The organism is Janthinobacterium fluminis (genome assembly GCF_028595325.1).
Taxonomy (GTDB): domain Bacteria; phylum Pseudomonadota; class Gammaproteobacteria; order Burkholderiales; family Burkholderiaceae_D; genus Janthinobacterium; species Janthinobacterium fluminis.
This window is the reverse complement of record NZ_JAQQXR010000017.1, coordinates 1-55,697: the sequence shown is the minus strand read 5'-3', so window position 1 is coordinate 55,697 and position 55,697 is coordinate 1. Positions and strand designations below refer to the sequence as shown.

The window sequence follows — 55,697 nt, the reverse complement described above, 5'->3', positions numbered from 1 at the left end:
CGCGGGGACGACGACGCCGGCTCAGGCGCGCCGGGCGCGCCGCGCCGCCGCGGCGGGCGCCGCCGCGAGGCTGCGCAGCGGCCCCTGGCTGGGGCGCGGCGGCGCGGCGAAAACCGGGCGGGCCGGCGCCAGGTCCGACAACTTGAACACGCTGACCAGTTGCACCAGCTTTTTCGCCTGCTGCTCCAGCGCGTCGGACGCGCTGGCGGCATCCTCGACCATCTTGGCGTTTTGCTGGGTGGCGCCGTCCATGTCGTGGATGGCCTTGCTGATGTGGTCGATGCCCTCGCTCTGCTCCCTGCTGGCGACCGTGATCTCGCCCATGATGGCGGTGACCCGGTTGACGCTGGTGACGATGTCGCCCATCGTCTTGCCGGCCTGGTCGACCAGGCGCGCGCCGAAGGTGACCTGCTCGACCGAATCGTCGATCAGCGTCTTGATTTCCTTGGCCGCGCTGGCGCTGCGCTGGGCCAGATTGCGCACCTCGCTGGCGACGACGGCGAAGCCGCGGCCCTGCTCGCCGGCCCTGGCCGCCTCGACGGCCGCGTTCAGCGCCAGGATGTTGGTCTGGAAGGCGATGCCGTCGATGACGCCGATGATGTCGACGATCTTCTTGGCCGACTCGTTGATCGAGCCCATCGTCGCCACCACCTGCGACACCACGGCGCCGCCCTGGCCGGCCACCTCGGCCGCCGACAGCGCCAGCGCGTTGGCCTGGCGCGCGTTGTCGCCGTTGCGCCGCACCGTCTCGGTCAGTTGCACCATAGACGAGGCCGTCTCTTCGAGCGAGCCGGCCTGCTGCTCGGTGCGGTTCGACAGTTCCTGGTTGCCGGCCACGATACGCCCGGAGGCGCCATCTATCGTGTCGGTGGCGCCGCGCACGTCGCGCACGATGGCGAACAGGCTGGCGTCCATCTCGCTGAGGGCGCGGATCAGCTGGCCGATCTCGTTGTCCGAGTCGACGCCGATGCGCCCGCTCAGGCGGCCGGCGGCGACGCCGCGGGCGATGCCGACGGCCTGCCCCAGCGGCCCGGTGATGCCGCGCACCAGCACCACGCCGATCAGCACGCTAAGCACGGACGCTACCACGATCGCCGCGCCCATCAACCAGGCCGTCGCCGCGATCGTCGCGTGGACGGCGTCGGCGTCGCGCGTCGAGCGCTGCGCCAGCAGCTCCGTGAGCTCCTGCAGCAGCGGATCGGAGTTGCGGTAAGAGGGGTTGATGGTCTTGATCAGCACTTTTTCCGCGTCGTCCCACTTCTGCTGCTGGATCTCGGCGCTGGCGGCGGCGACGGCGTTCATGCCCAGGTTGGCGCTGACCGACAACCACTGCTCGACCAGGTTGCGCTCCGCCGTCGTGGCGATAGCGTCGCGGTAGGCCGACAGCAGCTTGTTGATCTCGGCGTTGGTGTCCTCTATCGTCTTGAAATGTACGGTCAGCGGATGGTCGTGCAATTTGGCCCACTCCATGACGGGGTTGTGCTGCAGCGCCTGCAAAATCTGGCTGCGGTTGATTTCCATCTTGAAGCGGATGCGCTCGACCAGCCTGGCGCTGACCTTGGCGTCCTTCTTCGCCGTGTTTTCCAGCAAGATGCTGGTATTGTGGATGCTATGGCCGCCTAGGCCGCCGATAAACAAGAGCATCGCCACAAAAAAAACCAGCGTCGAAACGATCAGCGTCCTGATCTTGATATTCTTCAACATGGAATCCTACCTTTCATATGGGGGCGGATCGTTGCCGACGATGCCGGCTTTTCCCTTCAGGAAAATAAAAGATATCTCAATTGAAACTCCGTGTTTCTGCGCTGGGTCAGTAAATGGCGCTCTGCCTGCGGCATCCGCGCAACGCCGCGCGGTGCTAAGATGCAGGCCTGGCGCGCCGGCACGGGCCGCGCCCAACCGGGGAGCACAGGGGCATGGACAAGGACGGGGCGCAGGACAGCCTGATCGAATTGCGCGAGCTGGCGCGGGCGTTTTCCGCCGAGCGCGACTGGGACCAGTTCCACACGCCGAAAAACCTGGCGATGGCCTTGTCGGTCGAGGTGGCGGAGCTGGTCGAGCATTTCCAGTGGCTGCCCAGCGGCGCCGACGCCGAACTCGACGACAAGAAGCGCCTCGGCATACGCCATGAAATGGCCGACGTCCTCGTCTACCTGATACGCCTGGCGGACAAATGCCATGTCGACCTGCGCGAGGCCGTGCTGGAGAAAATGCGCCTCAACGGGGAGAAATATCCGGCCGGGCTGGTGCGCGGCGACGCCCGCAAGTACACGGAATATTGAAGGGGAATGGCGGCGCCGCGGTCGCTTAGCGCTGCGTCTTGCGCGCCAGGCGCGCCGGCGCCGCCTTGCGCGCCGGCACCGTCCTCAGCTTGAACACGCCGATCGACTGCGCCACGCTGTCCGTGCGCAGCGCCAGATTGGCGGCCGCCGCCGCGGCCTGCTCGACCAGCGCCGCGTTCTGCTGGGTGATGCCGTCCATCTGGATCACGGCCTGGTTGACCTGGCCGATGCCCTGGCTCTGCTCGCGCGTCGTCGAGGAAATGGCATCCATCACTTGCGTGACCCGGCCGACCGAGGCGATCACCTCGGCCATCGTCGCGCCGGCGCCGCTGGTGAGCTGCGTGCCGGCGTTCACCGTGGCGATCGAATGGTCGATCAACTGCTTGACCTCCTTGGCGGCCGTGGCCGAACGCTGCGCCAGGCTGCGCACCTCGCCGGCGACGACGGCGAAGCCGCGGCCGTGCTCGCCGGCCCGCGCCGCCTCGACGGCCGCGTTCAGCGCCAGGATGTTGGTCTGGAAAGCGATGCCGTCGATCAAGCCGATGATGTCGAGGATCTTGCGCGAGGACGCGCTGATCTCGTCCATCGTCGTCACGACCTCGGCGACGATGCTGCCGCCCTGGGCGGCGATGGCCGCCGCCTGGCCGGCCAGCGCATTCGCGCTGGCGACGTGGCTGGCGCTGTTTTGCACCGTCGACGTCAATTCCTCCATGCTGGCCGCCGTCTGCTCCAGGCTGGACGCCTGCGACTCGGTGCGGCCGGACAAGTCCATATTGCCGGTGGCGATTTCCGCCGTGGCCACGCGGATATCCTCGAAATTGCCGCGCACATCGCCGATGATGCTGTGCAGATTGATATTCATCTGGCGCAGCGCCGCCATCAACTGGCCCATGTCGCCTTCGCCGCCGGCCGGCATGCCGCCGGTCAGGTCGCCACCGGCCATCCTGCGCGCGCCGGCAACGGCCTCCCGCAGGGGGGAGACCAGGCCCCGATGCAGGCTGAACCAAAAATACAGCGCCAGCGCGACGCCGCCGGCCGCCAGCGCGCCCAGGGCGGCGCGCGCGGCCGCGCTGGTGTCGCCGTCCACGCCCAGGACGGCGCCGCCCAGCAACAACATCAGCAGCGCCAACAGCGCCCCGTTCAGCCCGATGTGCCGGGCCAGCGGCATCTGCCGCAGCGCGGCGAGGCGGCCCGGCCAGCCGCGCCGCACCACTTTGCCGCCGCGCAAGGCGAAGCCGGCCGCCTTGCCGCTCTTGATACGCTGGTACAACTCGCCGGCCTCGCGCACTTGTTCGCGGCTGGGCTTGGTGCGCACCGACATATAGCCGACCGGCTTGCCGTCTTCGATGACGGGGGTGACGTTCGCCAGCACCCAATAGAAATCGCCGCTCTTGCAGCGGTTCTTGACCAGGCCCGTCCAGGGCTTGCCCAGCTTGATCGTCGCCCACATGTCGGCGAAAGCCTCGGCCGGCATGTCGGGATGGCGCAGGATGTTTTGCGGCGCGCCGAGCAATTCATGCCGGGAATAACCGCTGACCTCGACAAAATAGGGATTCGCGTAATTGATATTGCCCTGCAAATCCGTGGTGGAAACAATGGTCATGCCGTCATGTAAGACATATTCGTTTTGCGTGATTGGCGTATTGACGCGCATTGCCTCTTCCTCGAATTTTCAATTAACACAATAAAATCGGAAAAACAATATAACACATCAAGCCAGGCAACAATTACTTAAATGCAATTATTAACAATGAGTCAAGCGCGGTGGCGCGGCCATCCGCTCAAATTGTATTTTCGATAAATTGACAGCCGCTTATCTTGGATCAATACTTCGCGGTCGTATCGACAACCTTTCCAACAACTCGTCCATGCCCATGACCCTGCTTCGCTACTCCCTCGCCGCGCTGGCCATCGCCGCCGCGCCCCTGGCCCACGCCGCCGGCGCGCCGCCCCGGCCGATTTCCCACGAAGACGTCTGGCTGATGAAACGGCTCGGCGCCCCCGTGCCCAGCCCGGACGGCAAATGGGCGGTGTTTTCCGTCGTCGACAGCGCCTACGACAGCAAGGAGCAATGGTCGGACTTGTGGATCAAAGCCCTGGGCGAGAATAGCCCGGCGCGGCGCCTGACGCACTCGAAGGGCGGCGAAAGCGGCCTGAACTGGTCGCCCGACGGCAAGCAGTTATTGTTCGTCGCCAAGCGCGAAGGCGACGACAGCGGGCAGATCTACCTGATCGACATCGACGGCGGCGGCGAGGCGCAGCGCCTGAGCACGCTGACGCTGGGCGCGCGCCTGCCGAAATGGAGCCCGGACGGCCAGCGCATCCTGTTCGTCAGCGACGTCTTCCCCGGCGCCGAGGACGAGGAGGCCATCAAGCAGCAGGCCAAGGAGCGCAAGGAGCGCAAGCACAGCGCCCGCGCCTACGAGCAATTCCCGCCCCGCCATTTCGACAAATGGCTGGACGACAGGCAGCCGCGCCTATTCGTGATGGACGCGGCGCCCGGCGCCAAGCCGCGCAACCTGCTGGCCGGCAGCAAGCTGGCGGCCCTGCCGGGTTTCGCCGGCGCCCAGTCGGACGACGGCCAGACGCTGGAAGCCGTGTGGGCGCCGGACGGCCTCTCCATCGTCTTCGTCGCCTCGACCAACCGCGACGAGGCGGCGCGCGCGGCGCGCCTGACGCAGATCTTCACGGTCGCGCTGGCCGGCGGCGAGCCGCAAGCCCTCAGCCGCGACAAGCACAGCTATGAAAAGCTGCAATTCAGGCCGGACGGCAAAGCCCTGCTGTGCCTGACCCAGGCCGAGGAGGCCGGCAAGATCTACGACCTGAGCCGCCTGGCCAGCTTCGCCTGGCCCTCCGCCGGCGGCGCCGCGCCGGCCATCCTGACGGCGGCACTGGACCGCTCCGTGTCGCGCTTCGCCATGCCGCAGGGTGGCCAGCGGATTTTCTTCACCTACGAGCACGCCGGCCTGGAGCAACTGCACTCGATCGATTACCGCGGCGCCGACCTGCGCGCCGAAGCCTCGCCCGCCAGCGGCGCCATCAACTCCTTGCAGGCCGGCGGCAAAGCCCTCGTCGGCGTCTGGGAATCGGCCGTCAATCCGCCCGAGGTGTATGCCTTCCACGGCGGCCCGAAGCGGCTGACCGCGTACAACGTCGAGCGCGCCGCCGCCATCGACTGGCAACCGCCCGAGCACTTCTGGTTCACGACGGCGGACGGCCGGCGCATCCACAATATGATCGTCAAGCCGGCCGGTTTCGACCCGGCCAAGAAATACCCGCTGTTTTCCGTGATGCACGGCGGCGCCGCCAGCATGTGGCGCGACCAGTTCGTGCTGCGCTGGAATTACCACTTGCTGGCGCGGCCCGGCTATATCGTGCTGCTGACCGACTACAAGGGTTCGACCGGCTATGGCGAGGCGTTCACCCGCTCGCTGCAGTTCGACCCGCTGAAGGGGCCGGGCGAGGACATCAACGAAGCCGTCGACGCGGCGATCCGCAAGTACCCCTTCATCGACGGCCAGCGCCTGGCGGCCGGCGGCGCCAGCTACGGCGGCCACCTGGCCAACTGGCTGCAGGCGACGACGACGCGCTACAAGGCCATCGTCTCGCACGCCGGCGAGATGGATCTGGTGATGCAGTGGGGCACCAGCGACAGCGGCTTCGGCCGCGAGGTCAACAGCGGCGGCCCCGTCTGGGGCGGCTTGCCCGTGTGGCGCGAGCAAAGCCCGATCATGCAGGCCGGTAACCACGAGAAGGGCACGGGCTTCCGCACGCCGATTTTGATCACCGTCGGGGAACTCGATTACCGCGTCCCCGTCAACAACGCGCTGATGAATTTCGCGACGCAGCAAAGGCTGAACGTGCCGAGCAAGCTGATCGTTTTCCCGGACGAGAACCACTGGGTGCTGAAGGGCGAGAACAGCCGCTATTTCTACAAGGAATTGCATGGCTGGCTGGCCAAGTACTTGTAAGACGGCGGGCGCCCCCCGCAAGAGCGTTGCGGGCAGATAAAAAAACAGGGGCCGCGTTGGCGGCCCCTGCTTTATGACGCCGGGATCAGCTTAGCCCGGCTTGAAGCTCTTGCGCGGCTTCGTCGCGTAATCGCTTTTACCCTTGAACGCGGGCTTTTTCGGCGACGCCGGCGCGCTACTGCCATCGTCTAGGCTGATGTGCAATTGCTTGCCCGCGACCCACACCGACTTCAGGTGGTCGAGGATGTCCGGCGGCATGCCTTCCGGCAGGTCCAGCACGCTGTGTTCGTCGAAGATGTCGATGCGGCCGATGTGCTTCGCTTCCAGCTTCGCCTCGTTGGCGATGGCGCCGACGATGTTGCTCGGCGTGACGGCGTGGTTGCGGCCCACTTCGATGCGGTAGGAAATCATCGCCAGCTTGCCCTTCGGCTCCTTCTTGGCGCGGGCCGGCGCGGCGTCGGCGGCCGGCGCCGCCTTGCGCGCGGGCGCGGGCGCCGCGTCGACGACCGGCTTGGCCGCCGGCGCGCGTGGCGGCGCGGCCGGCGCGGCATGCGGCGCGGCGCCGTCTCGGCTAATGCGCAACTGCTGGCCGGCAACCCAGACACCCTTCAATTGCTCCAGCAACTCGTTCGGCAGCGTGTCCGGCAAGTCGAGCACGCTGTAATCGTCGTAGATTTCAATGCGGCCGATGTGCTTCGAGTCCAGCCCCGCCTCGTTGGCGATGGCGCCGACGATATTGCCCGGCTTGACGCCGTGGGCGTGGCCCACTTCGATGCGGAAGGTTTGCATGCCGGCGTCGGCCTGGCGCACGATGCGCTCCTTCTTCGGGAAGGCCGGCCGCTCGGCGCGCTCGAAACGCTCGCCCCGCTCCGGGCGGTCGAAGCGCTCCTGGCGCTCCGGGCGCGCCGGCCGCTCGTCGGCCCACGACGAGCTCGCCGCCTGGGATTTTTTGTCGAGCAGCAAAGGCGTGTTGCCGCGGGCCATTTTGGCCAGCGCGGCGGCGATTTCGACGGCCGGGATGTTCTGTTCGCGCTCGAAGTCCTCGATCAGCGACTGGAACTGTTCCAGCTCGCCCAGCGCCAGCGTGGCGCTGATCTGCTCCTTGAACTTGGCGATGCGCACGTCATTGACGGCCTGGATGGTCGGCAGTTCCAGCATGCCGATCGGCTGGCGCGTCGAGCGCTCGATCGCCTTCAACAGGTTTTTCTCGCGCGGCGTGATGAACAGGATCGCCTCGCCGCTGCGGCCGGCGCGGCCGGTGCGGCCGATGCGGTGGGTATAGCTTTCCGGATCATGCGGCACGTCGTAGTTGACGACGTGGCTGATGCGCTCGACGTCCAGGCCGCGGGCGGCGACGTCGGTGGCCACCAGGATGTCGATCTTGCCATCCTTGAGCTGCTGGATGGTGCGCTCGCGCTGGGCCTGCTGGATGTCGCCGTTGATGGCGGCGGCGGAGAAGCCGCGCGCCTGCAGCTTGCCGGCCAGCTCCTCGGTGCCCAGCTTGGTGCGGGCGAAGATGATCATGCCGTCGAAGCTTTCCGCTTCGAGGATGCGGGTCAGCGCGTCGAGCTTGTGCATGCCCGACACCAGCCAGTAGCGCTGGCGGATATTGTCGGCCGTGCCGGTCTTGGCGGCGACGGTCACCTCGGCCGGCTGGTTCAGGTAGGTGGTGGCGATGCGCTTGATCACCGACGGCATGGTCGCCGAGAACAGCGCCGTCTGGCGCGTTTCCGGGGTTTCCTGCAGGATGCGCTCGACGTCGTCGATGAAGCCCATGCGCAGCATTTCATCGGCCTCGTCCAGCACCAGCGTCTTCAGTTTCGACAGGTCGAGCGAGCCTTTGTCGAGGTGGTCGATGACGCGGCCGGGCGTGCCGACGACGACGTGGACGCCGCGGCGCAGCGCCGACAGTTGCGGGCCGTAGCTCTGGCCGCCGTAGATCGGCAGCACGTGGAAGCCGGGGATGTGCTGGGCGTAGACCTGGAAGGCTTCGGCCACCTGGATCGCCAGCTCGCGCGTGGGCGCCAGCACCAGCGCCTGCGGCGACACTTGCTTGAGGTCGATGCGCGACAGGATGGGCAGCGCGAACGCGGCCGTCTTGCCGGTGCCGGTCTGGGCTTGGCCCAGCACGTCGCGGTTGGCCAGCAACAGGGGAATGGTGGCCGCCTGGATAGGCGACGGGGTTTCGTAGCCGACGTCCTTCAGCGCGCGCACCAGCGCGTCGCTCAGTTGAAGGTCGGAAAACAGGGAAATAGGTGTGTCGGACATGAATTCACTCACAAGTACGCTCGAATCGCCCAATGCGAAAGAATGCTGTATACAGTTTACTCTCTACTGGCGCAAGCCGGGCGGAAGCATGGCAGAGATGAGCCATTTTTCCGCGCAAAAAGCGGAAAAATCGCCATATCGCCCGCCAAACCGGCAATTTCTGAACTATTCGGCATTGTTTCAAGGGGGCGGCGCCGGCCCTCGGGACGGCGCCGTTGGGACCGGCTTAAATGCCCATGATGCGCTTCAGGTCAAGGAAGGCGCTTTCATACAGATGCTGGAAGACGCCGACCATCGCGTCCTCGACGCCTTCGACGGCATCGAACTGGCCCGACCATTCGGCTGTACAGTCGGCCGCGTCGGCGCCGCCGAGCACGCGCAGCGTCGAATAGTAGTTGCTCACAGGGATAGGCCCGGAAATGATGGTGTAGCTATAGCTGCGCTCGGCCTCGCTGAAGTGCAGCAGGCGTTCGGCGATGACGGCGCCGTCCGTCGTTTTCAGGCGGCGCACGCGGCCGCCCTGCTCCGGCAGGCTGCTCTTGATCGAGCTGGACCATTCAGCCAGCGTATGGAAGCCGCCGATGAAGTCCCACACGCGCGCGGCCGGTGCCGCCAATGTCACAGAAACGCTTACTTTGGCCATACTGAAATCCTACCTATTATTGTTGAACCGGGCGCCAGGGCCCATCCGGGCAGGACATTACCATAAACACACGGCGCCTGCCGAGCCCGCGTTGCGGCGCGGGCCGGGCCGGCGCCGCAACGCGCCTACAGATGCTCGGCCAGGAAAACCAGCGTGTTGCCGTGGGCCTGGGCGGCCATGCGCTGCACATAGTTGTGGCGGTGGGGGCAATTGAAGCCATGCCCGGCGCCCGGATAGACATGGATTTCGACGTCGCGCTGGTCGGCGAAACACTCGGCCACGCTGGCCACGGCGGCCGGCGGGATGTGCTCGTCGCGCCCGCCAAAATGCAGTTGCAGGGGGACGGCGAGCTGCGCGGCGACGTCGAGCCGGTCCTGGATGCCGCCGCCGTAATAGGCGACGGCCGCGTCGCTGAGCCCGCGGGCGGCCGCCAGGTAGGCCAGCCGGCCGCCGAAGCAATAACCCAGGGCGGCGATCCGGCTGCCCTCGCCCGTCCACACGCGCAGGGTGGCGGCCGTGCGCCCGATGTCCGCCAGCGCCTTCTCGACGTCGGTGAGCTGCATCAATTTATAGGCGGTTTTCCAGCTTTCGTCGTCGTAGCCGAGCTCGGTGCGCGTGGCGCTGCGCCAGAACAGGTCGGGCGCCAGCACGATGTAGCCATCGGCCGCGTACTGGTCGGCGAGATTGCGGATATGTTCGTTGACGCCAAAAATTTCCTGCAACAAAACGATACCGGGGCCTTTGCCGCCATGCGGCAAGGCCAGATAGGCATCGAAGACGCCGTCGGGGGTGTCGATCTCCAACCATTGTGACGTTGTGCTCATTGCGGCTCCTATTTAAGGTTAAAAAAGATCAATACAACTCGCGCAGGTAAATCACTGGTCCGGCCTTGTAAATGCCGAACGTGGCCCGCCCCTTGGCGCTGGGAAGATACAGGCTGCTGGGGTTGGACGGCGCCTGGAATTGCAGGTCGACGCTGCCATTGTTGCCTGCGCCGGGTCCGCGCAGTTGAAACTTGCTCAAGCCGGCATCGAACACCACGTCGGCGCCGCCGAGCACCTGCAGCGCCGCCTTGCAGGCGCCGCCGGGGTCGCGCAGGTTTTTCAGACAGTTGCTCAGATTCACCGTCGCCGGCTTGACGACGCTGCTGCTGTCGGCGCTGTTGCTCAACCACGCGCCCTGGGAAGTCCAGAATTGCGCGCGCAGGCGTATCGTCAGCGGCAGCAACGCCGAGCCGTAGCTGTTCGGTATCAGCAGGCGTCCGCTGACGATGCTGATGCCCTCCTCCTTGCTGGCGGCGCCGCGCAGCGAGCTGACGCCGTCGCTGTCGCCGGCGCGCAGGAACACATCGCTGGGCAGCGAAGGGATGGCGGGGTAAATATAGCTCGGGGTCGTCGTCGACTCGCCCTTGAGGAAACTGGACGAGGCCAGGGCCACGCCGGCGCCGGCCGCGTAGCGGGGGTCGCCGGCGGGGTTTTGCGCGCCACCCGCCGCCGCCAGCCAGCCGGTGAGCCTGGCGTTACGGGTGAAGTCATTGTTGCCGGGCACGCTGCCGTCGTAATTGCTGGTGACGGCCTCGGCCGCGTTCAAGGCCGTCACGCGCACGCCGAAGGGCTGGTTCGCATAGGCAAAGCCTTTGGTGCCGGCGCAGCCCATCTGGCCGGCGATGCAGACCATGGGCACGCCCGGCGTCAACGCTCCGGCGTCCAGCACCGTCGTGTTGAAATGGTCGGGGATGAAGCGGCCGACATTGCCGCTTTTGCCCTTGGCGATCAGCGCGGCGCCGCCCTGCCGGGTCGGCGCGCCCGGGCTGCCAAGATAGCCGTCCGGGTTGGCCAGCGTCGCCTGGATCTGCAGGATGCCCACCTCGCTCCAGGACAGGTCGTTGCCGCTGGCCACGCCGGCCGCAAACGTCAGGCTGCCGGTCAGCGCGCCGGCGCTGCCGCCCGCCGGCAAGACCAGCAGCGGCGCCAGCGTGGCCGTCTGGCGCGGCGACTCGGCGCCGAAGTTGGCCGTCTTGTTGTTGCTCAGGTTGCGCGCGCTGAGCGTGGCGGAAAACGCCCTGCCCGCCCGCATGAAGACCGGGTCGGAGGGGCCGGCGGCGCCGGGGTTGTTGAGGCCCGGCGTGGCGCCGTCCCAGATGCGCTCGAAGCTGAACGAGGCGGGCGCGACGATGAGCGCGCCCGCGCCGCTGACCACCAGGCCGGCGTCGCTGCCGCTGCTGGGCGCGTAGCGGGCGCTGACGCTGATCAGGCCGACGTCGGCGTATTTCATCCATGCCCCCGTGGCGACGCCGTCGGCGTCGAAGCTGAGCATGGCCGACCCGGCGGAGGCGCCGCAGGCGCCGGGCGTGTCGGCCGGCACGCCGGCGGCGCTGTTGGCGAAGCGCGCATGGGCGCTGCCGGAGGAGGGGTTGCTGTAAGCGCAGCCGAAATCGATCAGTTTGCTGGTGCCGGCGAACAAGGGCACGCAGGATTGCTTGTCGCCGGCCGCCTGCAGGGCGCGGACGGAGAAATTGGCGGCCGCGTCGGCGACGTGGTTGGGCAGGCTGAGCACCAGGCCGCTGTCCTCGAACGCCATCTCGCAAGGCTTGGCGCTGCCCGGCGCGGCCGTGTTGACGCATTCGACGCCGTTCAGCGCCGCCGGATTCGCCAGCGCCGCCAGGTTTGCCGGCCCTTTAGTTAGCTGACGCACCGTGGCGCCGCTGTTGCTGCCGCTGGCGCCGATGGCGAACGCCTGCCCGCCCGGCGTCAGCGTCACGCTGGCGCCGCCGCCGTAGTGCGGCGCCGTGCAGGCGGCGTTGGCGCAAGCCGTCAGCGTCACCGTCTGCGGCTGGCAGGTCAGCGCCGAGCCGGGGTGGGTGATGCGGATGTGGTGCGGTCCCGCCACGGGCGGCGCAACGCAGGCCGGCCCTCTCGGCGTCGTCGTGGCGTCGTAGCCGCTGTTGTTGGTGACGCAGCTGCAGGGATTGCCCGGCGTATAGACATTGCATGTGATGTATTTTTCCACGCGGCCATGGTGGCCCAGGGTGATCCAGTCCACCCTGGCGTTGCCGCCGATATAGGCATTGGCCGGGTCCAGCGTGACGGTGCCGGCCACGACGTCGCCGGAGATGGCGTCGCCCGAGCCCATCGTCAGCGTCCGCGAGGCCGTCACGTTGCCGTTCACCTCGGTCTGGGCCGGGGCCAGGTCGACGACGGGCGCCGTCAGATTGCCATTGACGGTGCTGTGGGAGCCGAGGCTCAGCGAGGTCGTGGCCGTCAGGTTGCCGTCGACCGTGCTCTGGGCCGGCTGGATCTCGATCGTCGCCGCCATGACGCTGCCCTGCAGCGTGCTGCCCGAGGCCAGCGCGAAGCTGCCGCTGGCAAAAATGTCGCCGCTGAGCGTCACGTGGGCGCTGGTGGCGATATTCGCGCCGGAGATGCTGCCGATGACGGTCACATGCGAGGCGATGTCGATGTTGCCGCTGGCGTTCAGATTGCCCGTCACCTTGTTGCCCTGGCCGCTGTCGATGCGGATCGCGGCGGCATTGACGTTGGCGACGATGGCCTGCATTTGCTTGCCCATGCTGAAGGTGCCGCCCTTCGCCGTCAAGGTGCCGCCGCTGATGCTCAGATTGCCCGGTTTGATGTCGCCGATGTCGAGGCTGCCGTTCACCGTCAGCGCGGCGCTGCCGCTCATCGCCAGGCTCTGCTGGTAATCGAAGGTGAAGGAGCCGGCCGCCACCGTCACGGCGTAGCCGCTGGCGATGCTCATGCTGTCGGTGCTGCCGGACATGGCCAGCGTGCTGCAGCTATAGTTGCTGCCGGACAGGGTGCAGGCGGCCACGGCGCCGCCGTTGAAATTCAGGTTGCCCCCCTGTGCGATGCCGGCCATCCCGAGCAGCGCCGCCCCCAGTAAAAACCGTTTAATGCGCGCAATATTCATGGAAGCCGATTATAGAGCGGTTTCCAACAGGCATGCGCTACGCCGCCCGGAAAATCGCCGCGCGGGGCGGCCGGGGCTAAGCCTGGAACACCTCGTCGAGCGCCTTGGCACGCACGAAAGCCTTGGACCATGCCTTCAGCTCAGCCGCCGTCGCATGGGCAAGCCGCTGCCGCACAGGCGCGGGCAAGGCGCCAAAGCGCTCGGCCAACAACTGGCTCAACATCAGCACTTGTCCTTCCACTTGCCCTTCCAATCGCCCTTCCTTGCGGCCGCGCTCCAGTCCGATGCGTTCAATGGATGAAATATAAGGCATTTTCCGACTCCTTTCCTGCTCGCCGATGCGCTGCCACAGCGCGCGCTCAAGCGGCTTGGGCAGCCACATCATCCAGTCGATCACCATCAATAAATCCATGATAGCCTGCCTGTCCCAGTTTCGCTCAAGGAGCAGTGTCAGCAAACGCCATTTTTCCTCCGCGCGCCGCTCGGCCTTGCCCTTGGTGTCGCGTGCCGCCAGATAGGCGGCGGTCAGCAGCGCAAAGGGATTGGCGTCGGCCAGCAATGCTTCGGGGCGGCCGGCGAAATCGCGTAATTTGACGATAGGAAAATCAATGCCCATCCTGCAGCCGAAGCAGCTGTAGCCGAAGGCGTGCGGCTTCCAGTGCGCGCTGTCGTCGCTCAGCAGCGCCAGGCTGGCGACGGGCCGGCGGTACAGGTCGAAGATGCGGTAGTTGTAAGTGAACATGCGCTCGGCGAAGCGGCGCTCGCGCCGGCCCTGCACCTCCAGATGCAGCAGCAACCATTGCTCGCCGCCGCCGCGCAAGCTGAGTTGCACCAGTTTGTCGGCCAGGCGCTTGCCCAGCGCGGCGTCGCGCGCCACCTGCGCCAATTCCTTGTCGAGAAAAACATGTCCCCGCGACCAGTCGATTTGCTCGTAGGCCAGGGGAAAGTAGAACGCCATGAAGGCGGGGAAATAGCGCGTGACGGCGTCCTTCCACGGCGTGTCGTAGTCGTCTTTGGGCGTGCTCATCAGCGCAGTGTAGCGAACTGCCGGCAGGCCGCCTGGGTCTGGCGCAACGCCGGGCCAACAATACCATTTGCCCGGCGCGGACGGCGCAACCGGCGCAGCCCGGTCAAACGCGCCGCGCCGCAAGCAGACCAGTGGGGCAGCCCTCGCCGCCCGGATGCCGGCACGCTGTTTTACGTGCGGCGACGCGCCGCGCACGCCTGCCAAACGAACGCGATAGGCGGCGCCTGTGACGTTAAAATCATGCCCCCAAATAGCTGGAGTCGAGATGAACTGGTCGGAAATTGGCGATACGCTGTGTCCCATCGCGCGCTGCCTGGCGGTGGTCGGCGATCGCTGGACCATGCTGGTCATGCGCGAGCTTTTTTTCGGCAACCAGCGCTTCGACGGCCTGCAAGCCCAGACCGGCATGTCGCCGCACCTGCTGTCGACCCGCCTGAAGCGGCTGGAGGGCGACGGCATCCTGGCGCGCGCCATCTACCACGACAAGCCGCGGCGCTACCAGTACTGCCTGACGGACAAGGGCCGCGACCTGTATCCCACCCTGATGACGCTGGCCGACTGGGGGCGGAAATGGGGCGAGCTCGACCCGGCGCAGCCGGCCGTCGACGCCGTGCACCGGCACTGCGGCCAGCCGCTGCAACTGGGCCTCGCCTGCGCCTGCTGCGGCGAGCTGTTCGCCGCCCCCGACCTCGACCTGGCGTTCGGCGCCGCCTACAGCGCCGAACGGGCCGGGCGGGCGCAAGCGTTCCAGGCGGGCAAGGCGCGCGGCTGAGCCGGCGCGTGCACCGGTTTGCGCTACAATCGCAACGAACCTCGCGGCGACCGGTCTTTCATTCAATCACTGGGTTTGACTCGATGCACAAAGCCCTACTTCTCTGCCTCGTCCTGGCGGCGCCGTCCACCGCCGCGCCCCTGCGGGTCGGCGGCTTCGTCGTCGCCCCCATCGTCACCGGCGAGGCGACGGCGCCGCTGCGGGGCGCCCTGCGCGACTACCTGGAGCAGGAAGTGGTGCGGCGCGGCGGCGTCGAACTGACGTGGACGGCGCCGACGACGTTCGCGCGGGCGATGGTCAGCCTGCGCGACGGCAGCCTCGACATCGTCCTGCTGGTCAGCGGCCCGCGCCGCAGCAAACCCGGCGTGGGCAGTTTCAACTGGTCATATCTGCAAGCCCACCCCCACCTTGCCGTGCGCCGCGACGCGCCGCTGCAAGCCGTGCAATCGCTGCGGCAACTGGCGGGCATGGAGATCGGCTGGCTGGGCGGCTCGAAGCTGCCCGACGGCATAGACCAGGTGCCGATCAAATGGCAATTGCTGTCCTCGCCGGACTGGCAACTGATGAACCTGCGCAAGCTGCAGGCGGGCCGGGTCCAGGCCGTGTTCTTCGAGAACGAATACTCGCCGCGGCATTTCGCCCGGCAGGGCAAGATCGACATCCAGCTGCTCAAGCTGCCCATGCCCGAGCGCACCTTCCGCATGGAATATTCGCTCAAGGCCGACCCGGCCGCGATCGCCCGCTTCGACAAGGCCGCCGCGGCCGCCTTCGCCAACGAACAGTTCAAGCAATACCTGGAGCAATACATGAAGCGCTGACGCGGCTTGCCCCGGCCGCAACGGACTGGCGCGGCGCCGGCGGACTGCTAAAATGGAATTTTAGCCCGGCCCGCCGCCGCCGCGCCACGAGGACAATATGGCCCGTTTGACACTTGAATTCCCCGAAGACCAGTACTGCTACTCATCCCAGCTGACCGTGCGCGTCACCGACATCAACGGCGCCAACCACCTCGGCAACGATTCGATGATTTCCATGATCTCCGAAGCGCGCGCGCGTTTCCTCTACGAATACGGCGTGCGCGAAACGGAGGGCGACGGCACCGGCATCATCGTCACCGACCTGGCCACGACCTACAAGGCGGAGGCGCACGCGCGCGACCAACTGCTGTTCGAGGTGGGCGTAATGGACTTCAACAAATACGGCGGCGACATCACCTTCCGCATCAGCCGCCCGCGCGACCAGGCGCTGATCGCGATGGCCAAATCGGGCTTCGTCTTCTTCAACTACAAAAGCAGCCAGGTGGTGCCGATGCCCGACGAATTCCGCGCCAAGTTCCCCCAGGTGAACTGGATCGACTAGTGTCCCGGCTTGCCAGTCAGGCAATCCGCAAGCGGGGACGCTAGGGCGCCTTCGCGCCGAACTGCTTGGCGAACCACTCGTCTATCATCTTTTTCTCATAGCGCAGCCGGTCGCCCGAGGCATAGCCGTTGATGCGGTTCAGATAGCTCATATCGCTGAGCTCGTCCTTGCCGCTGCGCAGCACCTTGCCGCCCGACTCCAGCGTGTAGCGCAAGCTGATGTGCGGCCAGTCGGCGCCGCCGCGCATCACGCGGATCTCGTTGACGGTACGGCTGTTCGGCTCCTCGCGGCCGGCCAGGTCGACGTCGCTGACCTCGATGCTCAGATGCTGGTCCGCGGGCAATTTTTTCCCCAGCGACTGGAAGTGCTCGCTGAGCCCCTTCAACACCTGCTCCCGGACCGACTGCGCCGTGGGCAGGTCGGAAAATTGTTGCGGCGCGCTATAGCTGACGCTGACGTCGGCCCATGCGGCGCCGCTGGCCGCCAGGGACAACGCCGTCAAGGCGCCTCGAGAAAACCATCGCATGATCCATCCTTTCCAGTGAAGGGAACTTGAATGCCACGGCAACAAGCCGCGCCGGCGCCCATATGACCACTATAAACGTTGCCGCGCCGCGTGGCAGCAAAACCAATATTTTGTTACGTCTGTCACGCCTTGCGACATCCCGGCCGGCAAAATATTTTTCCTAAAAGTGATAAATATTGATAAAAACAAAGTATTGTCTAGCATACATATTTATTTATCATTCAACACAGTATTTTGCCCGGCAGCGCGTGCGCGCCACGCTGTTGCCGTCTAGCATCACCCGGATAATATTGCTTGTTGTTAATAGCCAGATGTCAGTCTACAATCGATTCAATGCGTCTCAAACACGCGCGCCGGACCGGACAGTGTCGTCGGCGTCGCGTCTTTGCGTCCTTTAGCGGAACTCGCCCCATGTCCTTTCTGTCCCCTGCCTCGCCCAAGCTGCCACCGTGGAAAATCCTGCTCGTCGACGATGAGCCCGACATCCACGACATCACCAAACTGACGCTGAGCCGTTTCCGCCTCGACGGCCGCAGCCTGAGCTTCGTGCACGCCTACAGCGGCGCCGAAGCGAAACAGGTGCTGGCGCGCGAGGCCGACATCGCCCTGGTGTTTCTCGACGTCGTCATGGAAAAAGAGGACAGCGGCCTGGAGGTGGCGCGCTGGATGCGCGAAGACTTGAACAACCAGTTCAGCCGCATCGTATTGCGCACCGGCCAGCCGGGCCAGGCGCCGGAAGAGCGCGTGATCGTCAACTACGACATCAACGACTACAAGGAAAAGACCGAGCTCGACCGCACCAAGCTGTTCACCACGACCTTCGCCGCGCTGCGCGCCTACCGCGACATCATGCAGGTCGAAGAGGCCCGCCTGGCGCAGCTGAACTACCGCGAGGGCCTGGAGCGCGTCATCGCCGCGTCGGCGCATATCTTCCAGCAGCGCAACCTGCGCGACTTCGCCAGCGGCCTGCTGCAGCAAGTGGTCGCCCTGCTGCGGCTGGAGACGAGCATGCTGCTGCGCCTGCGCGGCGCCAGCGCCATCAGCGGCGAGCAAGACTACGAAGTGCTGGCCCGCATAGGCGACGAGGACGGCGTGATCCTCGGTCCGGAACTGCTGGCCCAGCTCGACGACGCCAAGAGCAACAAGATCTCGCGCCTGCACGGCGACACCTATGTCGGCTACTTCCCCAACAGCAGCGGCAAAGCCTCGCTGCTCGTGTTAAAGGGCGTCGAGGAAATCTCCGCCATCGACGCGCAACTGCTGGAAGTGTTTTGCTCCGGCGTGGCGATCGCCTTCGACAATATTTTGCTGACCCAGGAAATCACCGACACCCAGGCCGAGCTGATCCTGCGCCTCGGCGACGTCGTCGAATCGCGCTCCAACGAGGCCGGCAACCACGTGCGCCGCATGTCCGAGGTGTGCCACCTGCTGGCGCGGGCGGCCGGCCTGCCGGACGAGGAAACGGCGGTGCTGCGGCACGCCGCGCCTATGCACGACATCGGCAAGATCGCCACGCCCGACGCCGTGCTGCTGAAACCGGGCAAGCTCGACGCGGCCGAATGGGAAATCATGAAACAGCACCCGGCCGTCGGCCTGTCCATCCTGGACGGCTCGCAGCGGCCCATCCTCAAGGCGGCCGCCGTCATCGCCCACCAGCACCACGAAAAATACGACGGCAGCGGCTACCCGCAGGGACTGGCCGGCCACGCCATCCACCTGTACGCGCGCATCGTCGCCGTCGCCGACGTCTTCGACGCCCTGATGCACAAGCGCTGCTACAAGGACGCCTGGCCGGTGTCGCAAGTGGTGGCCCACCTGCGCGAGGTGAGCGGCCGGCACCTCGACCCCGTCTACGTCGAACTGCTGATCGCCAATATCGACCAGGCGCTGGCGATCAACGCCCGCTTCCCCGACTGAAGCGGCGCCGGCTTCAGGTGCGGCGCACCTTCGGGAAGCGCAGCTGGTAGTGCAGGCCCCGGCCGGGCGCGCTGTCGGCCTTGACGGTGCCGCCCAGCGCCCCCGTGACGAGGTTGTACAGGATGTGCGCGCCCAGGCCGCTGCCGCCGGCGCCCCGCTTGGTCGTGAAGAAGGGGTCGAACAGCTGGCTCAGCGTGGCCGCGTCCATGCCGGCGCCGTCGTCGCCGTAGTCGAGCAGCACCTGCTCGTGGTCGAGACGGGCGACGATGCGGATCTTGCCCGGCGTCCCCTCGCCGAAGCCGTGCACCAGCGAGTTGACGACCATATTCGTGACGATCTGCGAGACGGCGCCGGGGAAGCTGTCGAGCTCGATATCCTTCGGGCAATCGACCTCGACTTCGACGGGCTTGCCCTTCAACTTAGGCTGCAGCGACAGCAGCACCTCGGCCAGGTAGTTGCCCAGGTTGAAGTGGCGCAGATTCTCCGACGACTGGTCGACGGCCACCTGCTTGAAGCTGCGCACCAGCGCCGCCGCGCGCTGGGTGTTGGTGGTCATGATGCGCAGCGTCTGGTCGATGATGGAGAAGAACTGCTGCAAACCGTCCTCGTCCAACTGGCCCGCCGCCAGTTCCTCCCTGGTCAGCTTCAGCTCCTGCACCAGGTGGCTGGTGGCCGTCACGCAAATGCCCAGCGGCGTGTTGATTTCGTGGGCCACGCCGGCCACCAGCCGCCCCAGCGAGGCCAGCTTTTCCTGCCGCACCAGCTCCGACTGCGCCTCGCGCAGCGCCGTCAGCGCCGTGCTCAGCGCCGCGTTCTGCTCCTCCAGCGTGTCCTTGGCGCAGCGCACCGCCCGCTCGGCCTGCATGCGCGCGATCGCCACCGCCACATGGCTGGCCATGAAGGCGAGGATGTCCAGGTCCGGCTGGGTGTACAGCACGGCCTCGTCGTAGCTTTGCACGATGAGGACGCCGTAAGCCTGGTCGCCCAGCAGCATGGGCGCGCCCATCCAGCTGGCGATGCGGACGTCGCCCAGCGGCTCGTCGATCTGGCCGCCGGCGACCAGGGCCGCGTAGCTGGCCGCGTCGAGCAGGCTGGCGTGCTTGCGTTCCAGCACATAGGAGCTCATGCCCATGCCGTAGCGGAAGCGTTTGACGGGCGCCTGCGCATCTTTTTCGTCGACGAAATAGGGAATGCTGATTTCCCGGCTGTCCGGGTGGTATAGGGCGATCAGGAAGTTTTTCGCGCTGACCAGGGCGCTGATAATCCGGTGCAACTGCGCATACATCTTGTCGGCGTCCCAGGCCGACGCCGACAGGCTGGCGATCTCGTAGAGCGCGCGCTGCAGCGCCTCGGCGCGGCGCCGCTCGGCCACCTCGTGGGCCAGCGAGGCCGTGCGCTCCTGCACGGCCCGCTCCAGCCGGTCGACGCTCTGCATGCCTTGCAGCGCGCTCGACACATGGTTGGCGATCAGCTCGAACAGGGCCTGGTCCTCGGCGGAAAAGGTGTGGCGCGTGTCGTAGCTCTGGATCACGATGGCGCCCAGCACCTGGTGCTGCTGGTCGAACAGCGGGCAGCCCATCCAGTGCTCGGCCGGCGTGCCGCCGCCCCAGCTGGCGCCGTCGATTTCCCGGGCCGCCTCCTGGGCCGCCGTCATCACCAGGCGGCGCCGGTTCAGCACCACCCAGGCCGTCGGCGACTGCCCCGGCGTGGCCAGCCTGGCGCCGGTCTGCGGATCGGGCGGCGCGTCGAACTCGTCGACGAAATACGGAAAGCGCACGAGGCCGTCGTCCTGGTCCAGCAGCGCCACGTAAAAATTGGCCGCGTACATGATGCGGCCCAGCGCCGCGTGCACGGCCCGCAAAAATTCCCGGATATCGCTGCAAGTGCTCGAACGCTGGCCGATTTCCAGCAACACGGTTTGCACGGCTTCCAGGCGGCTCAGACGACTTTCCATCGATTTTTCCCCATTAACAAATGCGCATGGGAAATACTATAGCCGCCAAGCGGGGACGGCCCCCGATTTTCAAGAAATATTTCTTGAAAATCGGGGTCCGTCCCCGCTCGGCATATAATGGCCGCCTGATGAAAAGAATTTTCCTGATCCTGCTGCTGTTAGCCTTGCCGCTCCAGATGTCCTGGGCCGCGGCCAGTGCCTATTGCCTGCACGAAGAGGGAAAGTCGGCCCAGCATCTGGGCCACCACAGCCACGAGCACAAGGCCAAGGCGGAAAAAACCCCGGCCAAGAAGGACAACGGCCAGCCGCACAGCGACTGCAACTTCTGCCACGGCATCGGCCAGGCCACCTTCCCGATAACGGCGCATCTGGCCGTGTTCAGCCCCGGCTCCAGTCCGGTCGAAGCCTCACCCATCTTCTACGCCTCCCACATCCCGGACGGCCCCAAGCGGCCCGACTGGCGTTCCGTCGCCTAGCCGACGGGACCGCAGGCACCACGCCACCACCTTTTCTGCGCGCGCAGCGCTGAGGTCTCGTCGAATCCTTCCCTTTATCAGGAGTATTCGATGTACCGATTTTTATTGCCATTGAGCGTGGCGGTATGCGCCATGCCGGCCGCCGCCCGCGACAGCAGCACGCAGGAGCCGGCCGCCACCCTGACCTTGCCGGCCGCCCTGGCGCTGGCCATGCGGGCCAACCCCGAGCTGTCGGCCGCCCGCCACGAGGCGGCCGCCCTGGACGGCGCCGCGCTGCAGGCCGCCGCGACGCCGAACCCGGAACTGCAAACCCTGTTCGAGGACAGCCGCCGCGCCACCCGCACCAGCACCGTCCAGCTGAACCAGACGCTGGAACTGGGCGGCAAGCGCGCCGCCCGCATGGCCGTGGCGCGCCACGGCCAGGACGGCGCCGCCATCGACCTGGCGGCGCAGCAGGCGGCCACCCGCGCCGCCGTCGCCGGCGCCTTCTTCGACGTGCTGGCGGCGCAGCAGCGCAGCGATCTGGCCGACAGCGCCGCCGCGCTGGCGCGCAAGGCCAGCGAGGTGGCGGCGCGCCGCGTCGTCGCCGGCAAGGCTTCGCCGGTCGAGGAAACCCGCGCCCGCGTCGCCGAAGCGGCGGCCCGGCTCGACGTCGGCCTGGCCGGCGGCGCGCTGGCCGGCGCGCGCCAGCGCCTGGCAGCCCTGTGGGGCAACCCGGCGCCGCGCTTCACGCTGGCCGACGGCCGCCTCGACCTGCTGCCGCAGGTGCCCGCCGCGGCCGAGCTGGCGCGCCGCCTGGCCGGCGCGCCCGCCGTGCTGAAGGCGCACAGCGCGCTGGCGCAGCGCCGCGCCATGGCCGACCTGGAGAGCCGCCGGCGCATGCCCGACCTGACCGTCAGCGTCGGCGTCAAGCGCGCCGAGGAGCAGGGCCGCAACCAGGCCATCCTCGGCCTGTCGATGCCGCTGCCCCTGTTCGACAACAACCGCGGCAATCTGCTGGAGGCGCTGCGCCGCAGCGACAAGGCGCGCGATGAATTGGCCGCCGCCGAGCTGCGCACCGGCACCGAGCTGGCCGGCGCCAGCCAGCGCCTGCAGGACGCCCGCCAGGAGGCCGCCGCGCTGCGGGACGAGATCGTGCCGGGCGCGCTAAGCGCCTACGCGGCCGCCGCCAAGGGCTTCGAGTTCGGCAAGTTCGCCTTCCTCGACGTGCTCGACGCCCAGCGCACGCTGCTGCAGGCGAACACCCAATATCTGCGCGCGCTGTCCGACGCGCACAAAGCCGCCGCCGAGATCGACCGCATCCTCGGCGCAGCGGCCCCCGCCACCGAATAAGGAAAAACACGATGCACATCCCACTGAGCAAGAAACAAGGCATCGCCATCGCCGCCATCTGCGGCGCCGGCGCCCTGCTGGCCGCGCTGATCCTGGGCGCGGCGCCCGCCGCGCCGCCGGCCAAGGCGCAGCCGGCCGCGGCCGCCGCCGAGGCCCACCACGACGAGGAGGGCAAGGTCGAATTGAGCGCGGCGCAGATCAGCGCCGCCGGCGTCGGCGTCGCCGCCGCCGGCCCCGGCCGCATCGCCAGCAGCGTCGCCCTGCCCGGCGAAATCCGCTTCAACGAAGACCGCACCGCCCACGTCGTGCCGCGCCTGGCCGGCGTCGTCGACAGCGTCCACGCCGACCTCGGCCAACTGGTCAAGAAGGGCCAGGTGCTGGCCGTCATCGCCAGCACCGCCCTGTCCGAGCAGCGCAGCGAATTGCTGTCGGCGCAAAGGCGCTTGGCGCTGGCGCGCTCGACCTACGAGCGCGAGCACAAGCTGTGGCAGGAGAAAATCTCCGCCGAACAGGACTACCTGCAGGCGCGCCAGGCGATGCAGGAGGCGGAAATCGCCGTGCGCAACGCCGGCCAGAAGCTCAGCGCGCTGGGCGCCGACGCCGGCGGCAACGGCCCGCTGAACCGCTACCCGATCCGCGCGCCCTTCGACGGCATGGTGCTGGAAAAGCACATCGCGCTGGGCGAGGCCGTCAAGGAAGACGCCAACATCTTCGTCATCTCCGACCTGTCGACGGTGTGGGCGGAAATCGCCGTGCCGGCCAAGGACCTGGGCACGGTGCGCGTCGGCGGCCGCGTCACCGTCAAGGCCAGCGCCTTCGACGCCAGCGCCGCCGGCACCATCACCTACGTCGGCGCGCTGATCGGCGAACAGACCCGCACCGCCAAGGCGCGCGTGACGATGGCCAATCCGGCGATGGCCTGGCGGCCCGGCCTGTTCGTCAGCGTCGACGTGGTCGCCGGCGCCAGCGACGCCGCCGTCACGGTCGCCGCCGACGCCGTCCAGACCGTCGAGGGGCAGCCGGCCGTTTTCCTCAAGGTGGCCGACGGCTTCCAGGCCACGCCCGTCACGCTGGGCCGCAGCGACGGCAAGCTGGTCGAAATCCTCAAGGGCTTGCCGGCCGGCGCCAACTACGCCGCCGCCGGCAGCTTCGTCCTCAAGTCGGAGCTGGGCAAAGCCAGCGCCGGCCACGAACACTGATGCGAAGGGCAAACCACCATGTTTGAACGACTGATACGCTTTGCCATCGAGCAGCGCTGGCTGGTCATGCTGGCCGTCGCCGCGATGGCCGCGCTGGGCATCTACAACTACCAGAAACTGCCGATCGACGCCGTTCCCGACATCACCAATGTGCAGGTGCAGGTCAACACGGCCGCCCCCGGCTACTCGCCGCTGGAAACCGAGCAGCGCGTCACCTTCCCGATCGAGACGGCGATGGCCGGCCTGCCGAACCTGGAACAAACCCGTTCGCTGTCGCGCTACGGCCTGTCGCAGGTGACGGTGATCTTCAAGGACGGCACCGACATCTACTTCGCGCGCCAGATGATCAACGAGCGCCTGCAGCAGGCCAGGGACAGGCTGCCGGCCGGCAGCGCGCCGGCGATGGGGCCGGTTTCCACCGGCCTCGGCGAAATCTACCTGTGGACAGTGGAGGCCAAGGACGGCGCGAAGAAGGCCGACGGCACGCCGTACACGCCGACCGACCTGCGCGAAATCCAGGACTGGATCATCAAGCCGCAGCTGCGCAACGTCGCCGGCGTCACCGAGATCAATTCGATAGGCGGCTACGCCAAGGAATACCAGGTCGCGCCGCTGCCGGAAAAGCTCGCCTCCTACGGCCTGAGCCTGCAGGACATCGTCACGGCGCTGGAGCGCAACAACGGCAACGTCGGCGCCGGCTACATCGAAAAGCGCGGCGAGCAGCTGCTGATACGCGCGCCCGGCCAGGTGCGCTCGATGGACGACATCCGCAACATCATCCTGTCGCACGTCGAGGGCGTGGCGATCCGCGTCGGCGACGTCGCCGACGTCGGCATCGGCCGCGAGCTGCGCACCGGCGCCGCCACCGAGAACGGCCGCGAGGTGGTGCTCGGCACGGTCTTCATGCTGATCGGCGAAAACAGCCGCAGCGTCTCGCAAGCCGTCGACAAGAAGATGCTCGACATCAACCGCACGCTGCCCGAGGGCGTCCACGCCGTCACCGTCTACGACCGCACCGTGCTGGTCGACAAGGCCATCGGCACCGTCAAGAAGAACCTGCTGGAAGGCGCCGTGCTCGTCATCGCCATCCTCTTCCTCTTCCTCGGCAATATCCGCGCCGCCGTCATCGCCGCCATGGTGATTCCGCTGGCCATGCTGTTCACCTTCACCGGCATGGTCGGCTACCACGTCAGCGCCAACCTGATGAGCCTGGGCGCGCTGGACTTCGGCATCATCATCGACGGCGCCGTCGTCATCGTCGAAAACTGCGTGCGCCGCCTGGCCCACGCCCAGCAGACGCGCGGCCGCCCGCTCAGCCTCGCCGAGCGCTACCACGAAGTGTTCGCCGCCTCGCGGGAAGCCCGCCGCCCGCTGCTGTACGGCCAGCTCATCATCATGGTCGTCTACCTGCCGATCTTCGCGCTGACCGGCGTCGAGGGGCGCATGTTCACGCCGATGGCGCTGACGGTGGTGATCGCCCTGCTGGGCGCGATGCTGCTGTCGATCACCTTCATCCCGGCCGCCGTCGCCCTGTTCATCGGCGCCCGCGTGGCCGAGAAGGACAATGTGCTGATGCTCGCCGCCAAGCGCTGGTATGGCCCGGCGCTCGACCGGGCGATGCGCAACACGCCGGTGGTGCTGGCCTTCGCGGCCGTCGCCGTGCTCCTGTCCGGGCTGCTGGCGACGCGCATGGGCAGCGAGTTCGTGCCCAGCCTGAACGAGGGCGACATCGCCATCCAGGCGCTGCGCATCCCCGGCACCAGCCTGACGCAATCGCTGGCGATGCAGCAGCAACTGGAGCGCGCGCTGATGAAAAACCACGCCGAGATCGCCCGCGTGTTCGCCCGCACCGGCACGGCCGAAATCGCCTCCGACCCGATGCCGCCGAATATCTCGGACGGCTACATCATGCTGAAGCCGCGCGCCGCCTGGCCGCGGCCGGAGAAGAGCCGCGAGACGCTGCTGGCCGAGATCGAGGCGACGGCGAACGGCTTGCCGGGCAATAACTACGAGTTCTCGCAGCCGATCCAGCTGCGCTTCAACGAGCTGATCTCGGGCGTGCGCAGCGACGTCGCCGTCAAGCTGTTCGGCGACGACACGGCCGTGCTCGAGGCGACGGCGGCGCAGATCGCGGCCGCGCTGGGCAAGGTCGGCGGCGCCGCCGAGGTCAAGGTGGAACAGACCGGCGGCCTGCCGATGCTGACGGTGAACATCGACCGCGAGCAGAGCGCCCGCTACGGCCTGAACATCGCCGACGTGCAGAACACGGTGGCGACGGCGATCGGCGGCCAGCAGGCCGGCACGCTGTTCCAGGGCGACCGGCGCTTCGACATCGTCGTGCGCCTGCCGGAAAACCTGCGCAACGACCTCGAACAACTGAAGCGCCTGCCGGTGGCCCTGCCCAAGGGCGAGGGCCGCGCCAGCTTCATCCCGCTGGCCGAGGTGGCCAGCCTGGCGCTGGCGCCGGGGCCGAACCAGATCAGCCGCGAGGATGGCAAGCGCCGCATCGTCATCAGCGCCAACGTGCGCGGGCGCGACATCGGCTCCTTCGTCGCCGACGCCGAGCGGCAGATCGGCCAGCAGGTGAAGGTGCCGGCCGGCTACTGGACCAGCTGGGGCGGCCAGTTCGAGCAGTTGCAGTCGGCCACGCGGCGCCTGCAGATCGTCGTGCCGCTGGCGCTGCTGCTGGTGTTCATGCTGCTGTTCGCCATGTTCGGCAAATTGAAGGATGGCTTGCTGGTGTTTAGCGGCATACCGTTCGCGCTCACGGGCGGCATCGTCGCGCTGTGCCTGCGCGGCATCCCGATGTCGATCTCGGCGGCCGTCGGCTTCATCGCCCTGTCCGGCGTGGCCGTGCTGAACGGCCTGGTGATGATCGCCTTCATCCGCCAGTTGCGCGACGAGGGCCGCACGCTGCACGAGGCCATCGTCGAGGGCGCGCTGACGCGGCTGCGGCCGGTGCTGATGACGGCGCTGGTGGCCTCGCTGGGCTTCGTGCCGATGGCGATCGCCACCGGCACCGGTGCCGAGGTGCAGCGGCCGCTGGCCACCGTCGTCATCGGCGGCATCCTGTCGTCGACGGCGCTGACGCTGCTGGTGCTGCCGCTGCTGTACCGGCTCGCCTACCGCCGGGAGGAGGACGCGGGCGCGCTTGCGGCCAGGCCGGCCGGCGCCGCGACCAGCCAAGCGACGGTGGCGGCGCCAACCTAGCCCGGATATTTCACCAGTCGTCAAACCGAAGGGCAGAAGTGCGATGGGGGCGGCTGTGTTGCGCACGACGGCCGCGCCCATCTTGAGCAGCTTGACGCGGACGAAGTCGCTTTATCCGTTTTCCAGCTATTCTCGATATATCCGTTATTCGGCTATATTGACTTTATCTGGAAACCGGCTAAAATTTATTTATCTGAATAGCGGATATTCGATATGTCGTTTGCGCCTTCCAACCATCTTCTGCTCACCGCCTCACAGCTCGGCCAGCTGCTCGTATCGACGCGCAAGCGGCACAAACTCACCCAGGCTGCGGTGGCGACCCAGCTCGGCTTGAGCCAGAATCGAATTTCGTACCTTGAAAGCCATGCCGACGAAATCAGCGTCAAGCAACTGCTCAGCTGGTGCTCGGCGCTCGAGTTGGAGTTGCACTTGGGAGAGCGCGACACATCCACCGCCAGCAGCTCGGCGGAGTGGTAGCGATGGGTCGCCGCTCGCATAGCCAAACACTTCACCTCTGGGCCAATGGCGACTATGTCGGCCGATGGACGGTCAACGCCAACGGGGACTCCGAACTGGCGTACGACGCCGGCTGGCGCGGCGCCAAGGTTGGCCGCCCCATCTCGCTGTCGTTGCCGTTCAACCTGCGCAATGAGCCGCTTAAGGGCGCCAATGTTTCGAGCTACTTCGAGGGCTTGCTGCCGGACAGCGACATCATTCGGAGGCGGGTTGCGACTCGGTTCAAGACTGGCTCGCTCGCCCCTTTCGACCTTCTCGCCGCAGTTGGCCGGGACTGTGTCGGTGCCTTGCAGCTGCTGCCTGAAGGCGGAAAACCCGAAGGACTTGGCCAGGTCGATGGTGTCGCGGTCGACGAGGATGCCATCGAGCGGCACCTGCTCGAAGTCGTGAACATGGCGCACCATGGCGCCCCGGAAGACCCCGACGACGACTTCCGGATTTCGCTGGCCGGCGCGCAAGAAAAGGACGCATTCCTCTGGTGGGATGGAAAATGGCTGAAGCCGCGTGGCGCCACGCCGACGACGCACATCTTCAAGCTCCCCATCGGAATGGTCGGCGGGAAACGGGCGGACTTCTCAAGCTCGGTCGATAATGAATGGCTGTGCCTGCGCCTGTTCAAGGAATATGGGCTGCCTACGGCAAATGCCGAGATTGCGACGTTCGGCACGCAACGGGTGCTTGTCGTCGAGCGATTCGACCGCAGGCGTTCGGCCAACGGGGAGCAGCTGTTCCGGCTCGTCCAGGAAGACTTTTGCCAGGCGACGGGAACATCCCCGCTGCTGAAATACGAAAATGACGGCGGACCGGGGTTAAAACAGATGTTCACTCTGCTGCAGCAATCGCGGGAGCGTGACGCAGACATGCGCACGCTCATGGCATCGCAACTGCTGTTTTGGATGCTGCGCGCGCCAGACGGCCACGCCAAGAACTTCAGTATCCAGCTACTCGCGGGTGCGGGCCGGTTCCAATTGACGCCTATTTATGATGTGATGTCGGGGTATCCCGTTATCGGCCCCGGTCCCAACCAGTGGACAGAACGTAAGCTCAAGATGGCGATGGCGCTCCCGGGGAACAATCGCCATTATCTGGCGCACAGCATCCAGCGGCGCCACTTCAACAGCACTGCAAAAGAGGTCGGCTATGGCGCTAACGCAGAGCCGCTGCTGCAAGATTTCATTGCCCGCACGCCCGCAATTGTAGACAAGGTCCGCGGCGAGCTTCCTGTGGGTTTTTCCGAAAAGGTTGCCGATAAAATTTTGGGCGGCCTGCTTGCCGCCGCGGACGCACTTGAAAAGATGCCGCCAGCCTAACCTGTAGCGCGCAGGGCAACAACGCGAACACGTCCTCCTCAAAGCCTTTGACTGCGCGCCGACGCGGCAGAAGTGTCCTTATAGACAAAATAGCCTGAACAGCTGCGTTTTTTTCATGAATCAGCTGTAAAGTTGGCCGTGCCTCGTACTCTGGAACCAGCCACTTATAACATGCGAGCTTGGTTAGTTCGGCCAGGCCACTAACGTGTACCTGATTCCTTTGGCCTTGAACTCTTGTTGCATCCACTGGACACGCTTCAGGACAAGTCGAGCTGGGCTTCCTTGATGTGCCGCGTCGGTGCCGAAGCCAGATCGTCGGCCCCGCCCACCGCCGTTTGCATGGCCAGATCGCGCCGCAGCACATTGTGGCCGCATACATCCTGCCAGCCGCAGCACAGTCCATAGATTTGCCGCCTCGATTACGCGCCGTCCCACCCTACCCATTTTGATTGATTCAACGGTGCAATTTGGCATCGGCGGTTTTCGCTTGTTTATTGGCTTGGTCACCTGTAACAACGCCTTCGGCACGAGGCCGCCGACCGCTACTGACGAAATATCCGGGCTAGGGCGCCGCCGCTTTACGGCTTACGGTAATCGTTCTCGATCCACGCGGCGGCGCTGCTCGCACTGAGCTTGAAGGCGGCCGAGGTACGCACCTTGGCCAATTCCTCGCCGTCCTGGTCGTAGGCGCTCAGCATCGCGTATGGATGGTCCTCGTCCGGCACGATGTCGAGCATGACCTTGATCTGGCCGTCCGCCATGCTGACATACAGGCTCTTGTGCAACTGCGCGTGCAATTGCTGCTCGTGGCGGCGCAGCACTTCCGACGCCGTCTTGACCAGCGTATTAAAGGCGTTGACGTCGAGCGGCTTCGGATTCTTCTTGTCGCGCCCCATCGTCCACGGACCGACCAGCGCCGGTTCCGGCTCGCCATCCTTGATCATCGCCACCGCCCAGCCCTCGTCCTCGTCGTTCTTGATCACGCGCGCGGTCCAGCCGTTGCCTACCCACAGGCGCGGTTCCTGGATCTTGGCGTCGTCGTCCGGCTCGGGGAAATCGGGATTGTCGGTGCTCATGTGGCGTGCTCATGTCTGAAAGATGGGGGCTGACATGATAGACCAAATTGCCGGCCCGCGCCCGCCTCGGGCGCGCCCGACCGCGCCGCGCCGGGGCGGCCCCCGGCGAGGGACGGCCGGGCGCGGCGATCAGGCGTATTCGAGCGACATCGACGGCCGTGCCGGCGGCGCCACCGGCGGACTGGGCGGCGGACGGCGCGGGTCAATGGCCGGCGCCGGCGACTGGTAGCTGAACGGGGTGATGATAATCGGTGGAATGGCCGGCGGCGCACCTTTTGGCCCCGCGCGGTAGTGCCCGGCGCCGCAACGGCGCAGCAAACGACCAGTTTCTGAGGATATCGGTTGACCCTCTATTTGCACACTCAAAAGCATCTTACCCTCCCTTCGGAAGTGGAGTTTCAGTATAGGCAGCAATTCATTTAATGCAAGGTGAAATTTGCATCGGCGCGCCGCCGGTCGGCCGCCGGCCCGCCCCATGCCGCGAAACGGCCCGCCTGTCGCACGCCGCTGGCCGCGCCAGGGCGGCGCCGCTACAGTGCCAGCATGTCCACGCCATCCACTTGTCCAAGCCAAAGGCCCGCCATGAAAAAGACCCTGCCCATCGTCGCCATCATCCTGCTCGCCATCGGCGTCCTGCAATTGCTCGATGTCGGCGACGTCAACGTCAACTGGGACGGCGAGACCATCGACGGCCCCCTCGGCGCCCTTGCCGGCTTGCTGTTCGCCGGCGGCGGCCTGCTGGCGGCGCTGCTGGGCCTGGGCATCGCCGCCGTCTGCGTCGGCGCCGTCTGCGCCGGCCTCGGCGCGCTGATGGTCGGCCTGATCGCCCTGTTCGGCGCGCTGCTGGCGGCCATCGTCACGCCCTTCCTGCTGCCGCTGCTGATTCCGCTGGCAATCCTGCTGCTGCTCGCCGCCCGCGGCCGCAAACAGAACCGGCGCTAACTGGCGCTACGAGGAGGCGGCCAGCCCCAGTTCGGCGCCGCCCTCCGTTTCGACGCGGTTGCGCCCGCCCTTTTTAGCGCAGTACAGCGCCTTGTCGGCGCGCACCAGCACGCCATCGTAGCCGGCCTCGACGCGGCGCATCGCCGCGATGCCGATGCTGACGGTGACGGCGATGCTGCCGCCCGCCACCTCCAGCGGCGTGGCGGCGATGCGCTGGCGCAGGCGCTCGGCCAGCACGCCGGCCGCCGCCAGGTCCGTGCCCGGCAGCAGAATGACGAACTCCTCGCCGCCCAGGCGTCCCAGCGTGTCGACCTTGCGGTGGCCGTCGAGCATCAGCGCCGCCACGTGGCGCAGCACGGCGTCGCCGACCGCATGGCCGTGGCCGTCGTTGATGGTCTTGAAATGGTCCAGGTCCAGCATCAGCACCGACGCGCAACTGTCGATGTCGCGCTGCAGGCGCGCGTGCTCGTCGTCCAGCCGGGCCATGAACTGGCGCCGGTTCGGCAGGCCGGTCAGGAAGTCCGTCGTCGCCAGCAGCACCAGTTCGTCGTTCATGCGCTTGCGCTCGGTGATGTCGAGCGTCGTGACAATGACGAAATCCAGGCTGTGCTCGTGGCCCGGCATCACCAGCAAGGTCAGTTCGTTTTGCCGCGCCACGCCGTCCAGGCGCACGAAGCTGCCCTCGCAGGCGAACAGCTGGGCGCCCTGGGCCAGCGCGACGACGGCGCGGGCGAACGCCGGCAGCGCGGCCGCGTCGAAATTCTGCGCCAGGCTCAGCGCCGCGGCGGCGTCGCCGGCGCCCGCCTGCGCCCGCGCGGCCCCGTTGGCGCCGACGATGCGCACCTGCGCCGCCAGCCGCGCCACCAGCTCGGGACGCAGGCGCAGGTGGTCGGCCAGGTCGGCCACGCCGGCCAGCTCCGGCGCGGCCAGCGCGGCATGCACGGCCGACCAGTCCTGCTGCCACAACGCCACCGGGGCGTTGTCGTACAGACTGCGGAAGCGCGCCTCGCCGGCGCGCCGTTGCGCCGTCAGCAGGTCGGCCTGCCGCAGCGCCGCCCTGGCGTCGGCGCGGCTGCGCGCCAGCAGCCAGGTCAGCACCGCCAGGCCGAAGCTGAGCAGCACGCCGGCCCAGGCCAGGATCCGCGGCTTGTCGCCCGCCGAGCGGTCGAAGCCGGGGCCGGCGCCGATCAGCACCGTCCAGCGCCGCCCGGCGATGTCGATCTGCCGGTGCATGCTGCGCGCCAGCCCGGCGGCCGCGCCGGGCTGGCCATCGTACATGCGGCGCGCCGCCGCGACTGCGTCGCCGTCGTAGATTTCCAGGTCGAGCACGCGCTCCGCCACGCCGCCCAGCCCGGCCATCAAATCCTCCATGTGGAATGGCGCATAAACCCAGCCGCGTATCGTCTCGCGGCGCTGCGCCAGCGTCGCGTGCGCCCGCTGGTTGTCGTACACCGGCAGCGCGACGAGGAAGCCGGCGCGCTCGCGCCCGTCGCCATCCTGCACCAGGCGCAGGCGCGCCGACAGCGTCGCCTGCCCCGTGTCGCGGGCCCGCTCCAGCGTGGCGCGGCGCACCGGCTCGTACCAGCCGTCGTAGCCGAAGGCGCGCAGATTGCTGCCGTCGAAAGGCTCCAGGTAGACGACCGGCGCGTACAGCTCGCGCTCGCCGCCGGGCTTGACGGCATAGTCGGGGAAACCTTCGCGCCGCACCATCGCGACGTGGGCGTCGCGCTGCGCGCGCGGCACCAGGCGCATGTAGCCTATGCCCTGGATGCCGGGGAAGTGCTGCGCCATCTGCTGCAGCGACAGATAGTGGCGGAACTCGGCGCGGTCGACGAAGTCGGAGCTGGCGTACAGCCCCTGCACGCCGTACAGCACCTGGATATAGGTCTGCATGCGCGCGGCGATGGCGCCGAGCAGCTCGCGCGCGCGGAAATCGAAGTCACCTTGCATCTGCCGCTCGGCGTCGTCGGCGGCGCCGCGCCAGGCGCCGTAGGTGAAGCCGAGGCAGGCGCACAGGATCAGGCAGGACAGGAAACGCGGCCCCAGCCAGTCCTGGATCGCGCCGACGGCGGGCGGCATGGAACGGATCTTGTTCATGGCACAGTCACGGACATGTACGGAGAAGCATCAGGGCGTCGCAGGGCGGCCGCCGCAGCGCCGCTCCCGGCCGGCAGCGGCCGTGGATGGGAACAATAGTACGTGACTGCGCCGGCGCTGGCAACGCGGCAATTGTCGCGATACGGCGACAGGCGCCGGCGCGCGCGCCGCCGGCAAGGGCGCACATGTATTTTTTATCAATTTCGCCGTATGATGCTCGCCTGCGCGGCGATGGCGCCGCGCACCACATGGAGTAAGCAAGCGATGAAATCGATAACAGTGCTGGCCCTGGCCGGATTGATGGCAGTATCGCCCTGGAGCCACGCGGCCACGCCGGCGCCGGCGGCGGCCCCCGCCGCCGCGCCCGACGCGGTCCAGATCAAGGCCGTGCAGGATTTGCTGGCGGCGATGCAAGCGGAAAAAATGCTGCGCATGAAGGCAGGCATGAGCAGTTATGCCAGCCCCAAACAACGCCAGGAAGTCATGGACAAGCTGGAGAAAGTGGCGCCCGAGGAAGTTTACCGGCGCCTGGCCGCCCCCGTGGCGCGCTTCGTCACGACGGCGACGGCGACGGAAATGACGCGCTTCTACGGCAGCAGCTACGGCAAGCGCGTGCTGCACCAGACCTATAACAGCGGCCCCAGCTTTTACGCCGACGCGGCGCCGAAACCGAGCGCGGCCGAAAAAACCGAACTCAAGCGGCCCGCCTATGTCGCGGCGGACAAGGCGCTGAAGGCCGCCGATGCGGCCATCCAGCACGAAGCCTTCGTTTTGCTGCAGGAAATTTCACGCAAGAAATAAACCGCCGGCGGCGGCCGGCGGCCCGGTTCAGCCCCCGGCGCGCGCCGCCGCGTATTGCTGGTAGCCGCGGGCGCGCAGCGCGCAGGCCGGGCAGCTGCCGCAGCCATAGCCCCAGTCGTGCAACTGGCCGCGCTCGCCCAGGTAGCAGGTGTGGGTGCCGCTGCGGATCAGGTCGACCAGCGCCGCCCCGCCCAGCCGCTCGGCCAGCTCCCAGGTCTGGCACTTGTCCAGCCACATCAGCGGCGTTTCCACCTTCAGGCGGGTCGCCATGCCCAGGTTCAGCGCCACCTGCAGGGCCTTCATCGTGTCGTCGCGGCAATCCGGGTAGCCGGAAAAATCCGTCTCGCACATGCCGCCGACGAGCACCGTCAAGCCGCGCCGGTAGGCCAGCGTGGCCGCCACCGTCATGAACAGCAGGTTGCGCCCCGGCACAAACGTGTTCGGCAAACCGTTTTCCTGCATCGCGATCTCGACGTTCTGCGTCAGCGCCGTGTCGGAAATGGCGGCGATCAGCGACAGGTCGATCATGTGGTCCTGGCCCAGCCGGCCGTCCCACTGCGGCGACTGGGCGCGCATTTTCTCCAGCACGGCCGGGCGCACGCTCAGTTCGATGGCGTGGCGCTGGCCATAGTCGAAACCTATCGTCTCAACCCGCGCATAGTGTTCGAGCGCCCAGGCCAGGCAGGTGGTGGAGTCTTGGCCACCGCTAAAGAGCACCAGGGCGGTATCAGTTGCGAGCATAATTTTTCCTTCTCTAATTCTTGTGTGAAGCGGCGCGGCGCCGCCGTGTCAACCTTATTCGTCCGCCATCGCTATGTCTATTCCGGTAACATGCGGGGAGCATTTACCCTCCTGGAGCGACATGTTTCCCGCAAGACCAGCACAACAGGCGGCCGGCAATCCGGCGCGATCACGAATTCTGGCACAAGTGCTGGCAAAAGCAATGGGCTCGGCCGCGCTGCTCGGCGCCGGCGCCGCCGCGCTGGCCCTGCCGCCGCGCGCCGTGGCCGCCGAAACGGCCGCCGCCGCGCTGCAGTACACGGTGCGGATAGAGGCGCCGGCGCCGCTCGACAGCCTGCTTGAAAAGAACCTCGACCTGGTGCGTTTCCAGGGCAATCCGCACACCGACAAGGAACAATTGCAGCGCCTCGTCAGGGCCGCGCCGGAACAGGCCAAGGCGCTGCTGGCCACGGCCGGCTTCTACACGCCGCAGGTCAGCGCCCGGCTCGACGCCGGCGCCGCCACGCCGACCGTCACGGTGAGCGTCGCGCCGGGCGAAGCCGTACTCGTCGGCAAGGTCGAACTGGCGTTGCAGGGTTTCGACGCCGCCCCGTCCCAGGCCGGCGCCACGCCGTTCGACACGTCGGCCTTGCGCGCGGCCTGGACCTTGCCCGAGGGGCAGGTGTTCCGCCAGGAGGAATGGGAGACGGCCAAGCGCAATCTGTTGCGCCAGGTGGTGCTCAGCCGCTACCCGCGCGCGCAACTGACGGAAACGCTGGCGACGGTCGATCCGGAAACCCACCGCGCCGCGCTGCGCGTGGTGCTCGACAGCGGCCCCGAGCTGCGCTTCGGCACCTTGCGCATCGAAGGCTTGCGGCGCTATCCGGAAAGCGTGGTGCGCAATCTGAACCCGATCAAGCCGGGCGACTACTACAGCGAGGCGGCGCTGCAAGCCTACCAGGCGCGCCTGCAGGACACCGGCTATTTCAGCAGCGTCGAAGTGAGCGCCGACCTGTCCAGCCTGTTGAACGAGCCGATCGGGGCGGCCGGGGAGGCCCAGGCCGGCGCCGCCAAGCCGCCCGTCCCCCCCGCCGCGGGGCCGCTGCCGCTGGTGGTGCGGGTCGGCGAGAACAAGCGCAAGAACGTCAGCGCCGGCCTCGGCTACAGCACCAACACCGGCAACCGCGCCCAGCTGAGCTATGACGACCTGAGCCTGCTCGGCCTGAAGTTCAAGAGCGCGCTGACGCTGGAGACGAAGAAGCAGACGGCGCGCGGCGACTTTTATTTCCCCACCACGCAGCAGGGTTATAACGACAGCATCGGCGCCTCCTACGAGCGCAGCGACATCGCCAACGAAGTCACCAACGTCGCGACGGTGGCGGTGAAGCGGGCCTGGGGCACGCCGCTGCTGGAACGCAGCTTCACGCTGGAGTTTCTGACGGAAACCACGACCATCCAGGGCGGCATCGGCAACCAGAGCAAAAGCTTGCCACTGACCTATGGCCTGACCAAGCGCCGCCTCGACAACCTGTTGTTCCCCACCCGCGGCTACGTCGTCAACGCCCAGCTGGGCGGCGCCCTGCTGCCGCTGCTGACGGACGAACTGTTCGTGCGCGGCAGCGCCAAGTTCGTGTATTACCGGCCGCTGGGCAAAAGCGGCACCGTCATTCTGCGCGGCGAGGCCGGCGCGCTGGCCTCGAAGGACAAATCCGGCGTACCGGCCGTCTACCTGTTCCGCGCCGGCGGCGACCAGTCCGTGCGCGGCTACGCCTACCGCGAGCTGGGCGTGCGCGAGGGCGAGGCCACCGTCGGCGGCCGCTACCTGGCCACGGCCGGCGCCGAATACCAGCACTGGCTGACGCCGACCTGGGGCGCGGCCGTCTTCTACGACGCCGGCAACGCCGCCGACAGCGTCCAGGCGCTGCACCCGAAATCCGGCTACGGCGTCGGCGTGCGCTACAAGAGCCCGGTCGGCCCGATCAACGTCGACGCAGCCTACGGCCACGCCGTGCGCAAATACCGCCTGCACTTTTCTCTGGGATTCACTTTCTGATGTCCGACGCCACCACCGCGCCCCTCCCTCCCGCCCGCCGCCGCGCGCTGCGCTATGTCCTCATCGGCCTCGCCGGCCTGGCCCTGCTGCTGGGCGGCGCGCTGTGGCTGCTGGGCCGCGAAGCGACGCTGCAGGCGCTGGTGCAAAAGATCGCCAGCGCCAGCGGCGGCCAGATCAGCGTCAGCGGCGTGTCCGGCTCGCTGTACAGCAAAATGCACCTGGGCCGCGTCGACTACCGCAGCGACAGCGAACATGTGACGGCCGACGACATCGACATCAGTTGGTCGCCGCTGCAGTATTTCTCCGAGGGCATCGCCATCAGCGAACTGCGCGTGGCCGCCCTGGTGGTCGAAAGCGTCGGCCCGTCGACGCCGTCGGTGCTGCCGACGAGCATCACGCCACCCTTCCAGCTCGGCATCGCCGACGCCCGCCTGGGCCGCCTGACCATCGTCAACGGCGCCGCCCGCACCACGCTGTCGGCGCTGCGCTTCAAACTGGCCGGCGACCGGCGCGGCTGGCGCGTGCGGGACGCCGCCGCGACGACGCCGTGGGGCCTGGCCACGGCCAGCGCCAGCATCGCCGCCGCCAGCCCCTTCGCGCTGACCGGCCAGGCCAGCCTGAGCCAGGCCACGGCGCCGGCCGGCGGCCAGCCGGCCACGCTGAAGGCGACGCTGGCCGGCAGCCTGGCCCTGCTCGACGTGCGCGCCAGCGGCAGCGCCGGCCCGGCCAGCGGCGACGCCGTGCTGAGCCTGGCCCCCTTCGACGCCGTGATCGTGCGCGCGGCCGACATCAAGGGCCGCGGCATCGATCCGCGCCACTTCGACGCCGCCATGCCGCAAGCCGCGCTGCGCGTCGAGCTGACGGCGAGCATTGACGCCAAACAGGCCGTCAGCGGCAAACTGGCCATCCACAACGACGCGCCGGCCGGCCCGCTCGACCAGCAGCGCCTGCCGCTGCGCAGCGCCGAGGCCCGCGTCGGCGGCACGCTGACGGCCACGACGATCGAATCCGCGCTGCTCGACTTCGGCGCCGCCGGCACCTTCAGCGGCGGCGGCACCATCGGCCGCAGCGGCGCCGAGGCCCCCGTCGAGCAGGCCGCGTTCGCGCTGCACACCCGGGGCATCGACCTGAAGGCCATCCACGGCAGCATCAACAGCACGAAAATCGCCGGCGACATCCGGCTCGGCAGCAACGGCAAGGTACACACGCTGACGGCGCTGCTGGCGCAGGACGGCCTGCGCCTCGACGTGCAGGCCAGCATGGCCGACGCACTGCTGCAGGTGCGGCAGGCGCGGCTGCAGGCCGGCAAGGGCAGCGTCGCGCTGACGGGCCAGCTGAGCCTGAGGGACAAGGAAGAATTCAAGGCCAGCGCCAGCGCCAGCCGCTTCAATCCGGCCGACTTCGGCGACTATCCGGTGGCCGACCTGAACGCCGACATCCGCGTGGCCGGCCGGCTGGCGCCGCAATGGCTGCTCAACGGCGACTTCGCGCTGCGCCCCAGCCGCCTGCTGAACCAGGCGCTGACGGGCGCCGGCAAGCTGACGGCCGAGGCCAGCCACATCAGCGGCGTCGACGCCAAAGTGGCGCTGGGCCAGAACACGCTGGAAGTGCGCGGCAACTTCGGCGCACCCGGCGCCAGCCTGAGCTGGCGCGTCGACGCCAGACAATTGGCCGCGGCCGACGACGCACTGCTCGGCGCGCTGACGGCCAACGGCGTCCTCTCCGGCAGCATGGCGGCGCCGCGCAGCAGCTTCAGCGCCGACGCCCGCGGCCTCGGCCTGGCGGCCGCCAAACGCCCCGTCGCCGACAGCTTGCTGCACGCCAACGGCGAGCTCGCGCTGGCCGGCCCGCAGCGCACGCCCGAACTGAGCGTGCGCGGCACGGCGCAGCGCTTCAACCCGGCCGCGTTCGGCCCCTACCCGGCCGGCAGCGTCAACGCCGACTTCGACGGCGCCGGCCGCCTCGGCGCCGACTGGCGCCTGGCCCTGAACCTGGCGCTGCAGGCGTCGACGCTGTCGAACGCGCCGCTGTCGGGCCACGCCAAAGTCAGCGCCAACGCCAAGCGCCTCGACAGCGCCGACCTCGACCTGCACCTGGGCGCCAACCGCATACGGGCCGGCGGCAGCTTCGGCGCCGCCGCCGACCGCCTCGACTGGCAACTCGAGGCGCCGCAACTGAACGTCCTCGGCGGCCAGTTCGGCGGCGCGCTGCGCGGCGCCGGCGCGCTGTCCGGCGGCCTGGCCGCGCCGGCCCTCAACGCCACGCTCGACGGCAAGCACTTGCGCCTGTTCGGCCAGCACCAGATCGACGGCCTGCGCGCCAGCGCCAACGTCGGCAGCGGCCAGGGCGCGGCCGACCCGCTCGTCGGCGACCTCGCCATCGGCGGCTACAGCGGGCCGGGCCTGAACATCGCCGACGCCCGCCTGCAGACCAGCGGCACGCGGGGCGCGCACACGCTGCAACTGGCGGCCCGCGGCGACGACTTCGACGCCTCCGCCCGCCTCAAGGGAGGCTTCGCCGCCGGCGTCTGGAGCGGCGCCATCGAGGCGCTGGCCAACCGCGGCCGCTTCGCCTTCACCCTGCAGGCGCCGGCGCCGCTGCGCCTGGCCGGCCCGGCCGACGCCGGCGCCGCCGCCCTGCTGCACCCGGAGCAACTCGCCCTGTCCAAGCTGGTACTGCAACTGCCGGGCGGCAGCGTCAGCCTGCAAAGCCTGGACAAAACCGGACCGCGCTGGCGCAGCACCGGCGTGGCGGCCGGCGTGCCGCTGAACTATCTAGCGCAACTGGCGTCGGCCTGGCGCGACAACACCCGCAGCGACCTGACGCTGGGCGCGCAATGGTCGCTGAGCCTGCAGGCGGCGGCGCCGGGCGCGCCCCAGCCGGCGCTGGCCGGCATGCTGCACGTCTTCCGCGAACAGGGCGACGTCAGCGTCGGCAACGACACGCCGCTGGCGCTGGGCCTGCGCGCGCTGGACGCCCGCGTCGACGTGCTCAACAACGTGCTGCGCCTGCAAGCCGCGTTCGACGGCAAGCGCGCCGGCCAGGCGCGCCTCGACGCCAGCGTGAACCTGGCGCAGGGGCGCATCGGCGCCGACAGCGCGCTGACGCTGAACGGCAGCGCCGACATGGCCTCGCTGGCCTGGCTGGCGCCGCTGAGCGGCCAGCCGGGACTGGAACTGGACGGCGCGCTGAAACTGGCCGTGACGGGCGCCGGCAGCATCGCCGCGCCGCTGCTGGGCGGCGACATCAGCGGCGACAAACTCGTCGTCAACTGGGCCGAACAGGGCTTAAAACTGCGCAACGGCCAATTGCAGGCCAAACTGGGCGGCGACCAGTTGCAACTGCAGCGCCTCAGCTTCGACGGCGGCGAAGGCAAGGTCCGCGCCGACGGCTGGCTGCGTTTCGCCAACGCCGAGGCCAGCATGGAATTGAAGCTGGTGGCCGACAAGCTGCTGGCGCAGGCGCGGCCCGACCGCACCCTGGTGCTGAGTGGCCAGAGCACCCTGCTGCGCGACCAGAAACGCTTCCGCCTGGAAGGCAAGTTCAAGGTCGACCGGGCCCTGATCGAACTGGCGGCGCAGGACACGCCGACGCAAAGCGAAGACGTGGTCGTGCTGGGCAAGGGCGGCGTGCCGCCCGGGCCGAAGCCGGCGCCCAGCCTGCCGCTGAACATCGACCTCGAAGCCGACCTCGGCGACGCCTTCCAGCTGAAAGGCAAGGGGCTCGACGCGCAACTGGCCGGCGGCGTGCAACTGCGCGTGCAGGACCGGCGCGCGCCGCGCGTCGTCGGCGGCATCCGCGTCGCCAGCGGCACCTACACGGCCTACGGACAAAAGCTGCGGATCGAGCACGGCCTGCTGAACTTCACCGGCGCCTACGACAACCCCGGCCTGAACATCCTGGCCGTGCGCAAGCGCCCGGAAGGCGAAGCCCTCTCCGAGAGCAACGTCGAGGCCGGCGTCGAAGTGCGCGGCACGGCCCAGGCGCCGACGGCGAAACTGGTGTCGATACCGGCTGTTTCCGACAGCGAAAAACTGGCCTGGCTGGTGCTCGGCCACGGCACCGAGGGCAGCGCCGGCAACGAACTGGGCCTGCTGACGACGGCCGCCGGCGCGCTGTTCGGCGGCAGCGGCGGCGGCCTGCAAGCGCGCCTGGCCAGCACCCTGGGGCTGGACGAAGTGGGCCTGTCGCAGGCGCCCGGATCGGCGCCCGCCAAAGGCCTGGAAAACACCGTCGTCACGGTCGGCAAGCGCCTGTCGCGGCGCGCCTACCTGAGCTTCGAACAAGGCACGGCGTCGGCGTCCAGCCTGGTCAAACTGCGCTACAAACTCAATCCGCGCATCACCCTGCAATTCCAGACCGGCACCAACAACGCCCTCGACGTCCTCTACACCTGGGCCTTCGACTAAACAGCCGGGGACAGACCACGATTTCCGGGAAACTGTCTCACGAAAATCGTGGTCTGTCCCCAGCGTTACTCCGCGACGTCGAGGCCGCGCTCTATCATGCCTTCGACGTAGCCGATCAGGTATTGCTGCAAGGCCACGCCAGCCAGCACGTTGCCGGTCAGCGCGCCGTGCGGCGAGCCTTTCAGCTCGCCGTCGCGGTAGACCCGCGCGATCCAGGCCACGTCCGTGCCGGTGCTGTAGTCGAGCTCGTACTCAAATGACTCGCCGCTGACTTTGCGGGTGTATTCATCCTTGATTATTGCCATTAGAAATCACTTTCAACTGGGGTTGGGGTCCGGCACCGGATCGTCTTGCGGCACCGGATGCGCCGGATACGGGTGCGGATGGGGTTCCGGCACGGGGTCGTCGACCGGCGCCGGGTCCGGCGCGCGGTGGGCGTGGATGACAACTGGCTCCATGGTCTTTGCTCCTATCGATGAAAATATGACATTAACATGAGCCGGGAGCGCGCGCCCTTGCCGAACACAAGGCTGCGCGCCGCGGCGCGGACGAGCTCGGGCCGCCCGCGCCGCGGCCGTCTCAGGGCTTGGCGTTCTTCACATACTTGTCGAGCCAGTTGTTGCTCTCGTAGAGCATGTGCATGATCGACTCGCGCGCGCGGTAGGCGTGGCTTTCGTTGGGCAACATCACCAGGCGCGCCGTGCCGCCCAAGCCCTTGATGGCCTGGAACATGCGCTCGCTCTGGATCGGGAAGGTGCCCGAGTTGTTGTCCTGCTCGCCGTGTATCATCAGCAGCGCGTCCTTGATCTTGTCGGCGTTGTTGAACGGCGACATGGCCTGGTACACCTCCTGCGCCTTCCAGAACGGCCGCTCCTCCGACTGGAAGCCGAACGGCGTCAGCGTGCGGTTATAGGCGCCGCTGCGGGCGATGCCGGCGCGGAACAGGCGCGTGTGCGCCAGCAGGTTGCCCGTCATGAAGGCGCCATACGAGTGGCCGCCGATGGCGATGCGGTGGCGCTCGGCCACGCCGCGCCGCACCACCTCGTCGACGGCCGCCTGGGCGTCCGCCACCAGTTGCGGCAGGTAGCTGTCGTTCGGCTCCTCGTCGCCCTTGCCGACGATGGGGAAGGACGGGTTGTCGAGCACCGCGTAACCCATCGCCAGGAAGGCCGCCGGCCCCCAGTAGCTGACGCCGTTGAAGCGGAACGGCGAGCCGGTGGTCTGGCTGGCCGCGCTGGCCGACTTGAATTCCTGCGGGTAGGCCCACATCAGCATCGGCAGCGGCCCGTCGCGCTTGGCGTCGTAGTTGGGCGGCAGCATCAGGGTCGCCGTCAGGTCGACGCCGTCGGCGCGCTTGTAGCGGATCTGCTCCTTCTGCACGTCCTTCAGTTGCGGCGTCGGGTGCGCGAAATGCGTCAGCGCCGTCAGTTGCGCCTCGCCCGTCTGCTTCAGGTTGCGCACATAGTAGTTCGGCCGCTCGGTCGGCGATTCGCGCGTCGACAGCAGGCGGCTGCCGTCGTCGTTGAGCACGGCGACCACGTTTTCATAGTAGGGCGCGGCGCTCTGGAACAGCCGCTCCTTCTTCTTCGTCGTCAAGCTCAGGCGGTCGACGAAGGGCCGGTCGCCCTCGGCCGAGGCGCCGGCGCCGTCCAGCAGGATGGTCGTGTCGGGGCCGATCAGCAGGCGCGGCAGGCCGGCGCTGTCGGCCCGCGTGACGGGCATGCCGGGGTCGTTGTAGCGGTCTTCCGAGGAGCCGGCGTAGAGCAGCTCGGCCGGCGTGCCCGGCTGGTCCGGCGCGATGCGCCAGCGCTTCAGCGCGCGCGTCTTGTACCAGTGCTCGGTCAGCAGGGCGACGTCGCCGCGGCCCCAGGTGATGTCGGCGTAGCGCGTGGCGAGCTTGGCCAGCACGGCCGGCGCCGCCGCGAACGGCGCCGCCTGGGTGTAGACGATGTCGCGGATCTCGGCCGCCCGGGCCGGGTCGCCGCCGTCCTGGGCTTCGGCCCAGACCAGCGTGGCGGGCGCGTCGACGCGCCAGGAAATGTCGCGCGCGCCGCCGCTGACGGCGTCATTGCCCGGCGGCAGGCCCTCTTCCAGCGGCCGGTTCACCACCGTGTGCACCAGCGCGCCCTGCAGGTCGCGCACCTCGACGCGCTTGCCGAAGCTGGACGCCGGCACGATGTAGGAGTACGGCCGCATGATGCTGGTGGTGAGCAGGTACTGGCCGCCCGGCGCCACGGCGACGCCGGCGAACCGGCCCGGCTGGCCGAGCAGGCGGGTCTTGCCGGCCAGGTCGATCAGCGCCAGTTGCGCCGTCACATAATGGTCGAACAGCTTGGCGTCGTCCTCGCTCTTGAGCAAGTCGGGATAGGTGCGCAACTGCTTCTGGCCGCCGCCCGGCTGGCTGTCCTGCAGGGCGGGGCCGCTCGGGATGCCCGTCGCCTGCGGCGCCTTGCCCAGCTTGGCCGGCCTCAGCTTGACCAGCAGGCCCTTACTGTCGGGCATCCACGAGAACCCGCGGCCGTAGACCGTCGACAGCGGCTGCGCCGACACCTTGCGCGCCACCTTCGTGGCGACGTCGACCAGCCACAATTCCACGCCGGCGCCCTTGTCCGAGTAGGCGATATGGCTGAAGGCCAGGTGGCGCTGGTCGGGCGACCAGCTCAGGTCGGCGATGCGCGGCGCGCGCGGCAAGCCGCTGACGGGGGTTTCCTTTTGCGTGTCGATGTCCAGCAGGCTCAAGCCTGTGGCGAAGGAAAAGCGGCTCACGGAATACGTGCGCGGATTGATGCGCAGGCCGGCCAGCTTCAACTCCGGCTGGGCCACCTCGTTGATGCCGGGCAGCGCCGGCGTTTGCAGCAGCGCCGCCAGATTGCGTTGCGGGCTCAGGTTCAGCACCGGCGCGCGCGGCGCGTCGACGATGGCCTGCAGCGCCGCCGGCGGCATCTGGTAACCGGTGTTCTGGGCGCCGGCCAGCGGCGCGGCCGCCATCAGGCCCAGCGCCAGCGGCAGCAAAGGTAAACGTGTAGTCATGAATATCCAGTCTATGGTTGCTCAAAAGGTCGGCACCGCACCGGGTTCAGCCGGCGCTGGCGAAGGGGCATAGTGCTTTCCGGACAGATAAATGTCAATCGGCAGGCAAGTGCGCCTCCAGACGGGGCAGCGCCGCGGCGCCGTTCTGGCTTACAATCGCGTTTTATTTGCGCCCGCTCGCGGGCCTTGGGATGCGCTACATGGAAACAACTACCCTCGCCCTGCTGGTCCTCATTCCGCTCCTGGTCTGGCGCATCTATGCGCGCCTGAAACGGATGATGGGGCGGCAGGCATCGCAACTGTGGCGCCACTGGGCCGCCGCGATTCTGTTGCCGCTGCTGCTGGCCGCGCTGGCCGTGGCCACCAAGGGCGAGCCGCTGGCCCTGTCGAGCCTGGGCGCCGGCGCGCTGGCCGGGGCCTGGCTGGGCGTCTGGGGCGTCAAACTGACGCGTCTTGAAAACACCGACAAAGGTTATTTCTACACGCCCAATCTGCGCCTGGGCATGCTGGTGGCGATGCAGTTCGCCGCCCGCGTGCTGTACTGCGGCATGGAGCTGTACATGAACACCCGCGTCGCCGTGCCGGTGGCGCAGCCGGACTTCGTGCAAAGCCCGCTGACGCTGCTGAGCTTCGGCTTGCTGGCCGGCTACTACGCGGCCTACGCGTTCGGCTTGCTGCGCTGGCGCCGCAGCCAGAAGCCGCTCGCCGCGCTGCAGTAAGGCGGAGCGCCAAGGCGAGGCGCCGAAGCGGGGCGCCTCAGTTTTGCCGCTCGATCAAGCTGCCCAGCAGGCGCAGCTGCTCCTTCTGGATCGCCAGCAATTCGCCCCACTGCCCTTCGCGCAGCAAATCGACCTTTTCGTGCAGCAGCATGATTTCCAGCTCGGCCTTCAGGTTGACCTCGTAATCATGCTCGGCGTTGTAACGGTCCTTCTCGGCCTGGCGGTTCTGCGACATCAGCATGATGGGCGCCTGGATCGCCGCCAGCATCGATAACACCAGGTTCAGCAGGATGTAGGGATAGGGGTCGAAGCTCGGCTCGCCGAGGCGCGCCAGCAGCACAGAGTTCATGCCCACCCACACCACCAGCACGACGCCGAACAGCAGAATGAAAGTCCAGGAGCCGCCGAAACGGGCCACCGCGTCGGCGGCGCGCTGGCCGGCGCTGATTTTTTCATCCTGCGCCAGCGCCGTGTTCTTGGCGATGTGGCGGCGGCCCGCGACGTGGCGCGTGACCTTTTTCGATTGCTCGTCCAACGCCGCATAGGGTTGGCCCAGCAGTCTGCGGGCAATATCGTCGTGCTTTTTCATCGGTCGGAGCGCCTCAGGCTAGTGTGGTCGAGAGCCACAGTATGCACGCGAACCTCCCTTTTAAAAAATTTCCCACACATCCTTCTAATTGCAATATACTTGATTGCTCAAGCATCTGACAATTAAATTGACCACCATGACACAAGCACACCATCCCCTGTCGCTGGACTTTTTCCTGCGCCTGTCGCACGCCCAGGCGCTGCTGGCCGCCCGTCTCGATGACAGACTGGGCACGCTGCACGGCATCAGCTGCGGCGACTTCCAGCTGCTGACGCAACTGGGCCGCGCGCCCGGGGCGCGCCTGCGCCGCAGCGAACTGGCCGAGCGCGTCGCGCTGAGCCCGGCCGGCGTCACGCGCATGCTGCAGCCGCTGGAAAAAATCGGCCTGGTGGCGCGCCAGCCGGACCCGCACGATGCCCGCCTCGGCTATGCCGCGCTGACGCCGGCCGGCCGGGCCATGCTGCCGGCCGCCACCGAGACGGCCCACATGATCTGCCAGCGGGCGCTGCACACGGCGCCGCCGGAGCAACTCGGCGCCTTCGCCGCGATGCTCGGCCAGCTCGCCGGCATGCCGGCGCCTGTCGTCTGAGCAGGCGCATGTCCGGGCACCCCACCGCGGCCGCGCCGCTGATGCGCGAAGCAAACTTCCGCTGGCTACTGGCCGGCGCCGTCATCTCAATGCTGGGCGACCAGTTCAGCGTCATCGCCCTGCCCTGGCTGGTGCTGAAAATGACCGGCGACAGCTTGACGCTGGGCCTGGTCATCGCGCTGATGAGCGTGCCGCGCGCCGTGTTCATCCTCGCCGGCGGCGCGCTGGTCGACCGCCACTCGCCGCGCCGCGTGCTAATGCTGAGCAAGCACGCCAACGCCATCCTGCTGGGCGCATTGGCGGCCTTGCTACTGTGCGGCCAGCTGACGCTGCCGCTGGTGTACGCGCTGGCGCTCGGCATCGGCCTAGCGTCGGCCTTCGGCATCCCCTCGGCCACGGCGCTGCTGCCCCAGGTGGCGGCGCCCCACCAATTGCACCAGGCCAACGGCATCATGCTCGGGCTGCGCCAGCTCTCGCTGCTGGCCGGACCGCTGCTGGCCGGCCTGCTGATCGCGCTGGCCGGCCGCGGCGACGCCGCCGCCGGCCCGGCCGACGCCCGCGGCCTGGGCCTGGCCTTCGCCTTCGACTGTCTGACGTTTGTGCTGTCGGCCTGGACCCTGAGCAAGGTCCGCACCGCCCGGGCGGCGGCGCCGGAGCGGCCCCAGGCGATCTGGCGCGCCGTCGGCGCCGGCCTGGCGATGGTCTGGCGCGACCGCGCGCTGCGCACCTGCCTGCTCTACTGGGCCGCGGTGTCGCTGCTCGTCACCGGGCCGCTGCAGGTGGCGCTGCCGGTGCTGGCCAGCGAACGATTGCACGGCGCGGCCGCGCTCGGGCTGCTGCTGGGCGCGCACGGCGCCGGCACGCTGCTCGGCATGGCCGCCTCCGGCGTCGGCGGCGGCCTGCGCATCGGCAGCTTCGGCAGCACCCTCCTGCTGATCGACGCCATCGTCGGCGCGCTGCTGATGCCGCTGGGCCGCATCGACGCCGCCTGGCAAGGTGCGCTGCTGCTCGCCCTCGTCGGCGCGCTGGCCGGCTTCATGCAGATTGCCGTCTACACATGGATACAGCGGCGCGTGCCGCCGGCGATGCTGGGCCGGGCCATGAGCATTTTCATGTTCATCTTCATGGGCCTGGCGCCGCTGTCGGCGGCCGCCGCCGGCTGGCTGATGCAGAGCCTGACGCTGGCGCAGCTGTTCGCCGGCGGCGGCGCCATGCTGATCGCCCTGACCCTGCTGACCTTTGCCCTGACGCCGATGCGCGGCGTCACCGATGCGCCCCCCGGCGCCACCACCAAACTGGAGTCGCAATGAACCGCAGCCGCCAAGCCGAATTGAAATCGAGCTATAAACTGAACCCGCCGGAAATGGGGGTGTTCGCCATCCGCCACGTGGCCAGCGGCAAGATGCTGCTCGACCGCAGCACCAATCTGCCCGCCATCCTCAACCGCCACCGCTTCGAGCTGACGCTGGGCCGGCACCGCAACGCCGCCCTGCTGGCCGACTGGAAGCGCGACGGCGCGGCCGGCTTCCGTTTCGAGGTGCTGGGCACGGTCGAGCCGTCCGGCGACCCCGGCTTCGACGCCGAGGCGGAGCTCGACGCCCTGCTCGGCCTGCACCTGGAAATGTGTCCGCGCGGCGCGCCCCTATCCTATCTGTGAATGCGGCGGCGGCAAAAACTTGCCAGCGCCACCGCGTATTGCCGTAAACTTGAGCGCTCACGCATGAAGCAAACGAATCGGATGACATGAACACGACGCCCACTCCACAGCACAGCCCGGCCGGCGACGCCGCACTCGACTTTTGCCTGCGCCTGGCGCGGGCCCAGGCGGTGCTCGTGCGCCGGCTCGACAACACGCTGGGCAATCTGCACGGCATCAGCTTCAGCGATTTCCAGCTGCTGTACCACCTGAACCGCGCGCCGGGCGGCCGCCTGCGCCGCGTCGACGTGGCCGAACGCCTGGCCCTGACGGCCTCCGGCGTGACGCGCACCCTGCTGCCGCTGGAAAAAATCGGCCTCGTGGCGCGCCAGCCCGACCCGCGCGACGCCCGCGTCGGCTACGCCGTCATCACGCCGACGGGGCAGACGCTGCTCGGCGACGCCATCGTGACGGCGCAGATGATCAGCCAGGAATTGCTGAAGAACACGGCCGCCGGCCAGCTCGACGCGCTCGCCGCCATCCTCGGCCAGATCGCCGGGATGAACCTGGCCAACACCTGAACGCTCAGGCGCGGCTCAGGGCGACAGCGCCGGCTGGACGCCGTTGCCCACGCCCGTTTCGCCGATATTGCCGAAGTACACGTTCAAGTCCTGGGCCGGCTTGAAGTGCTTCAGGCGGACCTGCAAGGTGGTCGGATTGATCTTGCGAAACGTTCCCGGGAAACACAGGCTGATCAGCTCGGCCGGATTCCGCTTCACCAGATTGAGCGTGAAATCCTCGATGCCATTCTTCCAGGTGTTCCCCGTTTTCAAAATATACGCGACCTGGTTCGCCGCGACTTGTCCATCGCCGTTTTCCGCCCCGATGCGCCGCCACGCCTTGTAAAAAGCCGCGTCGGCGCAATGCGTCGCCGGGAAAGCCTCGCTCGACACGGAGACGGCCGTCCCCGCCTGGACGAACGGGCGGTACTGGTGATACACATGGACCATTTTTTTCGCCGGAAACTTCTGCTTCCACACATAATGGATTTGCACACTCCAGTTCGGCACCCAGGATTCCTCGTCGGTCAGCTTCGCCATCAGGCCGTTTTCGATCAAGGCTTTTTCCTGCCGGGCCGTGAGCGGCGCGACGGGCTGGTCGAACGGCGAAAACGCCGGATAGTAGGCGATCTGCGCGTCAGTCAAGCCGATGCGGCGCAGGACGTCGCCGACATCCCTGCCGTTTTGCCTGGCGGCCAGCACGGTGCGGAAACCGGCCGCCTTGCCGTCGACCAGGATGGAGAAGTCGCCGGGCTGGCCGTAATAGGTGGGCGATTCCTGATACTTGGCGGTGTATTCCGGCAGCGGGAAAGAGATCGTTTCCACGACATCCACGTCCGACTCGTTCAGGAAGTCGTAGTCGACGCTGACCTTGTCGTAGCTGACGTTCAGCACCTCCCTCTTCATCGCGACGGCGGCGGTTTTACCGAACACGATGCCGCCGGCGATTTGCGCGACGATGCCGTCGTTGGCGGAGCCGATCGCCGGGGCGCCCAGCGCCAGCAACAGCGCCAGTGCTTGCTTGTTCATCCCATCTCCTCTGGAAAACAGCGTGCCTAGGCCGCCTTGGCGGCGCCGGGCGCGCGCCGCTGCAGCACGAAGATCGGCTGGGCCCACTCGGTGTCCTTCTTCTTTTTGCTCGTGATCAGCGTCAGCTCGGACGGGTCGTAGACGTCGGTGTTGTGCGTCAGCGGCGTCGTCATCAGATATTGCGCCTCGGTGTTCTTGAGGAACTCGCCGACCAGCTGGATGTTGCGGATGTCCAGGTGGGCGAACGGTTCGTCGATGAAGACGAAGCCGCCGGAGCCGTCTTCCGACTTCAGCAAACCGATCAGCAGCACCAGCGACTTCATCACCTGCTGGCCGCCGGACGCCTCGCCGTCGTTCATGCCGATCGGCCCCTTGCCGTCGAACTTGAAGCGCACGTGCAGGCCGGCCTGCGACAGCTGCACGTCGTCGTTTTCCAGCCGCACCGGGTCGGCGTGCACCTCGATGCCGGCCAGTTCGCCCAGTTCCTTGATGTTGCGGCTGTAGGTCTTGACCGTGTAGCGCAGGCGCTCGATATAGGCGCCGCGGGCGTTGCCGGTCGCCTCGATCGCGCGGTTGTTCTGGTAGCGCCGCTCGTCCGTTTCCGACTGGCGGCCGTGCAACTGCTCGGACAGGCGGTGATGCTGGTCGATGACCGTCGCGTCCAGTTCCCAATCGTCGCGCGCCAGGCTCACCTGCAGGCTGGCGACGCGCAAATCGACCTGGTGCGAGTTCTGGTGCTCGGCCACCAGCGCGGCGCGGCGCGCCGGGCGACGCCAGCTTTTCGGCAGATGGCGCCAGCCGCGGCGCAGTTCCAGCAGCGCCTTGGCGTGCTCGGCGCGCTGCTCGATCTGGCGCTTGTGGCCCAGGCGCAGGCCGGCTTCGGCCTCCGCCAGCGCCATGCGCGCGTTCTGCCAGACGGTGTCGGCGCGGGTGCGCGCGACGGTGGCGTTCTTGGTCAGCGTTTGCAGCTCGCCCAGGCGCGAGCCGACTTCCAGGCGCTCGGCCTTCAACGGCGCCATGTTCCGCGCCGCCTCGTCGAACTCGGCCTGGCGCGCCGCCAGTTCCTTGGCCGCGTCGACGCCGGCGATGCGCGCCTTCAGCGCGCCCACTTCCGAGGCCAGTTTGCTGACCGCCAGCGTCAGCGTGTCTTCCTGCGCCTCCAGGCCGGGCAGCGTTTTTTGCAGCGCTTCGAGGCGCTGCGTGCGGCCGGCCTGGCCGAAGCGATAGCGCGACGCCTCGACGAACAGCGAGCGGCCGCCGCGGCGTTCGCGGTGGTAGGCTTCCGGCGTGATCCATTCTTCCGTGTTGCCCAGCTTGAAGCCGGCTTCGACCGAGTCGACGCGCGCAATGCGCGACAGCTGGTCGATCAGCCAGGCCGGCGCCGGCGCCGAAAAGCGCACCACCGACAGCAGGCTGTCATCCTTGGCCAACGGCGCCGCGACCAGTTCCGGCACGATAAAGTGGCGGTAGCGCTCCTGCTCCGCCAGACGGTAGGCGCGCGACGCGTCGCGGGCCTTTTCCAGCAGCACCACCGAGGCGTAACCACCGAGCACGCCCTCGACCGCGCCCTGCCAGCGGCTGTCGGTCACTTCGATGATATCGGACAGCATCGCGTGGGCGATACCCTCGTCGCGCAGCGCCCGGCGCATGCCGCGCACCGCTTCCGGCTCCGGCATCGCCGTCTTGCCCTGCAGCGCCGCGATGGTGGTCTGCTCGCCGGCGATGCGCGCCGACAGCGCGTCGCGCGCCTGGCGCTGGCGCAGCAGCTCGGCCTCTTTCTGCTCCAGCTGGGCCGCCACCTCGGCGATGCCGCTGCCCGATTCGGCGGCCAGCTTGTGCAGGCGCTCGCGCTGCTCCAGCAGACTGTCGAGCGGCTTCAGCTTGCCGTTGATGTGCGACAGGCGGCTTTGCAGCGCGGTGCCCTCCTGCTCCAGCAGCGTCTCCTGCTGCTGCGCGTCGGTCAGCGCCTTGGCCTGGGCGGCCAGGCCGTTGCGCTTGTCGATCAACTGCTGGTCGGCCTGGGCCATCGGCTTGCGGGCGTCGCGCAGCTGGCGGCTGGCGGCGCCGGCCTTTTCGCGCGCCTCGTGGTACTGCAGGCTGGGCAGCACTTCCTCCAGCAGGTTGCGGCGCTCCTTGTGCAGGCCCTCCCACTGGTGGTAGTTGGCGACGCGCAGGCGCAGGCCCTCCAGATTCGTCTTCGACGCCTCCAGCTCGCTTTCAAAACGCTTCAGCTCGACCTCGGTGTCGCGCTGGTGGCGCTTCGCCTCGTCGTAGGCGTCCAGCACCTCCTTGTCGCCGAACACCTGGAACACCAGATCGAGCAACTGCCGCGGCGCGTATTCGCACAGCTTGTCGGTTTCGCCCTGCTCCAGCGCCAGCACTTTCGCCATCGCCGGCGACAGGCCGGCGTTGGCCAGGCGCTTGCGGTAGTTTTCCACGCCGAGCCAGTCGTTCGCTTCCTGGATGTCCTCGATCTGCACGCAGCCGGGCCGCATCAGGTACTGGCGCTTCCAGTCGCCGCCGTTCTTCTGGATCTGGCAGAACAGCGTCACCTCGTCGTCGCTGAAGAAGCCGGAGCTGCGGAAGGGCCGGTTCGACAACTGCTTGCCGACGTTCTTGTTGTCGACCACCGCGCGCAGCCAGGCCGTCTGCTGGCCGGAGTGGCGCGCGTAGTGCTTGTAGGTGCGGCCCATCGAGCAGTCCAGCCCGAACAGGGTGCGCAGCGCGTCCAGCAAGGTGGTCTTGCCGGAGCCGTTCTGGCCGGCGATCGTGATGATCTTGGCGTCGAGCGGAATGTTCTTGATGCGCTGCCAGTAATCCCAGTGCACCAGTTCGAGCGATTTGATATGAAACATGGCGGGCTCTTAGTTTGGGGTGTCGGTGGGGGCGTCGGACGGCTCGGCCGCTTCGGCCGCGTCGCTGTGCAACTCGTAGACGACGGGCGGCGCCACCGGCGCCAGCGGGCGCTTGAAGACGTCGGCCAGCGCGCCGTTGATGATGCGCTCCTTGAGCACGTCGGTGTCCATCATCAGGTCCAGCAGCGGCCCCTCGACGAGGACGTCGCCGCGGCGCTCGATGAAGCCGAGCTTGGCCAGCGTGCCGAGGTTCATGTCCATGCGGGTCTTCTTGCCCAGCTTGTCGCCGAAGTCCGACAGCAGCGCCTTGTACGAAATGCCGATCGAGGTGTCCTCGGCGCGCGGCAGCGGCTTGTCCTTGTCGAACATGTCGTTCTGGTCGTCCTCGGCGTGCTGGTGGGTTTCCTGGCGCTCGCGCTTGGGCAGGATGATCTGCGCCCACAGCACCACCAGCAGGGCGACGCCGTCGCGCGCCAGGCCGAAGTTATTGTTTTGCCAGACGTCGCGGGCGCCGAAAATCTTCGGCTCGATGGCGCGCGTCAGCGCCAGCGTGACATGGTCGGCGTAGACGTTGTCGAGCAGCTTCAGGCCGCAGGCCAGCAGGCGCGCGTCGATCTCGGCGCGGAACAGTTCGTCCGACAGCACGCGCTTGACCAGCTTGTCGTCGCGGCGCAGGGTTTGATGCGTCAACAGGCGCGCAATCAGAATTTGAGAGTCGTCATTCATCGGCCGGGCCGCTTTCCAAATCAAGTGAGAGAGAGGCGATCGACATGGCGGCCACGTGCAGGTCCGGCAATTGGATCATCTCGTCGGTCGGCGTAAAGTTCACCGGCAGGCGCGCCAGCTTGGCGGTGGCGCCCTGCAGACTGGCCTCGGAGGCGTCGCCCAGCAGCGGCAGCATCGAGGCGCGGTAGGAGGCCACCGCGAAGCTGGCCGGCAGCAGCGCCTCGTGGATCGCCAGCGGCGGCGGCGCGGCGCCGTCGGCGCCGGGCCGCCTGGCCAGGTCGGCGAAGTCGGACAGGCGCGCCAGCCAGTCGTCCAGCTCCAGCTGCATCGCCGGCGCGTCGTTGATCGTCGTCGGCGCGTCCATGCCGCTCGGCAGGCCGGTCTGGGCCACGCCGGCGGCGCGCTCGGACAGCAGCTCCGTTTCGGCCACGTCGATCATTTCGGCCGGGGTCGAGAACAGCGGCACGACCGGCTGGTCGATGGCGCCCTCGGCCAGCGAGGCCAGGTCTTCATGCTGCAGCAGCCAGCGCTTGATGTCCGTCGTCGACAGGCCGGACTGGCCCAGGTGGACGCGCTGGCGCTCGATCTGGTTGAGCGCGCGCGAGAACATGCCCTGCATGTTCAACAGCGTGCTCTGGGCGCGGCCGATGGCCTGGGCGGCGCGGTGCGTGGCCGAGTCGGCGTTCTCGTCGCCGGTGATGGCGAGGATGATCTCGGAGCCCTTCTCGACCCAGTCGCAGGCCATATTCCATTTCGCCTGGGCGGCGCGCAGGCGGAACTCGGAGCCGGAGGCGATGGCGTCGGAAAACTCCTCGGTCAACTCCATCAGGCGGCCCAGCAGATGCTGCAACTGCTCGACGGAGACGCCGCCGACGGCCTGGGCGCCGGCCACCTGCGACAGCAGGAAACCCATCTCGGCCTCGTCCTCGGAGCGGCCCAGGCTGAGCAGGCCGTCGATGGCCGACAGCACATTGCGCGCCATCGGCGTGACGCGGTAGACGGCCTGCTGCGCGTCCCAGGCCAGCAACTGGTTGCTGCGCAGGCGCATCAGCACCGTTTCCAGGCTTTCCGGCAGCAGGTAGGCGAGCTTCTGGTTGATGTCGGGGCGCGTGAACGCCGTCGTGGCGGCGTCGGCGGCCAGCTCGCGCAACACCAGCAAGCGCACCAGCACGCCGTCGAAGCCGCCGTGGAACAGCGCCGTAAACACCTGCAGCAAAGGCTGGGCGCGCTTCAAGTGGAACACCTGCTCGATTTCCTCGGCCGACACATTCGGCTGGAAATGGGCTTGCAGGGAATCGTGGTGCTCTTGCTCTGTCTGGTTTGGGTCCGCAGCCGCAGCTGCGCTTGCCATTAAGTCAATCATTCGGATGCCATTCTGGGAATTCAGTACGCGGTGGGGCGGGCGCGTAACCGTTCGCGGGGGCGTCAGTATATCAGGCCGGGTAGCCGCCGGGGACAGACCACGATTATCGGGAAATCATTTCCCGATAATCGTGGTCTGTCCCCGGCTGTGAAGTTTGCGAGTGCTTACTTCTTGGTGATTTTTTCCAGCGTCTGCTCGACGTAGTCGCCGTCGCTGTCGGCAAAGCGCAGCCGCACCGGATACCATTCCAGCGACGGCGCCAGCCACAAGTCCACTTGCTGGCCCTTGGCGTCCGGCGGCGGCGCCTTGACCAGGTGGACGGCGTTGACCTCGCCCTCGCCGGTGCGCACGCTTTCCTGCTTGACCACTTTGAAGATCCACGGCTCGGCGTCGCGGCGGCCGGCGACGAAGAAGGTCCACTCGGAGCCGGGCGTGAACTGCTCCGGCGCGCCGCGCGCCACCGCCGCCAGCTGCCACGGCGCGCTGTTGCGGTCCTGCTCGCCGCCCTTGAGCGGGTAGCTTTCGTCGGAGTCGCCGAAGACGATGGTTTTGCTGTCGCGCTTGAAGGTGGCCGTGCTGGCCTCCTTGCGGAAGCGTTTTTCCGTGTACAGGGCCGGCGCCAGGCCGTAGTCGTCGATCGCGCCCTCGCTCTTGTTTTCGAGGATTTTGCCGAACAGCGCGGCGCGCGTCTCCGACACCAACGAGTAACTGCCGTCGCCGGCGCGCCAGACCGTCAGGTTCTCGCCGCCCAGGCTCATGCCGCGCTGGCGCGCCTTGATCGAATAACTCAGGTCGGCCGACGGCGGCACGTTGAACGCCCGCTTCACGCTGGGGTGCTTGGCGGCGGCCAGGGCCGGCGCCAGGGTGGCCGCCAGCAGGGCGGCGGCGAGGGTGCGTTGCAGTGTCGTCTTCAGCATATTCTATTGTCCAGATGGTTCAGTTACTGTGATGGAGGAAACCGTTTGCGTCGTCACGGCACCATTGCTTTCTGTATTGCGGATCTGCACCGGATACCAGTTGCGCGCCGGCGCCAGCCAGATGTCCAGCCGCGAGGAATAGGTGCCCGGCTTGGGCGGGCGGCTCAGGTGCATCGTCACCAGCCGCCCCAGCTTCGTGTCGACCTCCTCTTCGCCGACCAGCACGAAGCGGAAGATGTTCGCCTCCTTGTCCTCGCCGACGAAGACGTCGATGTCGCCGGCCAGCTGGTTGACGTCGGAGCGGCCGATGCCGGCCAGCTGGAACGGCAGCGTCGCCTTGTCCTGCGTGCCCGCCAGCAGCGGGTAGGAGCGCTCGCTGGCCGAGAACGTGATGCGCCCCTCGGCGCGGTTGAAATGGGTCGCCGTCTGCGCCCGCCCCTTGCGCTTTTCCGTCGCGCGCACCGGGGCGATGCCGTAGTCGTCCACCTCGCCCTCGCTGCTCAGCACCAGCAGGTTGATGCGCGCCACCAGCACGCTCAGGCCCGCCTCGACCGTCATCTTGTAGCGCGGGCCGTCGCGCCGCCACGACATGGCCGCCACGCCGCTCCAGGTGGTGCCGTCGGCGTCGACGCGCTTGACGTCGAGGTCGAAGTCGGCGCCCGGCGGCAGGCTGACCTTGTAGCGCCGCGCCACCGCCGCCGCTTCGGCCGGCGCGCCGGCCGCCTCGGCAACGGCCGTGGCGGGCGCCGGCGCCGATTGTACCGCGGGCGCGGCCGGCTCGCCGTCCGCCTGGCCCGGCGCCGCGTCCGCGACCGGCTCGGCCGCGGCGGCCGCCTCCCCGCTCGCCGGCGCGGAGAGCGGCGGCGCAGCTGGCGGCTTGGGCGGCTTGGGCTTGCG

The 55,697-nt window shown here is 67.8% G+C and carries 43 protein-coding genes; 21 read left to right on the top strand and 22 right to left on the bottom strand.

All coding sequences use genetic code 11. From position 1 onward, the window contains the following. Positions 1-21: 21 nt before the first annotated feature. Positions 22-1,704, bottom strand: coding sequence for a methyl-accepting chemotaxis protein (locus OIK44_RS24530; RefSeq protein WP_273674738.1), 1,683 nt, complete (start codon positions 1,702-1,704; stop codon positions 22-24). 212 nt (positions 1,705-1,916) lie between these two features. On the opposite strand from OIK44_RS24530, the gene OIK44_RS24525 reads away from it, so the two are divergent. After that, complete coding sequence (locus tag OIK44_RS24525; RefSeq protein ID WP_273674736.1) at positions 1,917-2,282, top strand: nucleotide pyrophosphohydrolase; 366 nt, start codon at positions 1,917-1,919, stop codon at positions 2,280-2,282. Between the two features lie 25 nt (positions 2,283-2,307). Here the strand turns inward: OIK44_RS24525 and OIK44_RS24520 are convergent, their stop codons facing one another. After that, the gene (locus OIK44_RS24520) at positions 2,308-3,936 is read right to left on the bottom strand and encodes a methyl-accepting chemotaxis protein (RefSeq protein ID WP_273674734.1); all 1,629 of its coding nucleotides are present in this window, start codon (positions 3,934-3,936) and stop codon (positions 2,308-2,310) included. A gap of 214 nt (positions 3,937-4,150) precedes the next feature. Between OIK44_RS24520 and OIK44_RS24515 the strand changes: the two genes are divergently transcribed. Continuing rightward, positions 4,151-6,253: an alpha/beta hydrolase family protein gene (locus OIK44_RS24515; protein WP_273674732.1), complete on the top strand. Its 2,103-nt coding sequence runs from the start codon at positions 4,151-4,153 to the stop codon at positions 6,251-6,253. A 90-nt stretch (positions 6,254-6,343) separates the two neighbouring features. On the opposite strand, the gene OIK44_RS24510 is transcribed toward OIK44_RS24515, so the two are convergent. From OIK44_RS24510 to OIK44_RS24490, 5 genes are all read right to left on the bottom strand, one after another. Further along, complete coding sequence (locus tag OIK44_RS24510) at positions 6,344-8,521, bottom strand: DEAD/DEAH box helicase (RefSeq protein WP_273674730.1); 2,178 nt, start codon at positions 8,519-8,521, stop codon at positions 6,344-6,346. 226 nt (positions 8,522-8,747) lie between these two features. Further along, positions 8,748-9,164: an SRPBCC family protein gene (locus OIK44_RS24505; protein WP_273674728.1), complete on the bottom strand. Its 417-nt coding sequence runs from the start codon at positions 9,162-9,164 to the stop codon at positions 8,748-8,750. Between the two features lie 125 nt (positions 9,165-9,289). Then, a complete protein-coding gene (locus OIK44_RS24500; RefSeq protein ID WP_273674726.1) occupies positions 9,290-9,988 on the bottom strand; it encodes a dienelactone hydrolase family protein in 699 nt (232 codons plus the stop codon). A 28-nt stretch (positions 9,989-10,016) separates the two neighbouring features. Then, complete coding sequence (locus OIK44_RS24495; protein WP_273674725.1) at positions 10,017-13,040, bottom strand: polymer-forming cytoskeletal protein; 3,024 nt, start codon at positions 13,038-13,040, stop codon at positions 10,017-10,019. A 127-nt stretch (positions 13,041-13,167) separates the two neighbouring features. Next, the gene (locus OIK44_RS24490; protein ID WP_273674723.1) at positions 13,168-14,118 is read right to left on the bottom strand and encodes an RpnC/YadD family protein; all 951 of its coding nucleotides are present in this window, start codon (positions 14,116-14,118) and stop codon (positions 13,168-13,170) included. 265 nt (positions 14,119-14,383) lie between these two features. Between OIK44_RS24490 and OIK44_RS24485 the strand changes: the two genes are divergently transcribed. The 3 genes from OIK44_RS24485 to OIK44_RS24475 all read left to right on the top strand — a co-directional run bounded on the left by OIK44_RS24485 (position 14,384) and on the right by OIK44_RS24475 (position 16,249). Beyond that, the gene (locus OIK44_RS24485) at positions 14,384-14,890 is read left to right on the top strand and encodes a winged helix-turn-helix transcriptional regulator (RefSeq protein ID WP_273674722.1); all 507 of its coding nucleotides are present in this window, start codon (positions 14,384-14,386) and stop codon (positions 14,888-14,890) included. Between the two features lie 83 nt (positions 14,891-14,973). Then, entirely contained in the window at positions 14,974-15,708 is a 735-nt protein-coding gene (locus OIK44_RS24480; protein ID WP_273674721.1) for a substrate-binding periplasmic protein, read from the top strand. Positions 15,709-15,805: 97 nt separating this feature from the next. Next, positions 15,806-16,249 (top strand): thioesterase family protein, encoded by a 444-nt coding sequence (locus OIK44_RS24475; RefSeq protein ID WP_273674720.1) that lies wholly within the window; start codon positions 15,806-15,808, stop codon positions 16,247-16,249. 40 nt (positions 16,250-16,289) lie between these two features. Here the strand turns inward: OIK44_RS24475 and OIK44_RS24470 are convergent, their stop codons facing one another. Continuing rightward, complete coding sequence (locus OIK44_RS24470) at positions 16,290-16,751, bottom strand: DUF3016 domain-containing protein (RefSeq protein ID WP_273674718.1); 462 nt, start codon at positions 16,749-16,751, stop codon at positions 16,290-16,292. A 435-nt stretch (positions 16,752-17,186) separates the two neighbouring features. Here OIK44_RS24470 and OIK44_RS24465 point away from each other — a divergent pair, with 435 nt between their 5' ends. Beyond that, positions 17,187-18,692 carry a response regulator gene (locus OIK44_RS24465; RefSeq protein WP_273674717.1) on the top strand — a complete coding sequence of 502 codons (1,506 nt, stop codon included), beginning with the start codon at positions 17,187-17,189 and terminating at the stop codon, positions 18,690-18,692. A 13-nt stretch (positions 18,693-18,705) separates the two neighbouring features. Here the strand turns inward: OIK44_RS24465 and OIK44_RS24460 are convergent, their stop codons facing one another. Continuing rightward, a complete protein-coding gene (locus OIK44_RS24460) occupies positions 18,706-20,646 on the bottom strand; it encodes a GAF domain-containing protein (RefSeq protein ID WP_273674715.1) in 1,941 nt (646 codons plus the stop codon). 128 nt (positions 20,647-20,774) lie between these two features. On the opposite strand from OIK44_RS24460, the gene OIK44_RS24455 reads away from it, so the two are divergent. The 6 genes from OIK44_RS24455 (at position 20,775) to OIK44_RS24430 (ending at position 28,689) form a co-directional block, all read left to right on the top strand. Continuing rightward, complete coding sequence (locus OIK44_RS24455; protein WP_273674714.1) at positions 20,775-21,122, top strand: hypothetical protein; 348 nt, start codon at positions 20,775-20,777, stop codon at positions 21,120-21,122. Between the two features lie 90 nt (positions 21,123-21,212). Continuing rightward, positions 21,213-22,454 carry a TolC family protein gene (locus tag OIK44_RS24450; RefSeq protein ID WP_273674713.1) on the top strand — a complete coding sequence of 414 codons (1,242 nt, stop codon included), beginning with the start codon at positions 21,213-21,215 and terminating at the stop codon, positions 22,452-22,454. A gap of 11 nt (positions 22,455-22,465) precedes the next feature. Then, positions 22,466-23,653 carry an efflux RND transporter periplasmic adaptor subunit gene (locus OIK44_RS24445; RefSeq protein ID WP_273674712.1) on the top strand — a complete coding sequence of 396 codons (1,188 nt, stop codon included), beginning with the start codon at positions 22,466-22,468 and terminating at the stop codon, positions 23,651-23,653. An 18-nt stretch (positions 23,654-23,671) separates the two neighbouring features. Continuing rightward, positions 23,672-26,863 carry a CusA/CzcA family heavy metal efflux RND transporter gene (locus tag OIK44_RS24440; RefSeq protein WP_273674711.1) on the top strand — a complete coding sequence of 1,064 codons (3,192 nt, stop codon included), beginning with the start codon at positions 23,672-23,674 and terminating at the stop codon, positions 26,861-26,863. Positions 26,864-27,076: 213 nt separating this feature from the next. Further along, on the top strand, positions 27,077-27,340 hold the full coding sequence (locus tag OIK44_RS24435) for a helix-turn-helix domain-containing protein (RefSeq protein WP_273674710.1): 264 nt from the start codon (positions 27,077-27,079) through the stop codon (positions 27,338-27,340). Positions 27,341-27,342: 2 nt separating this feature from the next. Beyond that, positions 27,343-28,689, top strand: a complete 1,347-nt coding sequence (locus OIK44_RS24430; protein ID WP_273674709.1) for a type II toxin-antitoxin system HipA family toxin — start codon at positions 27,343-27,345, stop codon at positions 28,687-28,689. 578 nt (positions 28,690-29,267) lie between these two features. Here OIK44_RS24430 and OIK44_RS24420 read toward each other — a convergent pair. Then, positions 29,268-29,765 carry a hypothetical protein gene (locus tag OIK44_RS24420; RefSeq protein WP_273674708.1) on the bottom strand — a complete coding sequence of 166 codons (498 nt, stop codon included), beginning with the start codon at positions 29,763-29,765 and terminating at the stop codon, positions 29,268-29,270. Between the two features lie 582 nt (positions 29,766-30,347). On the opposite strand from OIK44_RS24420, the gene OIK44_RS24415 reads away from it, so the two are divergent. Beyond that, on the top strand, positions 30,348-30,707 hold the full coding sequence (locus tag OIK44_RS24415; protein WP_273674707.1) for a hypothetical protein: 360 nt from the start codon (positions 30,348-30,350) through the stop codon (positions 30,705-30,707). A 6-nt stretch (positions 30,708-30,713) separates the two neighbouring features. Here the strand turns inward: OIK44_RS24415 and OIK44_RS24410 are convergent, their stop codons facing one another. Then, positions 30,714-32,804 carry a CHASE domain-containing protein gene (locus tag OIK44_RS24410; protein WP_273674705.1) on the bottom strand — a complete coding sequence of 697 codons (2,091 nt, stop codon included), beginning with the start codon at positions 32,802-32,804 and terminating at the stop codon, positions 30,714-30,716. Positions 32,805-33,068: 264 nt separating this feature from the next. Here OIK44_RS24410 and OIK44_RS24405 point away from each other — a divergent pair, with 264 nt between their 5' ends. Further along, positions 33,069-33,605 carry a hypothetical protein gene (locus tag OIK44_RS24405; protein WP_273674704.1) on the top strand — a complete coding sequence of 179 codons (537 nt, stop codon included), beginning with the start codon at positions 33,069-33,071 and terminating at the stop codon, positions 33,603-33,605. 27 nt (positions 33,606-33,632) lie between these two features. Here the strand turns inward: OIK44_RS24405 and queC are convergent, their stop codons facing one another. Then, positions 33,633-34,346 (bottom strand): 7-cyano-7-deazaguanine synthase QueC, encoded by a 714-nt coding sequence (gene queC, locus OIK44_RS24400; RefSeq protein WP_273674703.1) that lies wholly within the window; start codon positions 34,344-34,346, stop codon positions 33,633-33,635. Positions 34,347-34,548: 202 nt separating this feature from the next. On the opposite strand from queC, the gene OIK44_RS24395 reads away from it, so the two are divergent. Together OIK44_RS24395 and OIK44_RS24390 are read left to right on the top strand one after the other, a co-directional pair. Then, a complete protein-coding gene (locus OIK44_RS24395) occupies positions 34,549-36,378 on the top strand; it encodes an autotransporter assembly complex protein TamA (protein WP_273674740.1) in 1,830 nt (609 codons plus the stop codon). Further along, positions 36,378-40,787 carry a translocation/assembly module TamB domain-containing protein gene (locus tag OIK44_RS24390; protein WP_273674701.1) on the top strand — a complete coding sequence of 1,470 codons (4,410 nt, stop codon included), beginning with the start codon at positions 36,378-36,380 and terminating at the stop codon, positions 40,785-40,787. The genes OIK44_RS24395 and OIK44_RS24390 overlap by 1 nt, the downstream gene beginning before the upstream one ends. A gap of 65 nt (positions 40,788-40,852) precedes the next feature. On the opposite strand, the gene OIK44_RS24385 is transcribed toward OIK44_RS24390, so the two are convergent. The 3 genes from OIK44_RS24385 to OIK44_RS24375 form a co-directional block, all read right to left on the bottom strand. Further along, positions 40,853-41,092, bottom strand: a complete 240-nt coding sequence (locus OIK44_RS24385) for a hypothetical protein (RefSeq protein ID WP_273674699.1) — start codon at positions 41,090-41,092, stop codon at positions 40,853-40,855. 12 nt (positions 41,093-41,104) lie between these two features. Next, positions 41,105-41,245, bottom strand: a complete 141-nt coding sequence (locus OIK44_RS24380; RefSeq protein WP_273674697.1) for a hypothetical protein — start codon at positions 41,243-41,245, stop codon at positions 41,105-41,107. Positions 41,246-41,366: 121 nt separating this feature from the next. Continuing rightward, positions 41,367-43,817: an alpha/beta hydrolase family protein gene (locus OIK44_RS24375; protein ID WP_273674695.1), complete on the bottom strand. Its 2,451-nt coding sequence runs from the start codon at positions 43,815-43,817 to the stop codon at positions 41,367-41,369. Between the two features lie 200 nt (positions 43,818-44,017). On the opposite strand from OIK44_RS24375, the gene OIK44_RS24370 reads away from it, so the two are divergent. After that, positions 44,018-44,536, top strand: coding sequence for a CcdC protein domain-containing protein (locus OIK44_RS24370; protein ID WP_273674693.1), 519 nt, complete (start codon positions 44,018-44,020; stop codon positions 44,534-44,536). A 37-nt stretch (positions 44,537-44,573) separates the two neighbouring features. On the opposite strand, the gene OIK44_RS24365 is transcribed toward OIK44_RS24370, so the two are convergent. Next, positions 44,574-45,125 carry a DUF1003 domain-containing protein gene (locus OIK44_RS24365; RefSeq protein WP_273674691.1) on the bottom strand — a complete coding sequence of 184 codons (552 nt, stop codon included), beginning with the start codon at positions 45,123-45,125 and terminating at the stop codon, positions 44,574-44,576. Positions 45,126-45,261: 136 nt separating this feature from the next. On the opposite strand from OIK44_RS24365, the gene OIK44_RS24360 reads away from it, so the two are divergent. From OIK44_RS24360 to OIK44_RS24345, 4 genes are all read left to right on the top strand, one after another. Beyond that, positions 45,262-45,714 (top strand): MarR family winged helix-turn-helix transcriptional regulator, encoded by a 453-nt coding sequence (locus tag OIK44_RS24360; protein WP_273674689.1) that lies wholly within the window; start codon positions 45,262-45,264, stop codon positions 45,712-45,714. Positions 45,715-45,722: 8 nt separating this feature from the next. Continuing rightward, entirely contained in the window at positions 45,723-47,024 is a 1,302-nt protein-coding gene (locus tag OIK44_RS24355; RefSeq protein ID WP_273674687.1) for an MFS transporter, read from the top strand. After that, complete coding sequence (locus OIK44_RS24350; RefSeq protein WP_273674685.1) at positions 47,021-47,371, top strand: GIY-YIG nuclease family protein; 351 nt, start codon at positions 47,021-47,023, stop codon at positions 47,369-47,371. The genes OIK44_RS24355 and OIK44_RS24350 overlap by 4 nt, the downstream gene beginning before the upstream one ends. Before the next feature lie 86 nt (positions 47,372-47,457). Next, complete coding sequence (locus OIK44_RS24345; protein ID WP_273674683.1) at positions 47,458-47,931, top strand: MarR family winged helix-turn-helix transcriptional regulator; 474 nt, start codon at positions 47,458-47,460, stop codon at positions 47,929-47,931. Positions 47,932-47,946: 15 nt separating this feature from the next. Here OIK44_RS24345 and OIK44_RS24340 read toward each other — a convergent pair whose 3' ends face one another. The 6 genes from OIK44_RS24340 to OIK44_RS24315 form a co-directional block, all read right to left on the bottom strand. Further along, complete coding sequence (locus OIK44_RS24340) at positions 47,947-48,939, bottom strand: DUF4424 family protein (RefSeq protein ID WP_273674681.1); 993 nt, start codon at positions 48,937-48,939, stop codon at positions 47,947-47,949. Positions 48,940-48,965: 26 nt separating this feature from the next. Next, entirely contained in the window at positions 48,966-51,794 is a 2,829-nt protein-coding gene (locus OIK44_RS24335) for an ATP-binding protein (RefSeq protein ID WP_273674679.1), read from the bottom strand. A gap of 9 nt (positions 51,795-51,803) precedes the next feature. Next, entirely contained in the window at positions 51,804-52,520 is a 717-nt protein-coding gene (locus OIK44_RS24330; RefSeq protein ID WP_273674677.1) for a hypothetical protein, read from the bottom strand. After that, the gene (locus tag OIK44_RS24325; RefSeq protein ID WP_273674675.1) at positions 52,513-53,871 is read right to left on the bottom strand and encodes a hypothetical protein; all 1,359 of its coding nucleotides are present in this window, start codon (positions 53,869-53,871) and stop codon (positions 52,513-52,515) included. Before OIK44_RS24325 ends, OIK44_RS24330 begins: the two co-directional genes overlap by 8 nt. A gap of 176 nt (positions 53,872-54,047) precedes the next feature. Continuing rightward, positions 54,048-54,800 carry a DUF3108 domain-containing protein gene (locus OIK44_RS24320; RefSeq protein WP_273674674.1) on the bottom strand — a complete coding sequence of 251 codons (753 nt, stop codon included), beginning with the start codon at positions 54,798-54,800 and terminating at the stop codon, positions 54,048-54,050. A 3-nt stretch (positions 54,801-54,803) separates the two neighbouring features. Continuing rightward, positions 54,804-55,697: DUF3108 domain-containing protein (locus OIK44_RS24315; RefSeq protein WP_273674673.1), on the bottom strand; the 894-nt coding region annotated here is incomplete at its 5' end.

What these genes read in the sequence shown, in the direction of transcription:
- OIK44_RS24505 (WP_273674728.1), bottom strand. Translation starts at nt 9,164, where the DNA reads ATGGCCAAAGTAAGCGTTTCTGTGACATTGGCGGCACCGGCCGCGCGC.
- OIK44_RS24435 (WP_273674710.1), top strand. Translation starts at nt 27,077, where the DNA reads ATGTCGTTTGCGCCTTCCAACCATCTTCTGCTCACCGCCTCACAGCTC.
- OIK44_RS24375 (WP_273674695.1), bottom strand. Translation starts at nt 43,817, where the DNA reads ATGACTACACGTTTACCTTTGCTGCCGCTGGCGCTGGGCCTGATGGCG.
- OIK44_RS24340 (WP_273674681.1), bottom strand. Translation starts at nt 48,939, where the DNA reads ATGAACAAGCAAGCACTGGCGCTGTTGCTGGCGCTGGGCGCCCCGGCG.
- OIK44_RS24530 (WP_273674738.1), bottom strand. Translation starts at nt 1,704, where the DNA reads ATGTTGAAGAATATCAAGATCAGGACGCTGATCGTTTCGACGCTGGTT.
- OIK44_RS24370 (WP_273674693.1), top strand. Translation starts at nt 44,018, where the DNA reads ATGGAAACAACTACCCTCGCCCTGCTGGTCCTCATTCCGCTCCTGGTC.
- queC (WP_273674703.1), bottom strand. Translation starts at nt 34,346, where the DNA reads ATGCTCGCAACTGATACCGCCCTGGTGCTCTTTAGCGGTGGCCAAGAC.
- OIK44_RS24520 (WP_273674734.1), bottom strand. Translation starts at nt 3,936, where the DNA reads ATGCGCGTCAATACGCCAATCACGCAAAACGAATATGTCTTACATGAC.
- OIK44_RS24445 (WP_273674712.1), top strand. Translation starts at nt 22,466, where the DNA reads ATGCACATCCCACTGAGCAAGAAACAAGGCATCGCCATCGCCGCCATC.
- OIK44_RS24390 (WP_273674701.1), top strand. Translation starts at nt 36,378, where the DNA reads ATGTCCGACGCCACCACCGCGCCCCTCCCTCCCGCCCGCCGCCGCGCG.
- OIK44_RS24360 (WP_273674689.1), top strand. Translation starts at nt 45,262, where the DNA reads ATGACACAAGCACACCATCCCCTGTCGCTGGACTTTTTCCTGCGCCTG.
- OIK44_RS24330 (WP_273674677.1), bottom strand. Translation starts at nt 52,520, where the DNA reads ATGAATGACGACTCTCAAATTCTGATTGCGCGCCTGTTGACGCATCAA.
- OIK44_RS24515 (WP_273674732.1), top strand. Translation starts at nt 4,151, where the DNA reads ATGCCCATGACCCTGCTTCGCTACTCCCTCGCCGCGCTGGCCATCGCC.
- OIK44_RS24405 (WP_273674704.1), top strand. Translation starts at nt 33,069, where the DNA reads ATGAAATCGATAACAGTGCTGGCCCTGGCCGGATTGATGGCAGTATCG.
- OIK44_RS24475 (WP_273674720.1), top strand. Translation starts at nt 15,806, where the DNA reads ATGGCCCGTTTGACACTTGAATTCCCCGAAGACCAGTACTGCTACTCA.
- OIK44_RS24355 (WP_273674687.1), top strand. Translation starts at nt 45,723, where the DNA reads ATGTCCGGGCACCCCACCGCGGCCGCGCCGCTGATGCGCGAAGCAAAC.
- OIK44_RS24415 (WP_273674707.1), top strand. Translation starts at nt 30,348, where the DNA reads ATGAAAAAGACCCTGCCCATCGTCGCCATCATCCTGCTCGCCATCGGC.
- OIK44_RS24430 (WP_273674709.1), top strand. Translation starts at nt 27,343, where the DNA reads ATGGGTCGCCGCTCGCATAGCCAAACACTTCACCTCTGGGCCAATGGC.
- OIK44_RS24480 (WP_273674721.1), top strand. Translation starts at nt 14,974, where the DNA reads ATGCACAAAGCCCTACTTCTCTGCCTCGTCCTGGCGGCGCCGTCCACC.
- OIK44_RS24510 (WP_273674730.1), bottom strand. Translation starts at nt 8,521, where the DNA reads ATGTCCGACACACCTATTTCCCTGTTTTCCGACCTTCAACTGAGCGAC.
- OIK44_RS24465 (WP_273674717.1), top strand. Translation starts at nt 17,187, where the DNA reads ATGTCCTTTCTGTCCCCTGCCTCGCCCAAGCTGCCACCGTGGAAAATC.
- OIK44_RS24420 (WP_273674708.1), bottom strand. Translation starts at nt 29,765, where the DNA reads ATGAGCACCGACAATCCCGATTTCCCCGAGCCGGACGACGACGCCAAG.
- OIK44_RS24450 (WP_273674713.1), top strand. Translation starts at nt 21,213, where the DNA reads ATGTACCGATTTTTATTGCCATTGAGCGTGGCGGTATGCGCCATGCCG.
- OIK44_RS24335 (WP_273674679.1), bottom strand. Translation starts at nt 51,794, where the DNA reads ATGTTTCATATCAAATCGCTCGAACTGGTGCACTGGGATTACTGGCAG.
- OIK44_RS24525 (WP_273674736.1), top strand. Translation starts at nt 1,917, where the DNA reads ATGGACAAGGACGGGGCGCAGGACAGCCTGATCGAATTGCGCGAGCTG.
- OIK44_RS24325 (WP_273674675.1), bottom strand. Translation starts at nt 53,871, where the DNA reads ATGGCAAGCGCAGCTGCGGCTGCGGACCCAAACCAGACAGAGCAAGAG.
- OIK44_RS24460 (WP_273674715.1), bottom strand. Translation starts at nt 20,646, where the DNA reads ATGGAAAGTCGTCTGAGCCGCCTGGAAGCCGTGCAAACCGTGTTGCTG.
- OIK44_RS24485 (WP_273674722.1), top strand. Translation starts at nt 14,384, where the DNA reads ATGAACTGGTCGGAAATTGGCGATACGCTGTGTCCCATCGCGCGCTGC.
- OIK44_RS24455 (WP_273674714.1), top strand. Translation starts at nt 20,775, where the DNA reads ATGAAAAGAATTTTCCTGATCCTGCTGCTGTTAGCCTTGCCGCTCCAG.
- OIK44_RS24495 (WP_273674725.1), bottom strand. Translation starts at nt 13,040, where the DNA reads ATGGCCGGCATCGCACAGGGGGGCAACCTGAATTTCAACGGCGGCGCC.
- OIK44_RS24345 (WP_273674683.1), top strand. Translation starts at nt 47,458, where the DNA reads ATGAACACGACGCCCACTCCACAGCACAGCCCGGCCGGCGACGCCGCA.
- OIK44_RS24385 (WP_273674699.1), bottom strand. Translation starts at nt 41,092, where the DNA reads ATGGCAATAATCAAGGATGAATACACCCGCAAAGTCAGCGGCGAGTCA.
- OIK44_RS24380 (WP_273674697.1), bottom strand. Translation starts at nt 41,245, where the DNA reads ATGGAGCCAGTTGTCATCCACGCCCACCGCGCGCCGGACCCGGCGCCG.
- OIK44_RS24320 (WP_273674674.1), bottom strand. Translation starts at nt 54,800, where the DNA reads ATGCTGAAGACGACACTGCAACGCACCCTCGCCGCCGCCCTGCTGGCG.
- OIK44_RS24410 (WP_273674705.1), bottom strand. Translation starts at nt 32,804, where the DNA reads ATGAACAAGATCCGTTCCATGCCGCCCGCCGTCGGCGCGATCCAGGAC.
- OIK44_RS24365 (WP_273674691.1), bottom strand. Translation starts at nt 45,125, where the DNA reads ATGAAAAAGCACGACGATATTGCCCGCAGACTGCTGGGCCAACCCTAT.
- OIK44_RS24440 (WP_273674711.1), top strand. Translation starts at nt 23,672, where the DNA reads ATGTTTGAACGACTGATACGCTTTGCCATCGAGCAGCGCTGGCTGGTC.
- OIK44_RS24395 (WP_273674740.1), top strand. Translation starts at nt 34,549, where the DNA reads ATGGGCTCGGCCGCGCTGCTCGGCGCCGGCGCCGCCGCGCTGGCCCTG.
- OIK44_RS24500 (WP_273674726.1), bottom strand. Translation starts at nt 9,988, where the DNA reads ATGAGCACAACGTCACAATGGTTGGAGATCGACACCCCCGACGGCGTC.
- OIK44_RS24490 (WP_273674723.1), bottom strand. Translation starts at nt 14,118, where the DNA reads ATGAGCACGCCCAAAGACGACTACGACACGCCGTGGAAGGACGCCGTC.
- OIK44_RS24350 (WP_273674685.1), top strand. Translation starts at nt 47,021, where the DNA reads ATGAACCGCAGCCGCCAAGCCGAATTGAAATCGAGCTATAAACTGAAC.